At 54.6% G+C, this 57671-nt stretch carries 46 protein-coding genes; 23 read left to right on the top strand and 23 right to left on the bottom strand.

The window, feature by feature from the left end:
* The coding region (locus tag BM258_RS20460; protein ID WP_175528185.1) for an FG-GAP-like repeat-containing protein at positions 1–3175 on the top strand (3175 nt) is incomplete at its 5' end.
* Positions 3176–3308: 133 nt separating this feature from the next.
* On the top strand, positions 3309–4388 hold the full coding sequence (locus BM258_RS20465; RefSeq protein WP_175528186.1) for a DUF2336 domain-containing protein: 1080 nt from the start codon (positions 3309–3311) through the stop codon (positions 4386–4388).
* A 110-nt stretch (positions 4389–4498) separates the two neighbouring features.
* Here the strand turns inward: BM258_RS20465 and BM258_RS20470 are convergent, their stop codons facing one another.
* The 8 genes from BM258_RS20470 to BM258_RS20505 form a co-directional block, all read right to left on the bottom strand.
* Positions 4499–5788: a quaternary amine ABC transporter ATP-binding protein gene (locus BM258_RS20470; RefSeq protein ID WP_090075104.1), complete on the bottom strand. Its 1290-nt coding sequence runs from the start codon at positions 5786–5788 to the stop codon at positions 4499–4501.
* Positions 5785–6681 (bottom strand): ABC transporter permease, encoded by an 897-nt coding sequence (locus BM258_RS20475; RefSeq protein ID WP_090075105.1) that lies wholly within the window; start codon positions 6679–6681, stop codon positions 5785–5787. Before BM258_RS20475 ends, BM258_RS20470 begins: the two co-directional genes overlap by 4 nt.
* Positions 6682–6899: 218 nt before the next feature.
* Positions 6900–7901: an ABC transporter substrate-binding protein gene (locus BM258_RS20480; protein ID WP_090075106.1), complete on the bottom strand. Its 1002-nt coding sequence runs from the start codon at positions 7899–7901 to the stop codon at positions 6900–6902.
* Between the two features lie 681 nt (positions 7902–8582).
* On the bottom strand, positions 8583–8864 hold the full coding sequence (locus tag BM258_RS20485) for an HPr family phosphocarrier protein (RefSeq protein WP_090075107.1): 282 nt from the start codon (positions 8862–8864) through the stop codon (positions 8583–8585).
* A 72-nt stretch (positions 8865–8936) separates the two neighbouring features.
* A complete protein-coding gene (locus BM258_RS20490) occupies positions 8937–9338 on the bottom strand; it encodes a PTS sugar transporter subunit IIA (protein ID WP_090075108.1) in 402 nt (133 codons plus the stop codon).
* Between the two features lie 153 nt (positions 9339–9491).
* On the bottom strand, positions 9492–10100 hold the full coding sequence (locus BM258_RS20495) for an HPr kinase/phosphorylase (RefSeq protein ID WP_090075109.1): 609 nt from the start codon (positions 10098–10100) through the stop codon (positions 9492–9494).
* Positions 10101–10141: 41 nt separating this feature from the next.
* Positions 10142–11965, bottom strand: coding sequence for a sensor histidine kinase (locus BM258_RS20500; protein ID WP_090075110.1), 1824 nt, complete (start codon positions 11963–11965; stop codon positions 10142–10144).
* Between the two features lie 187 nt (positions 11966–12152).
* Positions 12153–12860 (bottom strand): response regulator transcription factor, encoded by a 708-nt coding sequence (locus BM258_RS20505; protein WP_090075111.1) that lies wholly within the window; start codon positions 12858–12860, stop codon positions 12153–12155.
* Between the two features lie 885 nt (positions 12861–13745).
* Between BM258_RS20505 and BM258_RS20510 the strand changes: the two genes are divergently transcribed.
* On the top strand, positions 13746–15344 hold the full coding sequence (locus tag BM258_RS20510; protein WP_090075112.1) for a phosphoenolpyruvate carboxykinase: 1599 nt from the start codon (positions 13746–13748) through the stop codon (positions 15342–15344).
* Positions 15345–15574: 230 nt separating this feature from the next.
* Positions 15575–16090: a GNAT family N-acetyltransferase gene (locus BM258_RS20515; protein ID WP_090075113.1), complete on the top strand. Its 516-nt coding sequence runs from the start codon at positions 15575–15577 to the stop codon at positions 16088–16090.
* Here BM258_RS20515 and map read toward each other — a convergent pair whose 3' ends face one another.
* On the bottom strand, positions 16091–16831 hold the full coding sequence (gene map, locus BM258_RS20520) for a type I methionyl aminopeptidase (RefSeq protein WP_090075114.1): 741 nt from the start codon (positions 16829–16831) through the stop codon (positions 16091–16093).
* A gap of 206 nt (positions 16832–17037) precedes the next feature.
* Positions 17038–18567, bottom strand: coding sequence for a choice-of-anchor I family protein (locus BM258_RS20525; RefSeq protein WP_139229340.1), 1530 nt, complete (start codon positions 18565–18567; stop codon positions 17038–17040).
* Positions 18568–18790: 223 nt separating this feature from the next.
* On the opposite strand from BM258_RS20525, the gene BM258_RS20530 reads away from it, so the two are divergent.
* Positions 18791–19567: a class II glutamine amidotransferase gene (locus BM258_RS20530; protein ID WP_090075115.1), complete on the top strand. Its 777-nt coding sequence runs from the start codon at positions 18791–18793 to the stop codon at positions 19565–19567.
* A 43-nt stretch (positions 19568–19610) separates the two neighbouring features.
* Here BM258_RS20530 and BM258_RS20535 read toward each other — a convergent pair whose 3' ends face one another.
* On the bottom strand, positions 19611–20024 hold the full coding sequence (locus BM258_RS20535) for a DUF930 domain-containing protein (RefSeq protein WP_090075116.1): 414 nt from the start codon (positions 20022–20024) through the stop codon (positions 19611–19613).
* 399 nt (positions 20025–20423) lie between these two features.
* On the opposite strand from BM258_RS20535, the gene BM258_RS20540 reads away from it, so the two are divergent.
* On the top strand, positions 20424–21338 hold the full coding sequence (locus tag BM258_RS20540) for a DMT family transporter (protein WP_090075117.1): 915 nt from the start codon (positions 20424–20426) through the stop codon (positions 21336–21338).
* A gap of 114 nt (positions 21339–21452) precedes the next feature.
* Here the strand turns inward: BM258_RS20540 and BM258_RS20545 are convergent, their stop codons facing one another.
* The 3 genes from BM258_RS20545 to BM258_RS20555 all read right to left on the bottom strand — a co-directional run bounded on the left by BM258_RS20545 (position 21453) and on the right by BM258_RS20555 (position 26855).
* On the bottom strand, positions 21453–22712 hold the full coding sequence (locus tag BM258_RS20545; protein WP_139229341.1) for a hypothetical protein: 1260 nt from the start codon (positions 22710–22712) through the stop codon (positions 21453–21455).
* A gap of 16 nt (positions 22713–22728) precedes the next feature.
* Complete coding sequence (gene polA, locus BM258_RS20550; protein ID WP_090075119.1) at positions 22729–25626, bottom strand: DNA polymerase I; 2898 nt, start codon at positions 25624–25626, stop codon at positions 22729–22731.
* Between the two features lie 179 nt (positions 25627–25805).
* Positions 25806–26855 carry an acyltransferase family protein gene (locus BM258_RS20555; RefSeq protein WP_175528187.1) on the bottom strand — a complete coding sequence of 350 codons (1050 nt, stop codon included), beginning with the start codon at positions 26853–26855 and terminating at the stop codon, positions 25806–25808.
* 505 nt (positions 26856–27360) lie between these two features.
* Here BM258_RS20555 and BM258_RS20560 point away from each other — a divergent pair.
* A complete protein-coding gene (locus BM258_RS20560; protein WP_090075121.1) occupies positions 27361–29619 on the top strand; it encodes a transglycosylase domain-containing protein in 2259 nt (752 codons plus the stop codon).
* A 73-nt stretch (positions 29620–29692) separates the two neighbouring features.
* Here BM258_RS20560 and BM258_RS20565 read toward each other — a convergent pair whose 3' ends face one another.
* The 3 genes from BM258_RS20565 to chvE all read right to left on the bottom strand — a co-directional run bounded on the left by BM258_RS20565 (position 29693) and on the right by chvE (position 33574).
* Positions 29693–30451 (bottom strand): M48 family metallopeptidase, encoded by a 759-nt coding sequence (locus BM258_RS20565; RefSeq protein WP_090075122.1) that lies wholly within the window; start codon positions 30449–30451, stop codon positions 29693–29695.
* A gap of 81 nt (positions 30452–30532) precedes the next feature.
* A complete protein-coding gene (locus BM258_RS20570) occupies positions 30533–32317 on the bottom strand; it encodes an ABC transporter ATP-binding protein (protein ID WP_090075123.1) in 1785 nt (594 codons plus the stop codon).
* A 213-nt stretch (positions 32318–32530) separates the two neighbouring features.
* Positions 32531–33574: a multiple monosaccharide ABC transporter substrate-binding protein gene (gene chvE / locus BM258_RS20575; protein ID WP_090075187.1), complete on the bottom strand. Its 1044-nt coding sequence runs from the start codon at positions 33572–33574 to the stop codon at positions 32531–32533.
* Positions 33575–34328: 754 nt separating this feature from the next.
* On the opposite strand from chvE, the gene urtA reads away from it, so the two are divergent.
* The 12 genes from urtA (at position 34329) to ureG (ending at position 45196) form a co-directional block, all read left to right on the top strand.
* On the top strand, positions 34329–35609 hold the full coding sequence (gene urtA / locus BM258_RS20580) for an urea ABC transporter substrate-binding protein (RefSeq protein ID WP_394705157.1): 1281 nt from the start codon (positions 34329–34331) through the stop codon (positions 35607–35609).
* An 88-nt stretch (positions 35610–35697) separates the two neighbouring features.
* Complete coding sequence (gene urtB / locus BM258_RS20585) at positions 35698–37311, top strand: urea ABC transporter permease subunit UrtB (RefSeq protein ID WP_090075125.1); 1614 nt, start codon at positions 35698–35700, stop codon at positions 37309–37311.
* A complete protein-coding gene (urtC, locus tag BM258_RS20590) occupies positions 37311–38474 on the top strand; it encodes an urea ABC transporter permease subunit UrtC (RefSeq protein WP_090075126.1) in 1164 nt (387 codons plus the stop codon). The genes urtB and urtC overlap by 1 nt, the downstream gene beginning before the upstream one ends.
* Positions 38471–39232, top strand: coding sequence for an urea ABC transporter ATP-binding protein UrtD (gene urtD / locus BM258_RS20595; protein ID WP_090075127.1), 762 nt, complete (start codon positions 38471–38473; stop codon positions 39230–39232). Before urtC ends, urtD begins: the two co-directional genes overlap by 4 nt.
* 14 nt (positions 39233–39246) lie before the next feature.
* Positions 39247–39984: an urea ABC transporter ATP-binding subunit UrtE gene (urtE, locus tag BM258_RS20600; protein WP_090075188.1), complete on the top strand. Its 738-nt coding sequence runs from the start codon at positions 39247–39249 to the stop codon at positions 39982–39984.
* A complete protein-coding gene (locus BM258_RS20605; protein WP_090075128.1) occupies positions 39959–40840 on the top strand; it encodes an urease accessory protein UreD in 882 nt (293 codons plus the stop codon). The genes urtE and BM258_RS20605 overlap by 26 nt, the downstream gene beginning before the upstream one ends.
* 17 nt (positions 40841–40857) lie before the next feature.
* The gene (locus tag BM258_RS20610) at positions 40858–41160 is read left to right on the top strand and encodes an urease subunit gamma (RefSeq protein ID WP_090075129.1); all 303 of its coding nucleotides are present in this window, start codon (positions 40858–40860) and stop codon (positions 41158–41160) included.
* Between the two features lie 10 nt (positions 41161–41170).
* On the top strand, positions 41171–41476 hold the full coding sequence (locus tag BM258_RS20615) for an urease subunit beta (RefSeq protein WP_090075130.1): 306 nt from the start codon (positions 41171–41173) through the stop codon (positions 41474–41476).
* Positions 41476–43188, top strand: a complete 1713-nt coding sequence (gene ureC / locus BM258_RS20620) for an urease subunit alpha (protein WP_090075131.1) — start codon at positions 41476–41478, stop codon at positions 43186–43188. The genes BM258_RS20615 and ureC overlap by 1 nt, the downstream gene beginning before the upstream one ends.
* Positions 43189–43273: 85 nt before the next feature.
* Positions 43274–43840, top strand: coding sequence for an urease accessory protein UreE (locus tag BM258_RS20625; protein WP_090075132.1), 567 nt, complete (start codon positions 43274–43276; stop codon positions 43838–43840).
* Entirely contained in the window at positions 43749–44561 is an 813-nt protein-coding gene (locus tag BM258_RS20630; protein WP_175528189.1) for an urease accessory protein UreF, read from the top strand. Before BM258_RS20625 ends, BM258_RS20630 begins: the two co-directional genes overlap by 92 nt.
* Entirely contained in the window at positions 44558–45196 is a 639-nt protein-coding gene (gene ureG, locus BM258_RS20635) for an urease accessory protein UreG (RefSeq protein WP_244544796.1), read from the top strand. The genes BM258_RS20630 and ureG overlap by 4 nt, the downstream gene beginning before the upstream one ends.
* 94 nt (positions 45197–45290) lie before the next feature.
* Here ureG and BM258_RS20640 read toward each other — a convergent pair whose 3' ends face one another.
* Positions 45291–46556 (bottom strand): urate hydroxylase PuuD, encoded by a 1266-nt coding sequence (locus BM258_RS20640; protein ID WP_090075135.1) that lies wholly within the window; start codon positions 46554–46556, stop codon positions 45291–45293.
* Between the two features lie 148 nt (positions 46557–46704).
* On the opposite strand from BM258_RS20640, the gene BM258_RS20645 reads away from it, so the two are divergent.
* On the top strand, positions 46705–47634 hold the full coding sequence (locus BM258_RS20645) for a LysR family transcriptional regulator (RefSeq protein WP_090075136.1): 930 nt from the start codon (positions 46705–46707) through the stop codon (positions 47632–47634).
* Positions 47635–47669: 35 nt separating this feature from the next.
* On the opposite strand, the gene uraH is transcribed toward BM258_RS20645, so the two are convergent.
* Positions 47670–48023 carry a hydroxyisourate hydrolase gene (uraH, locus tag BM258_RS20650; protein ID WP_090075137.1) on the bottom strand — a complete coding sequence of 118 codons (354 nt, stop codon included), beginning with the start codon at positions 48021–48023 and terminating at the stop codon, positions 47670–47672.
* A 213-nt stretch (positions 48024–48236) separates the two neighbouring features.
* On the opposite strand from uraH, the gene puuE reads away from it, so the two are divergent.
* From puuE to BM258_RS20665, 3 genes are read left to right on the top strand one after another with little or no spacing between them, the layout of a single operon-like run.
* Entirely contained in the window at positions 48237–49676 is a 1440-nt protein-coding gene (puuE, locus tag BM258_RS20655) for an allantoinase PuuE (protein WP_090075138.1), read from the top strand.
* Positions 49673–50209 carry an ureidoglycolate lyase gene (locus BM258_RS20660; RefSeq protein ID WP_090075139.1) on the top strand — a complete coding sequence of 179 codons (537 nt, stop codon included), beginning with the start codon at positions 49673–49675 and terminating at the stop codon, positions 50207–50209. Before puuE ends, BM258_RS20660 begins: the two co-directional genes overlap by 4 nt.
* A gap of 51 nt (positions 50210–50260) precedes the next feature.
* The gene (locus BM258_RS20665; protein ID WP_090075140.1) at positions 50261–51688 is read left to right on the top strand and encodes a uracil-xanthine permease family protein; all 1428 of its coding nucleotides are present in this window, start codon (positions 50261–50263) and stop codon (positions 51686–51688) included.
* An 83-nt stretch (positions 51689–51771) separates the two neighbouring features.
* On the opposite strand, the gene xdhC is transcribed toward BM258_RS20665, so the two are convergent.
* From xdhC to BM258_RS20685, 4 genes are all read right to left on the bottom strand, one after another.
* Positions 51772–52608: a xanthine dehydrogenase accessory protein XdhC gene (gene xdhC / locus BM258_RS20670; protein ID WP_090075141.1), complete on the bottom strand. Its 837-nt coding sequence runs from the start codon at positions 52606–52608 to the stop codon at positions 51772–51774.
* Positions 52601–54961 carry a xanthine dehydrogenase molybdopterin binding subunit gene (xdhB, locus tag BM258_RS20675; RefSeq protein ID WP_090075142.1) on the bottom strand — a complete coding sequence of 787 codons (2361 nt, stop codon included), beginning with the start codon at positions 54959–54961 and terminating at the stop codon, positions 52601–52603. The genes xdhC and xdhB overlap by 8 nt, the downstream gene beginning before the upstream one ends.
* A complete protein-coding gene (gene xdhA / locus BM258_RS20680) occupies positions 54958–56415 on the bottom strand; it encodes a xanthine dehydrogenase small subunit (RefSeq protein WP_090075143.1) in 1458 nt (485 codons plus the stop codon). Before xdhA ends, xdhB begins: the two co-directional genes overlap by 4 nt.
* 184 nt (positions 56416–56599) lie before the next feature.
* Positions 56600–57415, bottom strand: coding sequence for a bifunctional allantoicase/(S)-ureidoglycine aminohydrolase (locus tag BM258_RS20685; RefSeq protein ID WP_210186831.1), 816 nt, complete (start codon positions 57413–57415; stop codon positions 56600–56602).
* Positions 57416–57671: the final 256 nt, after the last annotated feature.

Here is a 57671-nt window from a genome sequence, read left to right on the forward strand (position 1 = left end):
CCGCTTCGAGGTTGTCGAGCAGGATGGCGCCTATGTCCTCAAGCTCAAGGAAGGCGTCTCCCTTGATCATGAGACCGAGCCGACCGTCACCCTCACAGTGACCACCGACGACAATAATGGCGGCAGCTTCAGTGAAGACTTCACCATTGATGTGGGCGATCTCAATGAGGCCGTCACTGCCAGTGATGCCTCAGAGACCACGGGCGAGAATAATGTTCTTTCCAGTTCTGTCACCGCGACCGATCTGGATGGGGATACGATCAGCTATAGCCTTGATGGCCAGCCCTCCGAGGGCATCGTTACGCTGAATGACGACGGCTCCTACAGCTTTGATCCGGGCACGGCCTTTGATGATCTGGCTGTGGGGGAGAGCCGTGAGGTCTCCTTTACCTATACCGCAGATGATGGCAATGGCTCCACCGATCAGGGCACCGTCACCATTGAAGTCACCGGCACCAATGATGCGCCGACCGCTGTGGATCTGTCATCCAGCTCCGTGGATGAGAATGCCTCCGGTGCGGTTATCGGCACCCTGTCCACCACCGATGTGGATGCGTCTGATACCCATAGCTACAGCGTCGATGATGCCCGCTTCGAGGTTGTCGAGCAGGATGGCGCCTATGTCCTCAAGCTCAAGGAAGGCGTCTCCCTTGATCATGAAGCGGAAACCAACGGCACTGTTTCCTTCACGGTCACCTCTGATGATGGCCATGGAGGCACTTTTGATCTGCCGGTTCAGGTAACGGTAGGTGATGTCAACGAAGCTCCGACCCTTACAGCGTCCGGCTCTTATAACTTCCTGTATAACGGAAGCTTCGAAGTGTTCAACGGCGGCGTTCATGGTGGCGGCGATGGAACCGGCTGGTTCGAAGATGCTTATATCGACGGCTGGACGCAGAGCAGCATCGATGTGCATGAGGCAGGACATATGGGACTGGGCGCCACCGATGGCGACTACCATGTCGACCTGGCGGCCCAATCCAACGGCACGCTGACGCGTGAGCTGGAAGGCCTCGAAGATGGCGAGACCTACAGCCTTTCCATGGATCTGAAATCCCGCGGGATCTATGGAGATGGCGTAACGGGTACCGCCGAACAAGCACTGGGCCAGAGTGTGGTTCAGGTGGTTTGGAACGGTGAGATTATCGCGACCATCGATCCGGCCAATGAAGGCCTCGGCTGGAACACATACACGCTAGACCTGACCGCAGGGTCGGGCGATGGGTCCAACACAATCACCTTCATTGAGATGGGGTCGGAAAACTCCTACGGCACACTGCTTGATAATTTCCGGATCAACGATTCCGATGGTTTCGGCGTGCTGGAAAATGAAGCTGGGGCTGAAATCGCGACACTCAGCGTGAGTGACGTCGATGATGGCGACAGCGTTTCCTACAGCGTTGATGACAATCGCTTCGAGGTGGTTACTCAGGATGGCGCGGTCATACTGAAACTCAAGGATGGCGTTTCGTTGGACTATGAAACCGAAAGCTCCGTCGATGTAACTGTCACGGCGACCGACAGCGGCGATCTTTCAACCAGCCAGACCCTCACAGTTGTTGTCGGTGATGTGGACGACCTGAGTAGCCTAAATCCGATTCACGGCAGCAGCTACAACGATACGCTCAACGGCACAAGTGGCGATGACATGATCACCGCCTATAGCGGCAATGACGTGATTGCCGGATACGGCGGCGAAGATGTTATCTATGGCGATGTTGGCCAGGATACTATCGATGGTGGCACCGGCAATGATGACATTTATGGCGGAGCCGATTCAGACACGATCTCCGGTGGAGACGGCAACGACTTCATCAATGGTGAAGACGGGTCGGACGTGCTTTACGGCAACGCCGGGGCTGATGCACTTCACGGCGAAGCGGGCAACGATGCGCTTTATGGCGGGGCAGGCAACGATACGGCTTATGGCGGCACAGGCGACGATATTCTCTTCGGTGGTGAAGGGTCGGTCTCGACAGTTACCACCTTCACAGATCAAACCGGCTCTACCAATCCCTTCAACGGAATTGATACCGGCTCCTATGCAAGACCAACGCTCGTCGATATCGACAATGATGGAGATCTTGACCTGTTTGTGGGCCAGAATGACGGGCACCTCGCCTATTATCAGAATACCGGCTCGGCGACCAACCCCGTCTACAATCTCGTAACATCCAACTATGCAGGCATTGACGTGGGCACTGATGCCGCCCCGACATTTGCGGATCTGGATGGCGATGGCGACATGGACATGATGGTTGGCAACGGAAGTGGAGATTTTCTGTATTATCAGAATAACGGCACTGCCTATAACGCCAACTGGTCCGGGGCCTATAACCTTGGTGACTACGGGTCGGATATGACACCCACCTTTGTCGACATCGACAATGATGGCGATCTGGATATGTTCAGTGGTTCACATGACGGTACCTTCATCTATTTCGAAAATACCGGCAACGCCTATAATCCGAACTACTCAGCTGTCGTCTCGGATCCTTATGGGCTAGGAGTTGATGATCTAGATACATCGGTCACCTTCTCCGATCTGGATGGTGATGGCGATATGGACGCGCTGTTGGGCACAGACGATGGCACCTTCTATATTCAGGAGAATGTGGGGGATGCCAACAATCCGTCCTTCGCTACGGCAGTCGATGCGTCCTCGACCGGCCTTGTCAATAGCGATTCCGAAACCGCTCCAGTCTTTGCCGATATCAATGGCGATGGCGTTCAGGATGTTGTCTCCGGTGATATTCATGGCACGATCCAGTATCTGGAAGGCAACAGCTATTCCACCTTTACGGATATTTCGGGCTCTGGAGATGATTCCCTGTATGGCGGAGCAGGCAATGACACCATCATCGGCGGAGATGGCAACGACTATCTCTCGGGTGGCGAAGGGGATGACACTTTCATCTATATGGTGGGAGATGGCAATGACATCATCGATGGGGGCTCGGTTGGAGACTGGACGGACTCTCTGGAGATCCTTGGCGCCGATGGCACCGACTCGACAACCTATGGCACCGACTGGACGATCTCGCTTAATACCGGCACCGTGACAATGGTTGATGGCAGCGACCAGATGCTATTGTCCGATGACGCGACCGGCACCATAGACTTCAGCGACGGCAGCCAGATCGAGCTAGAAAATATCGACAATGTGTCCTGGTAAATGACCTTCGGTTTAAATCAAATAACCCTGCAATTTTAAAGGGTTATTTGATCATTCGTGTCCACAATCGATTAACTCAATCTTAGAAACGAAGAGATATAGTCTTTTAAAAATGCAAAGCAAAGAGGCAACCATGTTGGATAATATTACAGACCTCGCCAGAGAGAAATCGAGCGACAAAAGACGTGAACTGCTCGGTCGAGTGGCGGATCTGTTCTTCGATGGTGCCGAAAACCACACCGAGCAGGGAACGCTGATCTTTAGAGATATCGTTCTGAAGATGCTCAATGACGTCAGCGTCGAAGGACGAGCCGAGTTTGCGGATCGGGTAGCCACGGAACAAAGGCTGCCCAATGAGGTCGCTCTCAAGATGGCTCAGGATGATGTGTCCGTCGCAGGACCGATGCTCCAGCATAGTCCCGTTCTTACCGACGATGACTTTGTGCAACTGAGCCAGACCCTGCCAGAAACCCATCTGGAAAGCATCGCCCAGCGCGAACATCTCAGTGGCACCGTGACTGATGCTCTCATCGAGAATGGAACGCGCGCTGTCTGGCACAAGGTCACACAGAACAAGAGTGCGGAGATCACACCCAAGGGCTTTAACACCCTGGTAAACAAGGCTGATGGCGACGCAGTATTGCAAGCCAACCTCTGCTCGCGACCGGACATTACGGAAGATGCGGCCAAGCGTCTGCTGCCATTGCTTCCGCCGGAAGGAAAGGCGCAACTCGCCCAATTGTTCCAGGACGATGAGAAGGCTGCGAACGCTCTGGTGGACCGGGCCAAAAAAGCGGCTGCAGATCAAAAGATCGTTGGCCGTCAGAAGCGGCTCGAAGCCAAGATCGTAATTGCGGATGTCAGGGATGGCAAACTGGATAAATCCGATGCTCTTTGCATGCTGGTTGAGACCAACCGCGGGCCGGATATCGTGATGTTCCTGGCGGCCATGGCTGATCTGGATGAGCCGATCGTATCCAACGCCCTCTATCAGACCAACGACGAGCCGATCAGTCTGTTGTGCAAATCCATTGGCATCACCAGTGGGGCATTTGGCAAACTAATGGGCCTGAAGGCAGACAAGCTCAACAAGAGCCTCGCAGAAACCGGACGGACAGTCGCCTTCTATAAAGATCTTGATGTCTCATCAGCTCAGCGCGCCATGCGGTTTGTTTCCATGCGCAAGAATATGGGCACAACGAAAGCGGGCTGATTATCGCCAATCGCTTTTGTATGCATCTTCTTTGACTGCATATAAAAAGGGTGGCCAGCGAATGGTCACCCTTTTTCATGTCATAAGCTTGGCAAGCGCGCTCTTTTGCCTCAGGCTGAGGTTGTCGGCTGCTTGACCTTGCTCTCGTCTTTTTCAGCAGGCGTCTCGCTGCCCTCTTCAGAAGGAGCGCTCTTGTCAGTATTTGCCTCTTCAGATGAGGCTTCGGGGCTGAGCACTTCGGCCAGAGCATCCCGAGACAGACTGCCCATGAATTCGCCTTCTTCATCCACGACCGGAACGGGATAGTCCGACGCCAGAGTTTCGGGCAGGATTTCTTCTAGCGCAGCATCCGGAGCAATTGGCTCAAGATCTTCATAATGCTCCTCGGTCAGCTTGGCCGTCTTGTCTTCCTGATAATATTCCTCGAGGCTTTCCTGCGACAGCATCCCCTGATAACCATCATCGGTGACGTGATAGGCGTAATCATCCTTGTGCGCACGCATCTGCTTGAGAGCCTCTTCGATGGTCGTTGCGGTGATGCGGAATTCCTGCGGCTGCATCACGGTTTCAACAGTCAGGGCGCGCGCCCGGTTTACGTCACGCACAAAGGCTTCCACATAGTCCGTCGCCGGATTGAGGAGAATTTCCTCAGGCTTGTCGTCCTGCACCAGTTCGCCATCTTTTAGAATGGCAATATTGTTGCCAAGACGCAGTGCTTCATCCAGATCGTGGGTGATGAAGATAATGGTTTTCTGCAATTTTTCCTGCAGTTCCACCAGCTGGTCCTGCATTTCGGAGCGGATCAGCGGGTCAAGCGCGGAAAAGGCTTCATCCATGAGCAGGATATCGGCATTTGTCGCTAGAGCACGGGCCAGCCCGACGCGCTGCTGCTGACCACCGGATAGCTGTGCCGGATACTGGTTCTCATAGCCTCCCAGCCCAACCGTTTCGAGCCACTCAATCGCACGCTCGTTGGCTTCCTTTTTCTTGATGCCCTGAATGGTCAGGCCGAAGGACACATTGTCGAGCACCGTGCGATGCGGCAACAGGCCGAAGCGCTGGAACACCATGGACATTCTGTGGCGGCGGAATTGCTCGAGATCTTTCTCCGCCAGGCTCATCACATCGGTTCCACCCACCAATATCTGCCCCTCGGTGGGTTCGATCAGCCGGTTGAAATGGCGAATGAGTGTGGACTTGCCCGAACCGGACAGGCCCATGATAACGGAGATATCGCCTTCCTTGATGGACAGGTTGATGTCCTTGAGGCCCAGTGTGTGGCCTGTTTGGGCCAGAATCTCGTCTTTGCCCAATCCCTGATGCACCAGCGGCATATGCGCCTTGGGGTTTGAACCGAACAGTTTATAGAGCCCTTTAACTTCAATAAGAGTGTTGCTCATGAATGGGCTCCTTTCATGTGCTTCTGGCTTCGCTTGGCGTATGCCTGAGACACGCGGTCAAAAATGATGGCCAATGCTACAATGGCCAGACCGTTAAACAGACCAAGCGTGAAATACTGGTTCTGAATGGATTTCAACACCGGCTGACCGAGGCCCTTCACGCCGATCATCGACGCCACGACAACCATGGCCAGTGCCATCATGATGGTCTGGTTGATACCCGCCATGATGTTGGGCATGGCAAGCGGGATCTGTACGTTGAACAGACGCTGTCGCCCATTGGCACCAAAGGCGGTGGCCGCTTCCAGCACTTCGGAATCCACCAGCCTGATGCCCAGATTGGTCAGACGGATCACCGGCGGAATGGCGTAGATGACAACCGAAATCAGCCCCGGAATCTTGCCGATGCCCAACAGCATGACCACCGGAATGAGATAGACAAAGGCCGGCATTGTCTGCATGACATCGAGGATCGGCATCATGACCTTCTGGAATCGGTCAGACCTAGCCATGCCGATGCCGATGGGAATACCCAGAACAATGGAAATCAGCGTGCAAACCGTGATCATCGAGAGGGTCGACATGGTGTCTTCCCACATGCCGAAAAAGCCGACCAGCAGAAGGGCAATCACGACACCTGTCAAAAGCTTCCAGGATCTGCTGGCGAAATAGACGATCGCCCCAATCACCAGGATGATGATGGGCCAAGGTGTATTGATCAGCAGTTTTTCAAACCATACGAGAAAAGCCAGAATGGGATGAAAGATGCTTTCAATCGCATCGCCATATTCTCGAGAGAATGCCTTGTAAGCGCCATCAAGCGTCTTACGGATAGTCAGCAGCTCCATTCGGCTCAGCTGGGGGAATGAGGTTAACCATGACGCATCCGCCATATAGACTCTCCAATTGTTACCATGAAGCGGCAGTTGGTCCTCGTCTTGTCTCGATTTTCAAATCGATGCCGCCTCAATCGATTCACCAATCTCCTTGTCTGCGGCCAGCTCTGGTTCACCATTGGCAACCAGCTGAGGGCAGAAAAGCAGACCTCCCACGAAGAAACCCGGACGACATACATCGCCCGGGGGAATCGCACCTTTTCAGGTGATGTCAGTTACATGCCTGCGACGGCTTCTTTCACCTTGGCAGCCACGTCTTCTGGCAGCCACTTGCTCCACATGTCTTCATAATTTTGCAGGAAGTAGATAGCGGCGAACTCACCATCAGCCTGATTGTCTTCCATCCAGGCGAGCAGTTCGTTCATTTCGCTGTTCTTGAAAGAGAGCTTGCCGAGGAAATCCATGATGTCAGGATGAGCCTTGGCAAATTCGCCCGTGGTAACAGCACGCACAGGAGACGGCGGATACATGGTCACTTTCGGCTCAAGGCAATCTGCCTGAGAGGTACAGGCCTTGTAATGCTCTTCATCAACGCCGGAACCGAAGTCAACCTTGGTCATCTTGTATTTGCCGAGAATGGCGGTTGGTGCCCAATAATAGCCGAACCATGGTTCGCCGCGCTCATAAGCCTTGGCAATGGAGCTGGCAAGGCCTGCGCCTGAACCCGGATCCACGATTTCAAAACCGGCATCTTCCAGTTTCAGGGCACGGAAGAGGTTGCCGGATGTGATCTGGCAGTTCCAGCCAGCCGGACAGCCATAAAAGGCGCTCTTCTCGGGATCTTCAGGATGCTCGAACAGCTCCGCATTTGCCTTGATGCCTTCAATGGTTGCAAGGCTTGAGTCTTTCTCGACCATATAGTCAGGAACCCAGAAGCCTTCTTCACCACCATCGGACAGGGACTTGCCGGCAATGGCCAGACGTCCCTCTTCGACACCCTTGTCAACGGCCTCTCGCATGGAGTTGGCCCAGAATTCCGGGGCGATGTCAGGTTCGCCCTTTTCGGTCATGGATGCGCCGGTTGGCATGGTATCGCCAGGAACCATCTCGGCATCGCAGCCAAAGCCATATTCCAGAACGAAGCGATCAATGTTGCCAATCAGCGTGGCCGAGTTCCAGTTCATGTCAGCGATGGTGACTTTGCCGCAGTCATCAGCTGCCTGAGCGGATAGGGCCGAGCCAGATATCATCAGGGCAGCGATCAATAGGCGTTTCATATTCTACCTCCGGGAGTAGTCGATCAATGTGTCTGGTAGGGAGAAAGAACGCGCAAAGCGGACCATCTCCAAACAACAAATTTTGGTGGCGGATCCTTCGCTTTGGCCAACCACCATCCAAACATCGCATGCGGTCAAACACGCGATGCAAAAAAGAAAAAAAATTATCTCGCACACCCACCCAACAGTCTAAACAACCCGACAGATGGTCGAGATTTTTTAACACACTGAAATCTAACAAGTCTCACAGGATGGCGTCAATGAATAGCTCCTAGGAAAATGGTAGTTTGAACCTTCGACAATCCGAGGAATGACAATTTTCTTTTTTAATATTTTTACCCCATCCCCTCACATCTCCGTGTTAACTTTTTTTATTATATCTATTCTTTCAATGTGATCAAGAATATTGGAATTTTTATAAAATCCTCGCGTAAGGATCTTGTGTAATTAACAATTTTCGGAAGATTGGCGGCGCCATTTTCAAGACTTCAAACAGACTTTACTAACCCGTCCAACAGTCCCCGGACAGGGCCCTGCCTTTGGAATGGATTGGTAATTTCTTGGTTCGGAATGGGGATAGGGTGCGCAATGCGGCAGGAAGGTGACGCGCCAAAACACATTTCCGCCACATTTGGGCGGCCATGCCTTCACATATTTTGAAAAACGGGATATTGAAAGACGCTATTCGCCTTCGCCGAAGCGATCTGAAATCAATTTGTTCAGCGCGTCCATCACGGCCTCAGCTTCATTGCCTTCGGCAACGACGTCTATTGCGCAGCCCGGAGCGGCAGCCAGCATCATCAACCCCATGATGGAATTGCCGCAGACGGTCTGCCCATCCTTGGAGACCCTGACCAGAGCATCAAATCGTTCCACCAATTGCACGAATTTTGCCGAAGCACGTGCATGCAAACCACGTTTATTCTGGATGATCAGTCGGTCTGAAACTGAAATATTGGTCACGGAAAGTGCGTTCTTTCTATCTGCTTCTGCTCATGCATTCACCCGAGTGCATGGCTCAGTCTGCTTGCGGCATCATTCGCCGGAAAGCAGCTTGCTTGCAATGTTGATATATTTGCGCCCGGCTTCACAGGCTTCGCTCACGGCGTCTGACAGGCTTCTGTCTGCCCTGACACTCGCCAGCTTGATCAGCATGGGCAGATTGACTCCGGCCAGCACTTCGATCTTGTTTTCATCCATGACCGAAATCGCCATATTGGAAGGCGTTCCCCCGAACATGTCGGTCAGAAGAACCACACCCTTATCCTTATCCACGGCCTCAACCGCATCCAGAATATCCTGACGGCGCTGTTCCATGTCGTCATCGGGGCCAATGCAAATGGTTTCGATCTGCTGTTGAGGCCCGACCACATGCTCAAGCGCGGCACGGAACTCTTCGGCCAGATGACCATGTGTTACAAGGACAAGACCAATCATGATGTCTCTGCTCTCCTACTTTTTGGAGCCCTCTGGCTCCTCTTACTCTCAGCTCCGGCTTATCGAGACGGTCACTTCCATCCGGAGCCTGAAGTATCGTCTATCATGACCACTCGATTGCCGAACGCAAGCCCAAAAGTCGAGCACCGACCGCTAAAGCGGCTCCTTCCATGTGGATAGAAGGGCAAATATCAGGTCGCACGCTTCCACGACAGAGCGCTCCGGCACTGACAAATGAGCAACAGGATAGCCCAGACAGGTACGGACCGTTTCTTCACTTGAAGGCATCCGGTGTATGTCATCCGCAGGGCATAAATCAACCAGCAAATGCATCGGCGCATCAAAAGCGAAATTGTTCTCCCCGACTGAGATAATCCCAAGACCGCGGACTTCCTGCAATCCGCGGGTGGCGACCGGGCCATAGGCCCTCAGTTCGGGTTGTTCTGATGTTCCGGACTGCGGCACTGCCTGGGGCTGGGGCTGGGGCTGGGGCTGGGGCTCTGGCAGGCGCACAAGCTTGACATAGTCATCACTGACAAGGGCTGAGGGCATGGAAAGCGCAGCAGCTTCGCGGCGTATCGTGCGTTGCAGAAGGGATTTTCCAGACCCGCTCCCTCCCCTTAGCAACACCCCATAAGGGCCAATGACAATGGCAGCGGCATGCATGATCTCGCTGGGGCAGCTTGATGCAATGGCGTCTGGCACGTCGAAAATCGGTCCATCATTTGCCTGATCGTGGTCTGGATCAAAATACAGGGACATATGTCTCCAATCCTCTCGCTCGACTGCAGTCGCCGACCAGTCTAGCCAGTCGGATCCGCTTTTGGCTCGGGCTTTTTCGTCGCACTATGGGCGATGGCGGGGAAACGCACGGAGAAACGGGCGCCCAATATTGTCGGAGCATCCTCATCAGAGGCCGGATCAAGCCGGTTGGAAGCTGCGATTTCCCCATTATAGGCTTCAACGATCTGTTTGGAGATCGACAGGCCAAGTCCGGAATTCTGACCGAACGCTTCCCCTTGCGGCCGGTCTGTGTAAAAGCGTTCAAACACACGGGATACATCTTCAGCCTGAATGCCCGGACCGTCGTCATCCACCGTAATCTCAACCCAAGGCCCATCATGCTTGAGGCAGACACGCACCTCGCCTCCCTCCGGCGTGAAGGAGCGCGCATTGTCCACCAGATTGACGAACACCTGACCAAGACGGCTGTCGTTGCCCCGGACACAGAAGGCCTTGTCCTTGTCAGCGGCGTTCTCGTCTTCTTCCATAATGACGCGAATGTTGGATTTGGAGCCGATTTCATCCTGAATGGACACGATGGTTTCCAACAGCGCCCGCAGATTGATCTCGTCAGATTCCTGACGCGCCAATTCTGCATCAAGCCGTGACGCATCGGAAATATCCGAGATCAGCCGATCCAGTCGGCGCACATCATGCAAGATGATGCTGACAAGCCTCTCGCGTGCTTCAGGCTTTCTGGCCAAAGGCAGCGTTTCCACCGCCGAGCGCAGGGAGGTGAGCGGATTCTTCAGCTCGTGCGCCACATCTGCCGCAAAGGCCTCAATGGCATCCATGCGCTTGTAGAGCGTGTTGGTCATGTCCCTCAGGGACTGACTGAGCTGGCCGATTTCATCTTTTCGCTCGGAAAAATCGGGAATTTCCTCACGCGCCTTGACCCCACGCCGAACCCGTTCGGCCGCTTCGGACAATTTGCGCACCGGTCCAGCAATGGTTCCGGCCAGAAGAATGGACATGGAACCGGTCACCAGCGCCGCGATCAGGAAGACGCGCAGGATACCCCAGCGTTCCGCCTCCACAATCTTGTCGATATCACCATCGCGGGTGGACAAAAGTAGCGCGCCGGTGATGATTCGCGAACGCTGGATTGGCACCGCCACGGAGACAATCAACCGTCCCTTCGTATTCACGCGCACAATGGAGGCCTCAGACCCGTCCAGCGCCTTGGCAACCTCTGGATAGTTGCGGCCGTCGGTGTTGGCCATTTCCTTATAGAGGGGCAGATCAGCCTGACGAAGCCAGCTGACAAAGCGATCCCAGCGATCGGCCCAGCTGTCGGACGTCTCCATTTCCGGCTCCGGCAGATTAAACCGGAGCACACCATCCGAATGCAGCTGGTTGGAATCGACAACCATATTGCCCGCCAGATCATAGATGCGGGCGCGCGTGTCTGTTGGCGAAATGGCCGCCCGCAGAATCGGGGCGGCTTTTTCCGGATCGATGGGAAACTCGAAATAGCTGAAGGTGTCATCTGCAGGAGAAAAGCTCTCCCCAGCCTGTAGTTCCAGAAGCCGCTCAGGATTGATGGTAATGGCGTCGGTGTCGGAAGCTGCCGACGCGGCCACTGCGCCGGCAATGATTTTGCCCTGTGTCAGCATCGAAGAGACGCGCGCGTCAATCAGCCCTTCGCGGAACTGGTTGAGATAGAGAATGCCCAGCACCAGAACCGCCAGTGCGGCAACGTTGAGAAAGACAATGCGGCGTGTCAGAGACGAAAAGGCGACCGTATTGGAAAGACGCCCCAGAAAAACACGCAAGCGTCTCAGAGAGACTGACTTGCGCCGCCCCTTCTGACCATCCTGCTTTGTGCGCTTTTCTTTTTGCATTCGCTGCAACACTATATGTCTTTCAACAAATCGGAGCGGCCACGATCTCGCGATAGCCACTCCGTCCGGTCTACCCGAAACGCTGCCCCTTTCGGCCGCGCTCTTTATATATCACGATTTATCACACTCTATAGAGCACGCATTCAATAGCAATTCTTGCCAGCCATCCGTGAAGGACCAACACGCCCTATTCTTCGCGAAAACGATATCCGACACCATAAAGGGTCTCAATCATATCAAAGCTGTCGTCCACTGCCTTGAATTTCTTGCGCAGGCGCTTGATGTGGCTGTCGATGGTGCGATCATCCACATAGACCTGATCTTCATAGGCGGCATCCATCAACGCATTGCGGCTTTTAACTACTCCGGGACGCTGGGCCAGAGAATAGAGAATGAGGAACTCGGTTACCGTCAGGGTCACCGGCTTTCCATCCCAGTTGCAGGTGTGGCGTTCGCGATCCATGGAAAGAAGCCCACGCTCAAGCAGATCGCTCTTGGCAACAGTGCCACCCGTTTTGACTGCCGTTTCGCGTGCCTGCGCCCGGCGCAGCACGGCCTTGACGCGTTCGACCAGCAAACGCTGGGAAAATGGTTTGTGAATGAAATCATCCGCCCCCATTTTCAGGCCGAACAATTCATCAATCTCATCGTCCTTGGACGTCAGAAAGATCACCGGCAGATCGGTCTTCTGGCGCAGGCGTCGCAGCAGCTCCATGCCATCCATGCGTGGCATCTTGATATCGAGGATAGCAAGATCAGGCAAGGCGTGGAGCAAACCATCAAGCCCGGATGCTCCATCCGTGTAGGTATCCACTTTATAGCCTTCAGCTTCCAATGCGATTGAAACCGAGGTCAGAATATTGCGATCGTCATCGACAAGGGCAATCGTTGCCATGTCTTTCCCTTCCTTCTCTCCATCCCCGCGAGCTCTCTTCTCAGGCTGGCGAAAACACTCTTTTATATTTCAGAGCTTTTGCTCCGCAGCTACGACGCCATCCAAGATGGTATCTGAAAAGACAACGAAGGGAGTGTACACGCTTCGGCGAACCAGAACCACAGCCCCTCCTTATCAGCGGCATCCGCTGCACTATTCTCTTATTTAGGAATGCTTGTTGCGTTCGCCAAGGCCGGGTTTTCTGCGAAATCCCATTCACATTTTGGCAAAACTCACAGGATATTCGCCCTGAATTGTCCAAAAAGAGTCCGATTCCTGCCTTGCAATTTCGCCCTATCTGGCATGCAAAAAACGCATTCCTACTATTTAATGCAGACCTAGTTTCTGAAAGCTGCGAAATTGTGGCAGCGCAATTTTGTTCACAGATTGAGGAGCAAATTTAACATTTCTGAATAAAGCGCCGTTTTCTGCCGTTTCCGACTTTAGTGGTAGAAAGCAGGCAAGAATTTTCGATGCGCAAAAAGGGGCGCAACCCCACAAAAGACCAGCTATCAAATGAGTGGGTGGTGCTTTATGAGAAAATTGTCACGGGACTGGGTTCCGCTCGGACTTTGCGAAATATCAACGACACTCTTTTGTAGGATCGTTATGAAATGCGCGAGTTCGACGAAAGGACTGTTGCAGGGCTGCTGCCGGGAGTAGAGGACAAGGCAAAGCAGCTCCTCAGGAGGTTAGGTCAAACAGAAGAGCGGAGTAATCCGACAGGTTATATCGACTTCCGCAGGACTTGAAACGAACCCCCGGTCAAAGCCATTCAGGCGTTGGCCGGACTGACAGATCCTGTCAGTTTCCCACAACCTAAGTGTGTCTCAAGGGGCTTGAAAAGTGAAACAATTCGGCACGTGGAACGAATCCAATGGCGTTGACAAACTCGGTCTTCGCAACCTCGATAGCGTACATTACAACTATCGTTTTCCTAAGCTGGTAGAAGAATCGCTGGCTCGCAAGGAAGGTCGTCTGATCGAAGGCGGTGCTTTTGCAGTGGATACCGGCAAACATACCGGCCGTTCCCCAAAGGATAAACATACCGTTCGCGACGCTACCACCGAAAACACCATCTGGTGGGACAACAACAAGGCCATGACGCCAGAAGCTTTCGATCTTCTTTATGAAGACATGATGGCTTATGCAGAAGGCAAAGAACTGTTTGTACAGGACCTGTACGGCGGCGCTGACATTGACCACCGCCTGCCAACCCGCGTTGTTACCGAGCTTTGCTGGCAGTCTCACTTCATCCGCAACATGCTGATCCGTCCGGAACATGCCGAACTGGCAGATTTCGTTCAGGAACTGACTGTGATCGACTTCCCAGGCTTCCTCTGCGACCCAGAAAAATATGGCGTTCGCTCTGAAACCTGCATCGCTCTTAACCTGACCAAAAAGATCATTCTGGTTGCTGGTTCTTCCTACGCTGGTGAAATCAAGAAATCTGTCTTCACCACGCTTAACTACCTGCTGCCTGAAAAGAACATCATGCCGATGCACTGCTCTGCAAACGTTGGCGATGATGACGACACGGCTATCTTCTTCGGCCTGTCCGGCACCGGTAAAACCACCCTGTCTGCTGATCCAAGCCGTACCCTTATCGGCGATGACGAGCATGGCTGGGGCGAAAACGGTGTCTTCAACTTCGAAGGCGGCTGCTACGCTAAAACCATCAACCTGTCCGCTGAAGCTGAGCCGGAAATTTATGCGACCACGCACACCTTTGGTGCAATCGTCGAAAACATGGTTATCGATCCAATCACCGATAAACCAGACTTCGCTGATGGGTCCAAAACGGAAAACACCCGTGTTTCCTATCCGACCTACTTCATCCCGAACGCATCGGCTACCGGTCGCGCTCCTCAGCCTAAAAACATCATCATGCTGACGGCTGACGCATTCGGTGTTCTGCCTCCAATCGCTAAGCTGACCCCGGAACAGGCAATGTATCACTTCCTGTCTGGTTACACCGCTAAAGTGGCTGGTACGGAAAAAGGCGTTACCGAGCCAGAAGCAACCTTCTCTACCTGCTTCGGTGCTCCTTTCATGCCTCGCCATCCTTCCGAATATGGCAACCTGCTGCGTGAAATGATGGAAAAACATCAGGTTAAATGCTGGCTGGTTAACACCGGTTGGACCGGTGGTGTTTATGGCGTCGGTTCCCGTATGCCAATTAAAGCAACCCGCGCTCTGCTGACCGCAGCTCTCAACGGTTCTCTGGCATCTGCAGAATTCCGCACCGACGAAGTCTTCGGTGTTGAAGTTCCTGTAGCAGTTCCTGGCGTTGACACCACCCTGCTGACGCCACGCGACACCTGGGCAGACAAAGCTGCATTCGACGCAATGGCAGCTAAACTGGCTGGCATGTTCGTCAAAAACTTCGAATACTATCTGCCACACGTCGACGACGCTGTGAAAGCTGCAGGCCCAAAAGCCTAAGCTGATAGATCAGTATTGAATAATTAAGAAAGGCCCGCCTCTTGGCGGGCCTTTTGCGTTTCAAACGCCCAGCATAATTGCATCATTGACATCTCAGGGGTCAGAATTGCATACGCCCTGTGTCGTATTTTCCCGGACCCCATATGGTAGTATTGTCCCGCCACACCCTTCTAAAGACCCCATCATGAGGGCGCACATATTCGTCGCGTGCCTGCGGGGGAGGATTTACCATGTATATTCGCGAGGAAACGTCCGCTGACGCGGATGCCATTCATATTTTGACACAAAAAGCCTTTGCGCCCATGCCTTACAGTTCTGGCAACGAGGGCCCGATCATCGATCAATTGCGCCGCGATGGCGATCTTGTGCTGTCACTGGTGATGGATGACGACGGCTCGATTGCCGGCCATGTGGCATTTTCAAAAATCAAGATCGATGGCAAATGGGACAAATGGTATTGTCTCGGCCCGATATCGGTCACGCCGGACAAGCAAAGCCAGGGCATTGGCAAAGCGTTGGTTGGTGAAGGCATGAGGCGCCTGCGGGCTCTCGGTGCCAATGGCTGCATCCTTATCGGAAACCCGGCCTATTATGACCGGCTCGGTTTCAAGTGTAATGGCCAATTGCGCTACGGCGGACTGGATGCTTCCCTGATTCAGTACATGACTTTTCAGGGCCCAGCCCCGAAGGGCGCATTGACGCATGCCGATGCCTTCGAACAGGCATTTAAAGAAATGTCAGCGTAATCAGAGTGTTACGATGATCGGACTTTTTTTCCCGATCACAATCGTATGCTCGAACTGGGCGGTGAGACATCCGGGAGTGAACAGCTCCCACTCTCGCGCTCCGTCGCTGGCATAGGTCGCGCCGGTCGAGAGAAATGGCTCAACGGCGATCACCATGCCTTCCTGCAGTTTGCGACGATCCCGGCGGTCCGGCACAGCGAGAATTTCCGGCCTGTCGTGCAAGGTTGTACCAACCCCATGACATCCGAGCAGATTCTGGATGATGGTGTAACCACCGGCCTTGGCTTCCTTGTCGAAGGCTTTCGGGATGACCTGCATTGGTTGCCCTGCACGGGCCTGAGCAATCGCATTGTCTCGGGCACGTTTTGCGGCCTCCACCAATATCCGCTTTTCCGGCGTCACGGGCGGCACAATAAAGGTCGCTCCGGAATCCGTGAAAAAGCCATCCTTGCTGGCTGATACGTCGATATTGACCATATCGCCCGGCTTCACCGTCTGGCTGTCGGCCCACCCATGGGCAATCACGGGTTCGATGGAAATACAAGTAGCTCCGGGAAAGTCATAGACCGATTCAGGGGCTGATTCTGCACCCTCTTCTTCCAGAATGCGCCGTCCAAGATCATCCAGCTCCTGTGAGGTCATGCCCGGCTCCAACGCAGCACCCATTTCACGAATGGCACGCGCCACGGCTTTGCCACAGGCCTTGAGGCCCTGAAGCTGTTCTTCGGTTTTTACGATCATGGATGGATGCCTATCTGAAGTGCGGATTGGAACTGCCGCCATCAGTAGCGCATTTGCTTTAGTGACTGCAAGCCTTCTGTTTAGCCCCAAAGGCCCATAGGCAAACCACCGGTTCGGACCAGAAACCAATGCGTCAACCCGCCAACAAAAAAGCCCGCCTCTGCATGAAAGGCGAGCTTTTCTTGTTCAGAAAGCGAACCGCGTGGCTATTTGACGGCCCATAGGGTCACCGTGCCGGAAACCTCATTGGCAACCGCAATCATCGGCTCGCCGTTCGGGCTATCCTTGCCAGCGATGAACTTGATCCCTTCCGGTGCAATGTCGCCAGCGGTCAATTTTTCAGACTCGCCATCAAGCTTGGTGTTGCTTGCATACGTCACAAAGGTCGCCTTGGCCGGGTCCGTGATGTCATAGACCACAATACCGCTCATGCGTTCCAATCCGATAAAGGCATAGAGTTTGCTGCCAATCTCGGCCAGTTCGAGTGCTTCGGGCTCTGCGCCTTTGTCGTCGGAGCGATTGTCAAAGCTTTCATTCGCGCCCTGACTGTTAAAGGCGCTAGGCACCAGCTCGGCCAGCTTGGCTTCAATTTCATCAGCGGAATCGAACACCATTTCGCCGGTTTCATTGAAGATGGAGAAAGAACGGCCACCATAGCCATAGATCACGTCGAAATCGCCGTCGCCATCGGTATCCCCCTGTGCGGTGGTGATCTTCAAGCGGCCGAGATTTTCCTTCTTCTGCAGCTCTTTAGCATTCGGGAAAGCGATCGGGTCGAGCTTGACCTTACCCAGACGTTCTTCTTCGGAATAGCCATCATAGTCGCGGCTGTCACCTTCATTGGCCATGACCACATAATTGACGCCATCCTTGGCGAAGGCCTTCACGGTATCCGGCATGCGGAAGGAAAGCACCGGCCAGTTCTGACGGTTGATCTTGCCATCCTTGTCGGAAAGGTCGGCCTTGACCTTGGAGTAATCCTGAAAGCCCAGCGCGAAGGTGGTTTTCAGCTTGGCTGTTTCCGTATCGATAACGGCGATAGCGTTGCTTTCCTGAAGGGAGACAAAAGCCGTTTTGCTATCCGGGGTGATGGCAATATATTCCGGTTCAATCTGCTGCTCGAAGGAGATGCCTTCTGGCGCTGCGGTGTGGAAGTCATCGCCAAAATCTTCCGCCTTGAGATCGCCAAAGCCGACAGTTTTGACCTCAAGGGAGGGAATGGAGACGATGGATACCGTGCCCACAGGATCGGTCTTGAAATCGTCGGACGGCTCGCCCTCGTTGGCGACCATCACGAATTTGCCATTGGGCGCAAAGACCACGCAATCGGGCAGCGCGCCAAGTTCCACATCCCCCACCAGCGTGCCGTCGGTCTTGTAAAGAACCAGCTTGCCATTGGCCTGCTTGTCCTTGTTCTCAACGGCGATGGCCACATAGTCGCCATGCACGTCCACGGAGTTGGCACCTTTGCCAAAATCTGTGACATTCAGCGTGCCCGCTTCCTTGATGGTGGACGGGTTTGAAATATCGAAAATATCGATGGCCTTGTCATGGCCGTCGACGACAAAGAGTTTCTTGCCAGCCTTATCATAAGAGACGATCTCGGCAGCCCCTTCATCAAACACATTGGCGGAGTGCTTAGCAATCGGCTCAAGTGTGAGTGCATAGGCCTGAGACCCGAATGGTGCGGCAAGACAGCTCGCCAGAAGCAAAGCCTTGGAAATGGATTTAAACATGAGACCCTCTTGGATAGCGCATAAAATCTTCTGCTGCTTTAGCGAAGGCAGATGACAGGCGCGTGACTGCCTTCCCAAACGCATTTTTGGGTGCCGGAGGCCTCTCTTTGCTCACCGCGTTCATCTTATTGTTCGCCAAACAAGAATTAGGGAAAAGGTCGCTTTTACTCGGCGTCATCCGGATATAAAAAGGAGTCGATCAAATTCATCTTTGGAGACTGAAATGTGCCGCTGGGTCGCTTACAAGGGACAGCCTGTTTTCCTTGAACATTATGTAACAACAGCCGACCACTCTCTGATTCATCAGAGCCTGCATGCGGAGAAGGGTAAAACCGTCACCAACGGGGATGGCTTCGGCATCGGCTGGTATGGGGCTAGAGACAATCCGGGCCTTTACAGGGAGATCCTGCCCGCCTGGAATGACACCAACCTCAAAAGTCTGGCGTCCCAGATCCAGTCTTCCCTCTTCTTTGCCCATGTAAGGGCCTCCACCGGCACGGCAACCAATCGCTGCAACTGTCACCCCTTTGCCTATGACAAATGGCTGTTCATGCATAATGGCCAAATCGGAGACTATCACCGGGTGCGGCGCGGACTGGAATTGCAATTGAGCGATGATTATTATGAGCACCGGTTCGGCAGCACCGATTCAGAGCTGCTGTTCTTGCTTGCGGTTCAGGAGAATCTGCAGAAGTGCCCGGTCACAGCCATGCGCAATGTGCTGCACAGGGTGCGTGAAGCCATGATTGACAAGGGCATCCGCACGCCTTTGCGCTTCACTTCCTGCCTGTCGGATGGCAAGCGCCTGTGCGGTTTCCGCTGCTCGAGCGACCATCATGCCCCTTCGCTCTATTATCGTCGCTATGAGAATGGCGATGTGGTGCTGGTGTCCGAGCCGATCGACCGGCAATCGGAGTGCTGGATCGAAGTGCCGCAGGATCATGCCGTTTGCTTCAAGGAAAATGGCGATATGGTGCAAACGGAAATGCCGCTACATTGACGATCAGGCAGCTAACAGCCTGACATTCATTTTTGCAGCGCAATCAATTGAAGAGATTGAACTGGGTCCATTTATCCTTGGGGATTTCATCGCCCTTTTTGTAAGTGAGCTTGAGCACCTGCATCTGGTCTTTGCTGGTGTCGCATGAATAGCTCACCTTGTACCAATGCCCATTGCGGCGATAAGCAGCACCGCCGGCCTTGACCGTCTGGTCGCCGATCTGCGGGCTAGAGAAGGTGTAATCAACCAACCGGTCCGCATCGAGCTTGCCCATGGCTTCCATGTTGCAAACCTGAAGCATGCGCTCTTGGGGGACCATATCCTTGAGCCAGGCGCGCATCTTGTTGCTCATTGCTAAGGCTGCTTGCGGGTAGGCACTTGCCATTGCCAGAAGCAACACAAGCGAAAGTTTACCGGTGTGGGATATCATGCCCTTGACCTTTTTGGTTCTTATCATCTTGACGGGAGCGCCCCGGCTTATATCGACTGATAGTTGAATGGGTTAGCTGGCTTTTGCCAACCATTCGAAACACCAAGGCTACGCCTGCTGGTGTGCCTCTTAAATGAGGTCAAAGTTTGTCAGTTCCGGTCGATACCGCTAGAGCATCAAGGCTAGTGGTTAAAATTTTGTTTACCTTTACAATTCATTGTTTTTTTAGATTTGTGAACTCGCACTTTTCCTTATTTTTACAACCTGAGAATAACGCGTCCATCACTCGCAAGTCTTGATAAGCGCTTCCTTTTTACAGCTGAGGACGCCTACCGAACAGGTTGCCTCTTTTCTTTTCGTCAGACCCTGTTGGCTCACGCAGGCTTTTTAGTTGGTCCGCCCTCCCCTTCATGCTAAAGGCTCTGCATGCCAACCTGGATTCTGATCACCATCTCTGCAGCCTTTCTGCAAAATATCCGCTCTGTCCTGCAAAAGCACCTCAAGGGTGCGCTGAGCACGACCGGGGCGACCTTCGTGCGTTTTGCCTTCGGAGTGCCTTTCGCCCTTCTCTATCTGTTCGGCTATGTGTGGCTATCGGGCAAAGATTTGCCGGTGTTCAACGGGCCGTTCCTCTTCTGGGTCATGATGGCAGCGGTGGGACAAATCGGGGCGCAGTTTCTGCTGGTGCATCTGTTTTCCTTCCGCAATTTCACGGTAGGCACGGCCTATAGCCGCACCGAACCGGCGCAGGCGGCGCTGTTCGCCTTTCTGTTCTTTTCCGAAACGCTGAAGATATCCGCATTGGTTGCCATCGGGGTCGCCGTGCTCGGGGTCATGCTGATTTCGGTTGCGCGCACGACCTTGTCCATTCGCACCCTGATCACCTCCACCTTTTCGCGCACGGCCCTCATTGGCCTTGCTTCGGGTTTTCTCTTCGGTGTAACAGCGGCGAGCTATCGCAAGGCCTCTCTGTCGCTTGAGCCGACGATGGTCGCGCCGGACTATATCCTGCAAGCCAGCTTCACGCTGGCAACCGCCATTCTCATCCAGACCGTCTTGATGGGAATCTGGATCACCTTTCGTGAGCGGGAACAATGGGGATGTGTGGCGCGGGCGTGGAAACCATCCCTTGCCACCGGCTTTGTCGGCGCATCGGCCAGCTTTGGCTGGTTCATGGCTATGACCCTGCAAAAGGCCGCCCTCGTCAAGGCTCTGGCGCAGGTGGAAATGCTCTTCACCTTCGCCTCTTCGGTTTTCATCTTCAAGGAAAAGATCAACCGGCTGGAGCTGATGGGTTGTGGGCTGATCATCTGCGGTGTGCTGATTCTGGTGCTGGGGTGAAAAAGGTCTAAAGCCGAACTCTCAAGATGGCACCAAGCGTCCGACCGAGTGGGCGCAATACGCGCCCGCTGTGGGGCGGGCGGACGCGTACCCGCAGCAAGCTGCGGGAAGGCTTTAGTCAAAAATTGTTCTGTAAGGATCTACCTCAGGCACAATTCCTTGAGATCGCATTTCATCAAATATCGTTGAAAACTGGTCTTCTCTTTCAATTTCGTACCCATCAAAAATATCCTTACGAAGACATTTTTCCGCAATAAGCTCAACATCCAAAAGAGCATCAACTTTATATCGCTTGCAGTAATCATAGTATTTTGTTGCTGAAAAAACATCTGGGGCTCCACCGTGCAAAAATTGGCTCCTAAGATCCCAAATATCTTTTAATCTTTGCTCCGGAATTTCTTTTGGTGCAACACTTTGCACTCCGCTCACAAATGCTTCTTTGTTAGAACTAACACCTTGACCATATAGCGCATCAAGGGCCATAAACAAAAAGGAGCAACGAGTTACGTCATCCATACTCCAAGAACGACAATAGTATTCTAAAGATTTTCTTTTTCTTTTATCAATTTTTGAATTGCTTACTAACAAGCGATTTAGTTCTTCTAACCAACTTTGGTCACTATCCTTCAATAAAATATCAGATACCTGAGGAGTATGACATTCTCCTGTATATAACGTTGGCTCAACAACGATTTCAATATGCCCAGAAATCACTTTTCTTAAGTTTGTTTGAGTTCGTTGTAAGCGCGGCATACTCAAGGCAATGGCACCTAATATGATCCTTTTTATTTTATTCGCTTCAGAATAATTGTAAGATTTAACAAGAATCCAAGAAGAGATTTTATCTTTAGGAAAATACTTTGACACAAATTCCGTCTCTAATAACTCAAAAATCTTCTGCCCTTCCATTATTTCAAATTTAGAAAATTTCATTTCTCGACAGACTTGTAAAATCGTCAAAGGAAAATAGAATTCGTTCACTAATGGGCTAAATAGTTCAGAATTTAAAAGAAATTTTCCAAATTTCTTTATTACGTCATCACTAACGACATCTATCAAACAATTCTTTTTGCATAACCTTATTTCTTTACAGATGTTAAAATAGTAATTTTCAAAAACAGAAAAGAGTAAATTTTGGACTTTCGAAATAGGAAGCGAAATCCAAGCTTTTGGACCAAACTTACGAAACTTTAAGGCAGCTTGAAAGAGATCTACATCGCTTAAAAATAAAGTATCCTGGTATAAAAGTTCAACACTTTGGGGCACATCTTCATTTTTGATTTTAACAATTCGTCTCTCTGGGCCTCCCTCAAAATAAAACGACGATAGAATTTCTATTGCCACACAATAAGAAAGTTCAGCAAATTCGCTCAATTCCTCCTCCCTCCCCTCAATGCGCTTCGTCCCAGTTGTCGGCGGCTTCGGCGTCGACCTTCAAGGGCACGCTGAGTTGCAGAGCGGGCATCGGGGCGTTTTCCATGATGGTGCGCACGACCTTGATGGTGTCGTCGACCTCGCCTTCCGGCACCTCAAAGATCAATTCGTCATGGACTTGCAGCAGCATACGGGCCGAGAGCGAAGCATCACTCAGAGCATCTTCCATACGGACCATGGCACGGCGCAGGATGTCGGCGGCCGAGCCCTGAATGGGGGCGTTGATGGCGGCGCGTTCCTGAAAATTGCGCATGTTGGGATTCTTGGAATTGATCTCCGGATAATGGATCTTGCGGCCGAAGATGGTCTCCACATAGCCCTGCTCGCGAGCGGCCTTCTTGGTGGCTTCCATATAGTCGCGGATGCCGGGGAAGCGCTCGAAATAGGTGTCGATATAGGTCTTGGCCTCGCCGCGGGAAATGCCAAGCTGGTTGGCCAGCCCGAAGGCGGAAATGCCATAGATGATGCCGAAATTGATGGCCTTGGCGCGGCGACGGGTGGCGGCGTCCATCTCATCGAGCGGCACATGGAACATTTCAGACGCCGTCATGGCGTGAATGTCCAGGCCATCCTCGAAGGCTTTCTTCAGCTGCGGAATGTCGGCCATATGTGCGAGCACGCGCAGCTCGATCTGGCTATAGTCGGCAGAGATCAACTTGTTGCCATTTTCAGCCACGAAAGCAGTACGGATCTTGCGGCCCGCTTCGGTGCGCACCGGAATATTCTGAAGGTTTGGATCAGACGAGGCCAAACGGCCCGTGCTGGTCGCGGCGAGTGAATAAGAGGTATGGACGCGCTTGGTTTCGGGATTGATGAAATGGGGCAGCGCGTCGGTATAGGTGCTCTTGAGCTTGGAGAGCTGGCGCCATTCCACCACCTTTTTAGGCAATTCATGGCCTTCGGCTGCAAGATCCTCAAGCACACTGGCCGAGGTGGACCAGGCACCGGTCTTGGTCTTCTTGCCACCGGGCAGGCCCATTTCGCCAAACAGAATATCGCCCAGCTGCTTGGGGCTGCCGATATTGAAGGGCGAACCAGCCAAGCCGTGGATTTCCTCTTCCAATCCGGCCATGCCTTGGGCGAAAGTGCCCGATAGCTGAGACAGGATCTGACGATCAACGGAGACGCCGCGCTTTTCCATGCGGCGCAACACTGGCAGCAGCGGGCGCTCCAGCCTCTCATAGACCGAAGTCATGCCATCGGCCGCAAGGCGAGGCTTGAGGATCATCCAGAGGCGCAGGGTCACGTCGGCGTCTTCAGCGGCATAAGGGGTGGCCTTTTCCAGCTCCACCTTGTCGAAGGTGATCTGGCTTTTGCCACTGCCAGCCACTTCCTTGAAAGGAATAGGCTTATGGCCGAGCCACAGCTCGGAAAGTTCGTCCATGCCATGGCCATGCTTGCCAGCATCAAGCACATAGGAGAGCAGCAGCGTGTCATCAAACGGCGCGATCTCGATGTCATAGCGCGAGAGTAGCAGCGTGTCATATTTGAGATTCTGGCCGATCTTGAGGATGGAAGGGTCTTCCAGCATGCCCTTGAGAGCGGTGACGGCTTCGGTAAGTGGGATCTGACCTTCCACCAGTCCACCGCCAAACATGTCTCCATCGCCCGAAACATGAGCGAGTGGGATATAGCAGGCCTTGCCCGGTTCGGTTGCCAGCGACACGCCGACCAGATTGGCCTGCATGGCATCAAGGCTGTCGGTTTCGGTGTCTACCGCGACATAGCCGATGCGTTTGGCTTCATCGAGCCAGACTTGCAATTCTTCCATGGAGCGCACGGTCTGGTAGCTCTGATTGTCAATCGGCAGCGCGCCGATATCGGCGGCCATCTTGGCTGCAAGATCCAGCGGCCCGGGGGTCTTGTCGCCATCAACAGCGTCTGCACTTTCGCTAGCCGCAGCCGGATCTGCGGCCTCCCATCCTGCCACCTCAAGGCTCGTCGCTTCCACTTCAGCAGCTTCGGTTTCTGTCGCTTCGGCAACGCGTCGTGTGAGCGTGGTGAATTCGAGCGCCTTGAGGAAGGAGACCAGCTTGGGCCCTTCCAGATCGCAGCAGGCCAGCGCATCAAGGCCGAGCGGCAACGGCACATCGCGCTTGAGATAGACCAGCTCTTTGGAAATACGGGCCTGCTCGGCAAATTCGATGAGATTCTCGCGGCGTTTCTTCTGCTTGATGCCGTCCGCCTTCTCCAGCAGAGTTTCCAGATCGCCATATTCGTTGATGAGTTGGGCGGCTGTCTTTATACCGATACCGGGTACGCCGGGCACGTTGTCGACAGAATCGCCCGCCAGCGCCTGCACCTCGACCACCTTGTCGGGAGAAACGCCAAACTTCTCGGCGACCTCTTCTTCGCCGATACGCTTGTTCTTCATGGTGTCGACCATCATGACACCGGGGCGGACAAGCTGCATCAGATCCTTGTCAGAGCCGATGATGGTTACATCGGCCCCTTCGGCCAGCGCCTGTTCGGAATAAGTGGCGATGATGTCATCCGCTTCATAGCCTTCCAACTCGATGCAGGCGATGTTGAAAGCCCGCACGGCGTCGCGAATAAGACCAAACTGGGGGACGAGATCTTCCGGCGCCGGAGGACGCTGGGCCTTGTATTGATCATAGATCGCGTTGCGGAAGGTATCGCCCTTGGCATCGAAAATCACGGCGACATGGGTGGGCATCACGCCAACAATGCCCTTGTCTCCATCGGCAATCAGCTTCCAAAGCATGTTACAGAAGCCGGAAACCGCGCCCACGGGCAGCCCATCGCTCTTGCGCGTTAATGGCGGCAGGGCGTGATAGGCTCGAAAAATATAGGAAGATCCGTCAATCAAAAAGAGATGTGGTTTTTCGGACATTGGAATTTCCCTTTATTGCCTCTGCTGGATGCCACGCGCTGTGCGAACAAACCATGATCATAATGTCATGAGACCTTAGCGCATGCATGAGGGCAATGAAAAGGGCAAAAGAAAAAGCTCCCGAACAGATCATCTGTCCGGGAGCTTTTGTTAAGAAGATTTGCTGCGCGGTTCTTTGCCTATTCAGCGGGAACGGTGATCTGTTTCTTCTCTTTTGTCAGCTTTGCCCATTGAGGACGCACATAGAGGAAGGTGCCGATTTTCACGCGCATGACCACTTCATACATCAGGATCGCGCCGATCACGGCGGCCATGGAGACGATCAGCGCGGACAATCCAGGATCGCCATTGCCGAATTTCATCACGAGTATGCGCGTCACACCCATAGGCAGGAAGAAGCCCAGATAGATGGGCAGCGAGTGGCTACCCAGATAGCGGAAGACCTTTGCCAACGCACGACCGGGGGCAAATTCGGTGATGATGCCCATGAAGTCGACAACCGCCATGAAGCCAAGCACGCCCATGATGATGGCGACCGGAACGATCTCGCCATAGCCGAACCAGACAACAAGCCCATTTGCCACGGCCCAGACGACGAGCCCGAGCACGGAAGCAAGCTTCTGTTCACGCGCCGAATGCGCAAGCGCGAACCAGATGTCTCGCCCGAAATGGCCCGCAAGGAAGAAGACATAATATTTCGAGAAGAAGTCAATGAGTTCGATGCCGGTCGCCGTCAGCATGAATTTGCAGGCAATCGCAATGGCAAACTGCAGCAGCATCGGCAGTGGACGCATCAGCCGCAGGGCAAGGAAATAGAAAGGCAGCAGATAGATGAACCACAGCGGACCAAACGGCTGCACGAAAGACAGTAGATAATAGAGGCCCGTTTCATGCGCGCCAAACTCCTGCACGAAGAAAGGTGCCTTGAAAATAAACTCGATGCTCATCCAGAGGAAATAGAAATAGCCGAAATGGAAGAATTTCTTATCCAGAAAGACAGGCCATTCCTTGACGATGGCGCGAGCCGCAAAAAGCCCGGCAACGGCAAAAAAGACCGGCATCCGAAATGGAGTGGCATAGGTCAATATCGGATGCATCCAGCCTTCGCTGCCCAGATATTTCTCAACGCCATTGATGGAATGCATGACGACAACAAGGAGGATCGTCAACCCTTTGGTCAAATCAACCCAGTCTACATGTTGCTTTGTGTTTAGATCCCGGTTTGTCAAAACTAGCCTCATGCGCCACTTAATGAAATGGCTCTAATGTTCAATTCTTTGAAAATTATTTTAAATAAATGACGGGTTTTTACTTAAAAATCTCCCTAATTATTACCTTAACCTTAACAAATTTAATAAACGACTGAAACATATAGATAATTTTCGGTTCACAACTATTTGATCCAATTTCATTAATATTTCATTAACCATAATTTTTACAATTTTTGAGACAGGGCCCTTGTCTGGTCGCCTACTCTTGCTTGTCTAAAGTGCTTGTGAATGACGCCAAGACAGAATTATTGTTAACAAGACCTTTGGGATCGCCGCGCTAGGATGGTACACGCGAGGCACAAAATCTATGCCAGTGGGCCGCCCCATTCATGAATTTGCCTCAATATGTGACCATAGTCCCATGCTGACTTTCATAGGCTCTTCTGAGCTGATCGATCCAACAAGAAACGTCTGTCGCAAGCCATTCTTGCGAGGACTATGAATAGAGACTTTGCCGAACATCATGACGTCGCAACGCAGTTCTTCCCATCCGGGCTCCCTGAGTGACATTCGCCTGAGCGATGAAGACAAAAGCCACCCCGGCTCTTCTTCAAAACGAGCAGCGAGACGAAAAAAGCGCACCGACGGAAAGCCCGGACCGCGCAAAGCCAAGGCGCAAGGAGCACGAGGAGCTGCGGGCAGAGGCGGCGGATCAGGTGGAGGAAACTCTGGAGGCGGTTCCGGCGGTGGGGCTGGCGGAGGACGTCGCCCATCAGGAGGTGGCCGCAAGCCTTCAGGCAAAAAATCCTCCGGTAGTCGGTCGGCGCGACGCTCGTCGCTGCTGGGCAAACTGTTTCGCTTTGGTCGACGCGTCGCCTATTGGCTGGTGATTGCCGGCATCTGGGGCTCGATCGTTGCCGGTGGCATCATTCTCTATTATGGCGCCAAGCTACCGCAATCGACCGACTGGAAGATTCCGGATCGTCCGCCCAATGTGCAGATTGTCTCGCTGGATGGCGGCCTGATTGCCAACCGGGGCAAGACCGGAGGGCAAAAGGTGAGCATTTCAACGATGCCGCCCTATCTGGTTGATGCCGTGGTGGCGATTGAGGATCACCGCTTTTTCCATCATTTCGGCTTTGACCCCATTGGCTTTACGCGCGCGATGGTGACAAACATCATTCGCGGTCGCGTGTCGCAAGGGGGCTCGACGCTGACCCAGCAGCTGGCCAAGAACCTGTTCCTCGAGCATAAGCGCACCATCGAGCGAAAAGTGCAGGAGCTTATTCTGGCCATCTGGCTGGAAACCAAATATTCCAAGCAGGAGATACTGGAAATGTATCTCAACCGGGTCTATCTGGGCTCGGGAGCCATTGGCGTGGATGCGGCTGCACGGACCTATTACAACAAACCGGCTTCCATGCTGACTCTGTCTGAAGCAGCCACCATTGCGGGCCTGCTCAAGGCGCCGTCTCGCCTTGCACCCAACAAACACCCGAAGGCCGCCCGGGCGCGCGCCAAGCTTGTTTTGGCGGCCATGGAGCGGGAAGGTTTCATCACGCCGGAAGAGCGCAAACTGGCTCTCACCCAAAGCATTGATACGGTTGCACGCCACCGCTCCAGCTCGCTCAATTATATTGGCGACTGGGTGATGGAGCAGCTGCCCGATCTGATCGGAGAGGTCAACGAGGATGTGATTGTCGAGACGACCATCGACTTGCGCATGCAAACGCTGGCCGAGAATGCCATTGTCGATGCCCTTGATGAAAAGGGCAAGAAATATGGCGTAGAACAGGGCGCCCTTGTCAGTGCCACGCCGCAAGGGGCCGTTCGGGCGCTGGTTGGCGGCAAGTCCTATCGCGAGAGCCAGTTTAACCGTGCGGTCAATGCCAAACGTCAACCGGGCAGTGCTTTTAAGCCCTTTGTCTATCTGACATCTCTGGAACTGGGCAACCGGCCAGACAGCATGCGCGTGGATGGTCCGGTTTCCTATGATGGCTGGACGCCGCAAAACTATTCCAAGAAATATATGGGCCAGATTTCCCTGCGCAAAGCGCTGGCGCTTTCGATCAACACCATTTCCGCACAGCTGACCTTTGAGGTCGGACCTGCGCAAGTGGTGGAAACGGCCCACAAGATGGGCATTCAGTCGAAACTGGCGAACAACCTTTCGATTGCGCTGGGCACAAGCGAAGTGACGCCTTTGGAACTGGTCGGGGCTTATATTCCCTTCGCCAATGGCGGCTCACGCGCCACTCCTTATGTCATCCAGCGGGTTGTCACCAAAGAAGGCAAGGTGCTCTATATCAACCCCAATATTCCGGGACCGCAGGTTATCAAGCCTGAAATCCTTTCCATGATGAACCAGATGATGCAGGAGACCCTGATTACCGGCACGGGTAAAAAGGCCATGCTTTCGGGCCGTCCGGCAGGCGGCAAGACCGGCACCAGCCAGAATTATCGCGACGCCTGGTTTGTGGGCTATACCGCCAATCTTGTAACCGGGCTGTGGTTTGGCAATGACGATGGCTCCCCGACCAAACGCGCATCAGGTGGGAACCTGCCTGCAGAAACCTGGAAGAAATATATGGTTGGCGCGCATAATGGCATGACGGTTGCTGGTTTGCCGGGGGTCAGCATGGAGCAGATCGCAGAAACCCGTCGCAGAGCTGGTGGCGAGAAAAATCCATGGATCAACCCAGATCTTCTGCCTGAAGGACAGAATTCCATGCCTCTGCCCAAAGAGCGCAAGGGCCTTCTGGAACGCCTGTTCGGCAACTAGCGGGATCGGTTATCTGATTAAGTGAAAGATGAGAAGGCTGGCCTCTCCTTCGCACAATGCGGAGCATGAGAGGTCAGTCGTCAGCCTCGACCCCATAGGAATGCAACCTGCGCCCCTGATCGCGCAACCATGCCTGCCCGTCTTCATAATTGGGGCAAATGGTCTCGACGTGGCGCCAGAAACGATCGGAATGGTTCATCTCGCGCAGATGGGCCACCTCATGGGCTGCCAGATAGTTCAAAACGAAGGATGGCGCCATAATCACCCGCCAGGAAAAAGACAGGGTACGGTTGGCGCTGCACGAGCCCCAACGGCTGGTGGTATCCTTGATACGGATCGATGCGGGTTTGACATCCAGTGCGGCCGCATGACGGGCAACCGCTTCTTCCAGATCCTTGCGTGCCTGCTTCTTCAGCCAGTCCGTCACGCGGCGGGCCATGTGAGATTCATTGCCCGAGACCAGCAGGATGCGGCCCTCTTCCAGCTCGAGAAGACGCACGGTGCCGCGGGCGACATCATTATGCTCAAGGGTGTGGGACAAACCGCGCACAGGGATGACCGCCCCATGCTCGAAGGGCACATTGGGTGCTCGGGCCTGTTGTCTGTCGACCAACCAATTAACGTTCTTCTGCAGAAAATGGAGGATCTTGCTTTCGCCAAGGCCCGGCGGACAGGTCGCCACCGGCTCGCCCGTCTTGCTATCAAGACGCAGGATCAAGCGCTTGGCGCGCGCGTTGGGCTTCAGGCGCACCTCTATCTTGCGGCCTTCATGATGCAGATAGACCGTTTCGGGCAAGCGCGCACGGCGTCCGGTCGAAAGCAGTTTTCTCAAAAGAGCATCATCTCCCTATAGCGCTGGTAGCAGCCGGAACCCGGCTGCCCAGCAATGCGCGTCCTTTGCGCCGCGAAACGCCTATTTCTTATATTGCAGATTGACGAGGCTGGCGTAGAAGCCGTCTTTGCCCAAAAGCTCGTCATGGCTGCCTTCTTCGATCAGTTGACCATCTTCGATAACGCAGATCTTGTCCGCATTGCGGATGGTCGACAGGCGATGGGCAATCACCAAGGAGGTGCGGTTTTCGCTCAGGCGCTCAAACGCGGCCTGCACCTTGGCTTCCGATTGACTATCCAGCGCCGATGTCGCCTCGTCCAGCAACACGATGGGGGCATTCTTGAGCATGGCGCGCGCAATGGCCACACGCTGCTTCTGCCCTCCGGACAGGGAGGTGCCGTTTTCGCCGATCTGAGTGTCATAACCCTGAGGTTGCGCCATGATGAAGTCATGCGCAAAGGCGTTCTTGGCCGCCGCTTCCACCTCATCATCCGTCGCATCCATACGCCCGAAGCGGATATTCTCACGGATCGAGCCGGAGAAAAGAACCGTATCCTGCGTGACCAGCGCGATATGCTGGTTCAGAGAAGCGATGGTGCAATCGCGGATATCGACACCGTCGATCACGATGCGCCCTTCGCTCACGTCATTAAAGCGCTGCACGAGCCCCATGATCGTGGATTTGCCGCCACCTGAAGGCCCCACAAGCGCGGTTGTCTTGCCGCCTGGAATGACAAGGGAGAGGTCCTTTAGGACCGGTTCATCGTCCCCATAGGAGAAGGAAACGGCTTCAAATGCAATATCGCCGTTGGTGACATTGAGTTCTCCGGCACCGGCACGCTCGATAAGGCGAGTTGGCCTGTCCAAGATTTCAAACATCAGGCGCACGCCAACAAGCCCACTTTCCATATTCACCTTGAGGCGACTGAGGCGACGCGCCGGGTCTGCTGCCAGAAGCAGAGCGGTGAGGAAAGAGATGAATTCCCCGGGGCTCTGACCACCAATGATGGTGCGCCAGCCGCTATAGAGGATCACCAGTGCGATGGCAAAGCCACCCAGCGTCTCGGTCATCGGGTTGGTGCGGGCAGTCAGCGTCGCAATCTTGTTGGCCCGCTTTTCAACCCCTTCGATGGCATCATCCATTTTGGCAGTCATGATGCCTTCCATCCCGAAGGTACGGATAATGCGGAAGCCCAGCGCACTTTCCTGCATGGTCTGGGTGGTCTGGGTCAGCGAGATGAACTGCTCCTTGGCAATGCGCTTCACACGGCGCACCAGCATGGAAATCATGATGACGGCAGGCGGTGCCACAACAAGGGCGATGAGCGAAAGCAGTGGATCCTGAAACACCATCACGCAGACAAGGCCAATCAACGAAAGAGCGTCGCGCCCGATGCTGGTGATGAGAACATCCATCACCGCACGCGCTGCGGTCGCGTTGTGGGAGATGCGGGTGATCAGTTCGCTTGAAGGGAAATCATGGAAGAAATCAGCCCCTTGCGAAAGGAAATGGCGATACATCTTGCGCTGCTGATCCGCCACGATCGCGTTGCCGATATGGGCCAGAATGGTCGTCTGCCAATAGGTTGCCAGCCCCTTGGCGACGAAGATCACGATGACCGCGCCAGAGATCAGCCAGACCTGATTGAAATCCTTGGAGACAAAGATGCCGTTGACAATGTCCTTCATGATCCATGCGCTCAATGCCGTCGTTCCGGCAACCACCGCCATCAGAATAAAGGCGAGGATATAGCGCTTGTAATAGATATGAAAATTTTCAGACAGGAGCCGGTAAATGAGATACCGGGAATTGCTTTGATCTGAGAAGAGGCGATCCCTAAGGGTCCGGATGGTTTCGGCTATCATGCCATTCCTTCATTCTTCCAGTGGTATTTCACCAAACAGCACAGGAAGCCAATGTCATCGAACATGTTTGTAACTAGGCCCTACTTATCGTGTTTCCTTGCGTTGTGAAAGGGAAATTGGTCATTTTGCGTGAATATGCGCCATCCATCCAGATACAGAAAGGGCGGCAGATGAAACACCGCCGCCCCGAAGCTGGATAATATCTACCAGGTTTTACTCCTGAAACTGATCTTCGGAATAATATCCGCTGTCGATCAGGATTTCTTTCCAGTTGTCTTTGGTCACTGCGACTGGCTTGAGAAGATAGGATGGGACGATCTTTTCGCCGTTGTCGTAGGTTTTGGTGTCGTTGATTTCTGGCTCTCCACCATTCAGGATCGCATCAACCATGCCTACGGTTACACCGGCCAAAGCACGCGTATCCTTGAAGACGGTTGAGTATTGTTCGCCCTTGAGCATTGCCTTGATGTTGGCAACTTCGGCGTCCTGACCGGTAATGATCGGCATTGGCATGTCTTTGGTGCCATAGCCAACGCCCTTCAGCGAGGAGATCACGCCGATTGCAAGGCTATCGTTCGGAGAAAGAACACCGTCGATTTTCTTATCGGTGTAGAAGGCTGACAGCAGGTTGTCCATGCGGGCCTGAGCGGTTGCTCCATCCCAGAAGAGCGTGCCAACCTTGTCCATACCCATCTGGCCGGAAACCACTACGAGTTTGCCGCTATCCAGATATGGCTGCAGAACAGACATGGCGCCATTATAGAAGAAATAGGCATTGTTATCGTCTGGGGAACCACCGAAGACTTCAATATTCAGAGGGCCTTCTGCGTTTTCGATGTCGAGACCCTTGAGCAGGGATTCAGCCTGAATGACACCAACCTGATAGTTGTCGAAGGTGGCATAATAGTCAACATTGGGGGACTCACGGATCAAACGGTCGTAAGAAATGACCTTGATACCGGATTCCGCAGCCAGATCCAGAGCACTTGAAAGTGCTGTGCCATCGATCGATGCGATAACCAGCACATCCACACCCTTGAGGATCATGGTTTCGATCTGACGCAGCTGCGTGGCGACATCATCGCTTGCATATTGCAGTTCGGCGTCATAGCCAGCAGCTTCGAACTGTTTGACCATGTTGTCGCCATCATCAACCCAGCGCGCCAGCGACTTGGTCGGCATGGCGATTCCGACGGATCCCTTGCTTGCTGCTTGTGTCAATGAAGAAGAAAATGAAAGACCGAGCGCCAAGGCCATGGCGCCAACAGTCGCTGATTTGATCAGCTTACTAAGTCCCAGCATAGATACCTCCCTTGCCAGAAAAACTTGTATATGACTTTACAGACGACATTTTTTTCCAGAATTCCCCAACCCCAGAAAGCTGCCTGTCCATATTGCCCACTCAAGTCCTCCTGCGAGTGAGCGCCTCTTATTATTTTTATATCTTAAATTAATTCAAGGGAATTCGTATGGTATCCACCGGCATAATTGAGAATATGCCTTCCATACGTAATATTATTTCTTTTTCTTGCAATTATTGTAAATTCAAATACTTTGTCGCCCGCTAATATTTTTTTCTCAAAATTTAATTCGATCACCGTTCATCCAATTGGGTGGCCTCGTCAAACTGTCTAACCTGCTGCGATCCATGCGCGCAATGGAAGGAAGGAAGGAAGGAAGCCAGCAAAAGCCGAAAAGATGACGGCCTCTACCACTTGCGGAATAAGTTGGTTCTTGATGCAATCGCCAAATCCAAGAAATGCCCAATTTTTGTGCATATGCTTGCGGCCATAGCCGCCATATCGGGCTTTTACTAGTTGGTTTTACTTATACTCAGACACTTACCCAACGGACTGGCAGCGACAGCTTCCATGTTTCGATTTTAAACGACATTTTTTCAAAGTCTTACCAAATTACTAAAACAAAATGGAACGATAGGTACATTTTGGCACAACCATTGCAAAACACCTTCCATCACCACCAGATGGAGTTATAAAAAGTGTCTTCCAGAATTTCACATTTTGCTGCTGCCCTTGCTCTGACCACATCCTTGATCTCTGCTTCTGCAGCCTTTGCAGAAGAGACCATCAAGGTCGGTGTCCTGCATTCTCTTTCCGGCACCATGGCCATTTCCGAAACCACCCTTAAAGACGCCATGCTGATGCTCATTGAAGAGCAGAATGAAAAAGGCGGCCTTTTGGGCAAGAAGCTAGAGCCGGTTGTTGTCGATCCCGCATCCGACTGGCCGCTCTTTGCTGAAAAGGCCCGCGAGCTGATCGACGTCAACGACGTCTCCGCCGTGTTTGGCTGCTGGACCTCGGTTTCCCGCAAGTCTGTCCTGCCCGTTTTCGAAGAATTGAACTCAATCCTGTTTTACCCGGTGCAATATGAGGGCGAGGAATCCCAGCGCAATGTGTTCTACACCGGTGCCGCCCCGAACCAGCAGGCCATTCCTGCGGTTGACTATCTGATGGAACAGGAAGGGGTGGAACGCTGGGTTCTGGCTGGCACCGACTATGTCTATCCGCGCACAACCAACAAGATCCTTGAAGCTTATCTCAAGGCAAAGGGTGTCGCCGCCGAAGACATCATGATCAACTATACCCCATTCGGGCATTCCGATTGGCAGACCATCGTTTCCGACATCAAGGCCTTTGGCGAAGCTGGGAAGAAGACCGCCGTTGTCTCTACCGTCAATGGCGATGCCAATGTGCCATTCTATAAAGAGCTGGCCAACCAGGGCATCAAGGCGGAAGACATTCCCGTGGTCGCCTTCTCTGTGGGTGAGGAAGAACTCGCTGGTCTGGACACCGAGCCGCTCGTAGGCCATCTGGCCGCATGGAACTATTTCCAGTCAGTCGATTCCGATGCCAACTATGAATTTATCGACGCCTGGCACGCCTTCACTAAAGACGAAAACCGCGTCACCAATGACCCGATGGAAGCCCACTATATCGGCTTTAACATGTGGGTCAAAGCGGTTGAAAAAGCAGGAAGCACAGATCCGGATGCCGTCATCGATGCGCTGCCGGGTATTTCCGTGCCCAACCTTTCTGGCGGCTACAGCGCCATGATGCCGAACCATCACATCACCAAGCCGGTGCTTATCGGCGAAATTCAAGATGATGGCCAGTTTGACATCGTATACGAAACTCCGGGTCTGGTGCCGGGTGATGCATGGTCGGACTATTTGCCCGATTCTGCCAAGCTGATCTCCGATTGGCGCGCGCCTCTCTCTTGCGGCAACTTCAACACCGAGACCAATGAATGCGGCGGCAAGGGCGCTGAATAACGCTTCCGATGCACTCTAACACCCGACATGTCCCCGGTGGCGGTTTGTCCGTCTGCCGGGGAAGACATGTTTAGCAAGAGAGATTTTTATGACAGTCCTGCGTGCCCTGCTTGTTTGTCTTGTCACTCTCCTGGCTTCCTATTCCACCATACCTGCTGCCATGGCCGATGATCTCAAAGATGCGATCAATGCGCTGGCCGAAGGAAGCCTCAAGGATAGAGAAGCCAAGGTAGACGCCCTGTTGGAGACCGGAGACGACACCGTCGTACCAGTGCTCACCTATCTGGCGGAGGGAGACCTCTATTTCCGCAAATCCGATAAACAGGTGTTTCTGGCCGATAAAACCGGTCGGACCTTTAGCCTGACGGATCCGATCAGCGGCGATGTGATCCCTGATATTTCCAAAAGAGATATCAAGAAGGTGCGCGTCAACAACAATTTACGGCGCCAGATCCGGGACGGCCTGAGCCTCTTTGCGCTCAACAGCCGCGACTCGGCCAAACGCCTTGCCGCGGCAGAGACCATCTACAAGGCGCAAGACGCCAGCGCCCTGCCCGCCATTGAAGCGCGCCTTGCCAAGGAACAGGACGCACAGGTCATCGCCTTTCTGCAGGAAGCCCGCGCCGGATTGACGCTGACCTCGGATGCGCCAGAAGAGGCCAAGCTTTCGGCCATCGAAATCCTCAGAGACAAAGGCGGACGACAAGCGCTTTCCATTCTCAATGAAGCGGCAGAGACAAGCGAAGGGGCCGTCAAGGATGCCGCATCCCGCGCCATTGTTGCCATTGAGCGGATGTTGGCTATCTGGAACGGGGTGCAGAATATCTGGTATGGACTCTCTCTGGGCTCCGTTCTGCTGCTGGCATCCATCGGCCTTGCCATCACCTTTGGCGTGATGGGCGTGATCAACATGGCCCACGGGGAAATGGTGATGCTCGGTGCTTACACGACGTTTGCCGTACAGCAGGCGGTCCAGACGGCGGCGCCAGGCCTGATCGACTATTCGCTCCTTTTTGCCATCCCCGCCGCATTTCTGGTGGCCGGAGCCATCGGCTTTGTGCTTGAACGCGGTATCATTCGCTTTCTCTATGGCCGACCGTTGGAAACCCTGCTGGCGACATGGGGTGTTTCGCTCATTCTGCAGCAAGCCGTGCGCACCATCTTTGGTCCAACCAATCAGGAGGTCAGCAATCCGGGCTGGATGTCCGGCGCCGTCGAACTGGCTGGCCTGTCTTTGACATGGAACCGCATCTGGATCTTCTTCTTTGCCCTTGCCATGTTCGGGCTGCTGTTTGCACTGCTCAAACGCACACCGATGGGCTTGCAGATGCGTGCGGTCACACAAAACCGCAACATGGCTTCTTCGCTCGGGGTCAAAACCCCGTGGGTGGATGCCTTTACCTTTGCGCTTGGTTCCGGCATTGCAGGCATCGCCGGGGTGGCACTCAGCCAGATCGGCAACGTATCGCCCAATCTCGGTCAGAGTTACATCATCGATAGTTTTATGGTCGTGGTGTTTGGCGGGGTGGGCAACCTTTGGGGCACGCTGATCGGCGCCCTGACGCTAGGGGTCGCCAACAAGTTTCTTGAACCCTTTGCCGGAGCGGTTCTGGGCAAGATCCTTGTGCTGGTCTTCATCATTCTCTTCATCCAGAAAAGGCCACGCGGTCTGTTCGCTCTTAAAGGAAGGGCCGTGGAATAATGATTTCAGCGTTTCTGTTTCGTGGCCTTGCTGGGCGCATTGCGTGGGTCGCAGCCTTCATCGCACTGCTTGGCATTCTCGTGCCCCTCAGCAATTTGATGCTGCCATCCGATCATGCTCTTTATGTACCCGATTATATCGTGTCGCTGTTCGGCAAATATCTCACCTATGCCCTGCTGGCAATGGCGCTGGATCTGGTGTGGGGCTATTGCGGTATTCTTTCTCTGGGCCATGGCGCCTTCTTTGCCCTTGGTGGCTATGCCATGGGCATGTATCTGATGCGTCAGATCGGTTCCCGTGGCGTCTATGGCGACCCGATCCTGCCGGACTTCATGGTCTTCCTCAACTGGAAGGAACTGCCATGGTACTGGTATGGCTTTGATCAATTCTGGTTTGCGGCCATCATGGTGCTCGCCATCCCGGGCCTTTTGGCCTTTGTTTTTGGCTGGTTTGCCTTCCGTTCGCGGGTTACCGGCGTTTATCTCTCCATTATCACCCAAGCCATGACCTATGCGCTGTTGCTGGCCTTCTTCCGCAACGATATGGGCTTTGGTGGCAACAATGGCCTCACCGACTTCAAAGATATTCTGGGCTACACACTTCAGAATCCGGCGACACGTGCCGGCCTGTTCGCGGCGGCAGCCTTTGCGCTCTCCCTTGCTTTGGTCATCAGTTCGGCCATCGTGCGCTCGAAATTCGGCAAGGTGCTTCTCGCAACCCGTGATGCAGAAAGCCGCGCCCGCTTTCTTGGCTATCGCGTCGAGCATGTGAAGCTGTTTGTCTTTACCCTATCGGCCATGATGGCCGGCATCGCCGGAGCCCTCTATGTGCCGCTCGTCGGTATTATCAATCCGGGTGAATTTGCTCCGGCCAACTCCATCGAAGTGGTCATCTGGGCTGCTGTCGGCGGACGCGGTACCCTGATCGGGCCGATCATTGGCGCCATAACGGTCAATCTCGGCAAAAGCTGGTTCACGGCCCAGTTCCCGGAATATTGGTTGTTTGTGCTGGGGGGGCTGTTTGTTGCGGTAACGGTCTTCATGCCCAAGGGCATGCTTGGCACCCTGTCGAGCTTTTCAGACAAGGTGAAGTCTCTCAAGCCCGCCCCCAAACCTTCTCAGACTGAAGCAGGCGAAATGCGCAAGGAAGGGGAAGCATCATGATAGACTCCAACACTCAGGTCACCTCCACTCTCCTCTATCTGGATGATGTGTCAGTTTCCTTTGATGGCTTCAAGGCCATAAACGGCTTGTCCCTTGCTATCGAACCGGGCGAAATGCGGGCCATTATCGGTCCTAACGGCGCAGGCAAAACCACCATGATGGACATCATCACCGGTAAAACCCGCCCTGATACCGGAGATGTGCTGTTTGAAGGCCAGATGGACCTCACGCAGCATGACGAGACCGAGATCGCTCAGGCTGGTATTGGCCGGAAATTCCAAAAGCCGACCGTATTCGAAAGCCAGACCGTGCGTGAGAATCTCGAGCTGGCGCTTAGTGGCAACCGTGGCGTCTGGGCTTCGCTCTTCTATCGGGAAAGTGAAGCGGATGCCGCCCGCATCGAGGAGATCCTGCAAACGGTGCGCCTTCAACAACGCGCCAATGAGTTGGCCTCGGATCTTTCGCACGGACAGAAGCAATGGCTCGAAATCGGCATGCTGCTGGCGCAGGACCCCAAGCTCCTTCTGGTCGATGAGCCGGTCGCTGGCATGACGGATGCCGAAACAGTGGAAACCGCCAAGCTGTTGCGCGAAATTTCCAAAACCCATTCGGTCATCGTCGTCGAGCATGACATGGGCTTTATCCGTGATCTTGATGTCAAGGTCACGGTTCTGGCCGAAGGATCGGTTTTGGCGGAAGGGTCGCTTGACCATGTCAGCGCCCATCCGGACGTTATTGAAAGCTATCTGGGGCGATAATCATGAGTGAAGCAATGGAACAGACATCCCCGGATACGGCTACGGGCAATCCCGTCGCCCTTTCCATCGACGGGATCGACTTGCATTATGGCGCGGCACAGGCTCTCAGAAACATTTCTCTGGAGGTGGAAACTGCGAGAATTACCTGCGTTCTGGGACGCAACGGGGTTGGTAAAACCTCCATGTTGCGCGCCATTGTCGGGCAACATCCGGTGAGCAAGGGCAAGATCATTCTGGGTGGGCATGATGTCACCAAGGCCCCGCCCTATGCCCGCGCTGGTCGCGGCATCGCCTATGTGCCTCAGGGGCGCGAAATCTTTCCCCAGCTGACGGTGCGGGAAAATCTCGAAGTGGGCTATGCCCGTCTGCCGCGCAAGCAAAGGTTTGTTGAAGAAGAAATCTTTGACCTTTTCCCGATTCTCAAAGACATGCTCTCGCGTCGGGGCGGCGATCTTTCGGGCGGACAACAGCAGCAATTGGCCATTGGCAGGGCATTGGTCACCCGCCCTAACATTCTGGTATTGGATGAACCGACCGAGGGCATCCAGCCCTCCATCATCAAGGATATCGGCCGCGCCATCACCTACCTCAAAGAGGAAAAGGGAATCGCAATTCTATTGGTCGAACAATATCTTGATTTCTGTCGTGAGCTGGCGGATGTTGTCCATATCATGGACCGGGGCGAGATCGTGCATTCAGGTCCTGCCGAAGATTTGGACAAGGAACATGTACGCAACCATCTCACCGTCTAATGCTCCTTCTGAGGCTAGTTCTGGCGCAGTGTCTGCGCAAAGGACGAGCGGCACCGGTCGTGTCAGTTTCAAAGCCAATGACGAGGGGCAGACCAAACTGGATCGCCTCTACCAGCAGGGGTGCGCCAAGATTCGTTTGCCCAAGGTTTATGGTGGCAAGGCAGCCGAGGCCGTTCTGATCAACAGCGCTGGGGGGCTTACCGGCGGCGATGTGGTCAACTGGCATGCCACCGCTGCAAGCGATACCTATGCGGTGCTGACCACACAGGCCTGCGAGAAAATCTACAAGGCCGACAGCGATGTCGCTCGCGTTGGCAACCATCTGAGCGTGGCCGATGGCGCCCGCCTCGACTGGCTGCCACAGGAAACCATTCTTTATGACCGCGCAGGCCTTGCGCGCTCCCTTGATGTGCATCTGGAAGGCAGCGCCCGGTTTCTGGCCGTGGAAAGCCTGCTGCTGGGGCGCATCGCCATGGGAGAAGCCCTTCACAGCCTTGCCTTCAGCGACAATTGGCGCATTCACAGGGACGGTAAACTGATCCACGCTGAAGCCCAGCGCCTTGAAGGCGACGTGGCGCATATCGGTGCAGCGGATGCTGTCTTGTCTGGTCATCTGGCGCTCGCCACCCTTTGTTATATCGGGCCCGAGGAGAGCGATGCGATGACCGCGCTGATGGAAAGTGGCCGCACCCTTATGGCGCCCTTTGAGGGCTGTTCCGTTGGGCTTTCGAGCTTTAACGGCAAAATTCTTGCACGCCTTACGGCAATAAACGGCATGGCGCTGCGCGCAGCGCTCATCCCATTGATTTCACATTTCCGGACCGGGGAACCTCTCCCGCGTGTCTGGACGACCTGAACAGGAGAGGAAGCGTCATGAATTTGACCCCGAGAGAGAAGGACAAACTTCTCATCGCCATGGCTGCAATGGTGGCCCGCCGACGCCTTGAAAGGGGCGTTAAGCTCAACCATCCCGAAGCGGTAGCGCTCATCACCGACTTTATCGTGGAAGGCGCGCGCGACGGGCGCACCGTTGCCGACCTGATGGAAGCGGGAGCCCACATAATCAGCCGGGCTGAGGTGATGGAAGGCATTGCCGAAATGATCCATGACATTCAGGTGGAAGCCACTTTCCCCGACGGGGTGAAGCTGGTTACCGTCCACGAACCGATCCGCTAAGGAGGACACCATGATTCCGGGTGAAATCATCACAGCTGCAGGCGACATTGAACTCAATGCCGGTCTGGAGGTCACCGAACTGGACGTCTCCAACACGGGCGACCGTCCGGTGCAGGTTGGCTCCCACTATCATTTCTATGAAACCAACCCATCCCTGTCCTTTGATCGCGACGCCGCGCGTGGCAAGCGCCTCGACATCGCTTCGGGCACAGCGGTTCGCTTTGAGCCGGGCCAGACCCGCAAGGTCAAGCTGATCCCGCTTGAGGGCAACCGCGAGGTCCATGGCTTCCGTGCAGAAATCGGAGGGGCACTCTAATGGCATATACAATTTCCCGCGCTGCCTATGCAGACATGTTCGGCCCCACCACCGGCGACAAGGTGCGTCTGGCCGACACCGAGCTTTTCATTGAAGTCGAGAAGGACTTCACGACCTACGGCTCTGAAGTGAAATTCGGCGGCGGTAAGGTCATCCGTGATGGGATGGGCCAGTCTCAGGTCGCCCGTGCTGACGGCGCCGTGGATACAGTCATCACCAACGCCCTGATCGTTGATTATACCGGCATCTATAAAGCTGATATCGGCCTGAAAGACGGCACGATCTGTGGTATCGGCAAGGCAGGCAACCCGGACACCCAGTCCGGCGTGGACATCATCATCGGCCCGGGCACCGAAGCCATTGCAGGCGAAGGCAAGATCATCACCGCAGGCGGCATGGATGCCCATATCCACTTCATTTGCCCTCAGCAGATCGAAGAAGCGCTGATGTCCGGCATCACCACCATGCTTGGCGGCGGCACCGGTCCGGCCCATGGCACGCTGGCAACCACCTGCACGCCGGGGCCATGGCACATTGCCCGCATGATCGAAGCCTCCGACGCCTTCCCTATGAACCTTGCCTATGCGGGCAAGGGTAATGCCTCCAAGACCAAGGCGCTGGAAGAAATGCTGCTGGGTGGCGCAGCGGCCCTGAAGCTGCATGAAGACTGGGGGACCACGCCTTCGGCCATCGACACCTGCCTGTCGGCAGCCGATGCATTCGACGTGCAGGTAATGATCCACACCGACACGCTCAATGAATCCGGTTTTGTGGAAAGCACTGTTGATGCCTTCAAGGGCCGTACCATCCATGCCTTCCATACCGAAGGTGCAGGCGGCGGCCATGCTCCGGACATCATCAAGATATGCGGCATGGACAATGTGCTGCCATCGTCCACCAACCCGACCCGTCCCTACACTGCCAACACCATCGCCGAGCATCTCGACATGCTGATGGTCTGCCACCATCTGGATGCCAACATCCCGGAAGACGTGGCCTTCGCTGAAAGCCGTATCCGCAAGGAAACCATCGCGGCGGAAGACATCCTGCATGACATGGGCGCCTTTTCGATCATCTCATCGGACAGTCAGGCCATGGGCCGTGTTGGCGAGGTGATCATCCGCACCTGGCAGACAGCGGACAAGATGAAGAAGCAGCGCGGCAAGCTGAATGTCGAGACCGGTGACAATGACAATGAGCGCGTCAAGCGCTACATCGCCAAATACACCATCAACCCGGCCATCGCGCAGGGCATGAGCAAGCATATCGGCTCCATCGAAGTGGGCAAACGCGCCGACCTCGTGATGTGGGATCCGGCCTTCTTCGGCGCCAAGCCAAATATGGTGCTGATCGGCGGTTCGATTGCTGCCGCGCCGATGGGTGATCCGAATGCCTCCATCCCGACACCACAGCCGGTGCATTACCGCCCGATGTTCGGTGCCTTCGGCAAGGCCCTGACCAACAGCTCGGTGACCTTCGTATCACAGGCTGCGCTGGATAATGGGCTTCCGGACAAGCTGGGCACAGCCAAGCAGATGGTTGCGGTCGAGAATACCCGCAGCGGCATTTCCAAGGCGTCCATGAAGCTCAATGATGCCACGCCGGAAATCTCTGTCGATCCGGAAACTTATGAAGTACGCGCCGATGGTGAGATTCTCACCTGCGAGCCAGCCAGCGAATTGCCTATGGCCCAGCGCTACTTCCTGTTCTGATCCGGCTCTTGCCCGACAGACACATACGCCATCATATCCCTGCCCGGGCCAGCCCATGCAGGGATATGTCTTGAAAGGATAGGACATGCCGATATTAAAAGCGGGCAGCATTCTGCCAAAGTGTAGCTACTCTCAGGACGCCTTTGACACCATCACGCTGGATGAAGAAGACCGCTACCGTCGCCGCATTCAGCTGACCAGCGACAATGGCCTTGATTTCATGCTATCGCTGGCCAAAGCCACGCGCATGGACCATGGTGATGGCCTGCTGCTGGAAGACGGGCGTGTCATCAAGGTGTTGGCAAGACCTGAAGAGCTATATGAGGTGCGCGCGGAAAGCCCGCTGGCGCTGTTGCAACTGGCATGGCATCTAGGCAACCGTCATCAGCCGGTGGAGATTTATGAAGACCACTTGCGTATTCGCAAGGATGCCGTAATCGCTGACATGCTGGAAGGTCTGGGTGGCAATCTGGGTGCCGTGACGGCTCCCTTCTCGCCCATGAGCGGTGCCTATGTCAGCAAATCAGCGGGAGCTCACAGTCATCATCATGGACATGGGCATGGACATGACCATGGGCACAGCCACGACACTGCGCATTCCTATGGCCATTCTCATGATCACTCCCATGATCAGGAGCCCCATGAGCATTGATCCCGAGACCATCGCTGAGCCTTGCGTGCTTGCCAACTCTGCCCATCAGCAGGGAACGGTCCTGTTGCGCCTGTTGACTTGGCTCTCCCCTGCCTTTCCCCTTGGCACCTTCAGCTACAGCCATGGGCTGGAAACCGCGATCAGTGAGGGGATTTGCCATGACATGGGCAGCGTTGGCGACTGGATTGAACATCTCGTCACCATGGGCAGCGCAAAGAGCGACGCCATATTACTGGCTCATGCCTGGCGCATTGGGTCGAGCGACATGAATGCCCTGATTGAGCTGAATGATCTGGCTTTGGCCTTATCGGCCAGCAAGGAACGCCATGTGGAGATCAGCCAGCAGGGCATGGCCTTCTTCAAGGCAAGTGCGGCATGGCCGACCAGATTGCAAGAACAGATCAGACAGGCCGAGCCGGACGCCATCGCTCTCCCCATCATCATGGGCGCCACAGCCAAAGAACATGGCATCGATCTTGGCACCATTCTGCCTGCGAGCCTGCATGCCTTCGCCTCGAATCTTATTTCCGTTGCCATGCGGCTGGTTCCACTCGGCCAGTCCGACGGGCTGAAATTGCAGGCGCGTCTGGAAGCGGCAATCCTTGCCAGCGCCGACGACGCTGCTGCAGCTGACCTTGAGGATCTGGGGTCGAGCTGCTTTCATTCCGATATTGCCGCCATGCGGCACGAGACGCTTTATACAAGGATTTTCCGGTCATGACTTCACACAGCACCCCAGACAGCTACGCAGGACCGATGCGCATTGGCATCGGCGGACCGGTCGGCTCGGGCAAGACGACGCTTACCGAAAAGCTCTGCCTTGCCATGCGTGACCGCTTTTCCATTGGTGTTGTCACCAATGACATCTACACCAAGGAAGATGCCGAAGCGCTGGTGCGCAAACAGGCCCTGTCAGAGGATCGCATCATAGGTATCGAGACCGGCGGCTGCCCCCATACGGCCATTCGCGAAGATGCCTCGATCAATCTGGCGGCCGTCGATGAACTCTGCGCCCGGCATAAGGATCTCGATTTCATCTTCATCGAATCGGGTGGCGACAATCTGGCGGCGACCTTCTCACCCGACCTTGCCGACCTGACGGTGTATCTCATTTCGGTCGCGCAGGGCGACGACATCCCGCGCAAGGGCGGACCAGCCATTTCACGCTCGGACCTGCTTCTGATCAACAAGTCCGATCTGGCCCCCTATGTCGGAGCGGATCTTGACCGCATGAAGGAAGACGCAAAGACCGTAAGAGGGGGCAAGGCTCATCTCTTTACCGATCTCTCGCGCGGGGTCGGCGTGGACGATGTGGTTGCGTTCCTTTGCAAGAAATCCGGACTAGAGCTGGAATAGGCCGATCAGCGCAGCAGGCATGAAAAAAGGCTCGCACAGGATGCGGGCCTTTTCCATTTGGAGCGATGCTTGATCATATCATCTGATCTTGGGCTTAGCCTTTTTGCGCAGCCTTGTACCAGTTGATGATCGTCCGGCGCTCTTCCGGCTCCATGAAGGTCACATTAGCCGGCGGCATGGCGTTGGTTGCGCCCGCATTGATATAGATTTCCCGCGCAGCTCGAATAATGCGTGTCTCATTGTCGAGGTGAATGCCGCGGGGCGCAGTGCCGATGCCTTCCCACGCCACTTCGTCTGCATGGCACATGGAGCAGCGGCTAATGACGATATCGGTCACCTCTTCAAAGCCTGCCGCATTGGCATATTTCATTTCATAATCAGAGAGCGTTTGGCTGAGTTCTTGCTCCTCATCCATATAGTCCTCATCGCTTTCATAGATGGTCGGAATGAGCGAAATCCAGACAATCGCAAGGAACAGAACAATGGTTGCCGGTATGGTCCAGTAAGGGTTGCCCTTGCGGGCATGGCGGGTGTTGAACCAATGCCGGATGGTGACACCCATCAGGAACACCAGCGCCGCGATCACCCAGTTATAGGGCGAGGCAAAGGCCAGCGGATAGTGATTGGATAGCATCAGGAAGATCACCGGCAGGGTGAGATAGTTGTTATGGGTCGAGCGCAGCTTGGCGATCTTGCCATATTTGGGGTCCGGCGTGCGGCCTGCCTTGAGGTCGGCCACCACGATCTTCTGATTGGGAATGATGATGAAGAACACATTCGCCGTCATGATGGTCGCGGTGAAGGCCCCCAGATGCAGCAGCACGGCGCGTCCGGTGAAGACATGATTATAGCCCCAGCCCATGGCCACCAGCAGCACAAACAGCAAAACCATCAAAAGCGTCGGCTTTGCATCAAGGCTTGATTTGCAGAGGAAATCATAAACCAGCCAGCCGATGGTCAGGGAACCGGCGGAAATGAGAACGGCCTGCCAGACCTCCAGCTCCATTTTGGACTGGTCGATCAGAAACAGATTGGCTCCGGCCCAATAGGTCACCATGAGCAGCGCCGCACCGGACAGCCAGGTGGAATAGCTCTCCCATTTGAACCAAGTCAGATGCTCGGGCATATGCTCGGGCGCAACGAGGAACTTGCGGATATGGTAGAAGCCGCCGCCATGCACCTGCCATTCTTCGCCATGGGCGCCGACCGGCAGATTGGGGGCCTTGCGCAAGCCCAGATCCAGCGCGATAAAATAAAAGCTCGATCCAATCCAGGCGATCGCGGTGATCACATGGGTCCAGCGGACGGCAAATTCCAGCCAGGACCAGATGAGCGGTTGCAACAAGTCAAAATCAAGCATCCCAAAACTCCAAATTCAATCTTTTGCTCCCCCTCTGGCGACCTCTATAAGGCCTTTTTGTCACTCTATTGCAGCGTCGTATTTTCTGGTATGAAGAAAAAGACTGATCAGATTCAAAAAAAACAAGAAAAAGCGATGGCCATACGCCATGTCCTATTTTGATAATATTAAAACCTTCGTTCGTGTTTTTGAACTTGGCTCCATGTCGGCTGCCGCCCGCGACCAGCGGATTTCGCCCGCCGTGGCTTCGGCCCGCATTTCACAGCTGGAAGACCATCTCAATGTGCGTCTGTTCCAGCGCACAACCCGCATGTTGACCCCGACCGAGCAGGGCAAACTGTTCTATCCTGGCGCCTGCCGCATCCTTGAAACCATCGAGGAAGCCGAAGCGCTCGTTTCCAGTGTTACACTCAAACCGCGCGGCTCCATTCATGTGTCTGCCCCCCTTGGCATCGGGCGACGGCTGGTGGCCCCTGCCGTGCCGGACTTCAAGAAACAATTCCCGCTCATCGATGTGCGCATGCGCCTTTCAGATCGCAAGCTGGATGTGGCTGCCGAGGGACTGGACGTGGCCTTCTTCCTTGGTGTGCCTGAGGATTCCAACCTGCGGATTCGCAAGATCGCCGATTGCCGCCGTGTGCTCTGTGCCTCTCCCTCCTATATCGAAACCCATGGTGAACCAGAGAATGGTGAAGCGCTGGCCGGACCGGATCATGCCTGCCTCAATCTGCGCTATCCCGGTGCGCCGGAGTTTCAATGGCCCTTGCAGACCGAAGATGGCGTAAAGCGCTTTGCCGTATCCGGCCCGTTCGAATCAGACGACGGCGACGTGCTGACGGACTGGGCGCTGCATGGTCATGGCATCATTCTGAAGCCGGAATTTGAAGTTTTGCACTATTTACGCACCGGTCAGCTGGTACCGATCCTGACCCAGACGCCGCCAATCCCGATCCAGATGGCCTGCCTTTATTCTCATCGTCGGCGGCAGGACCCCAAGATTCGCCTGTTTATCGACTTCATCGCAGGCCATATTCGCACAGTGCTGGCCGAGCAGGAAAAAGAACAACAGACCGACTAGCGTGAGACGCCTTCTGCCTGCGCATTCCGTACTGGCTAACTGCCCCGATAGGTGGAATAGCCATAGGGGGAAAGCAGCAGCGGCACATGATAGTGGCTTTCTTCGCTCATACCGAAGCGGATGGGAATAGTGTCCAGAAAGCGCGGCTCCTTCTGCATCCCCTCTGCCTCATCAAGATAGGCTCCTGCATAGAAAACAAGCTCATAGATGCCGGGTGAGAACTCTTCTCTCGGCAGGATGGCCCCATCTGTACGACCATCTTCATTGGTGATTTTGGTTGCCAGCAACGTGCGAGTCTCTCCCTCAAGCCGATAAAGCTCAATGGCCATGCCCACTGCAGGGCACCCGCGCGCCGTATCCAATATGTGGGTTGTTAGATATCCCGCCATTTATCACCATCCTTGCTTCATCTTTTCGTTTACACGAGCGCCGGTTTGCGCCCCTCACGCATTGCGCGCAAGCATATGGAATTGCATCATAATAGCATCCATTTTGAATACACTCCTTCATTATGCATAAATACCTATCGGAATTTCAAGAAAATGTGATCATATTTTAATGCTATAGAAGGAAATGGAATTAAGGAGCCGCAAGGAACCAAAATGAATAAGACGTCGACACGATATTTGCGCAATATGTCCGGCTACGGACCAACCCCACCCGCAGCCCGCTGGCCCAGCGGCGCAAAGATTGCCGTGCAATTTGTGATCAACTATGAAGAAGGCGGTGAAAACTGCATTCTTCATGGCGATGCAGCTTCCGAAGCATTCCTATCTGAAATCGTGGGTGCAGCCCAATGGCCCGGCCAGCGTCATTGGAACATGGAATCCATCTATGAATATGGCGCGCGCGCTGGCTTCTGGCGCCTTCATCGCCTGTTCACCTCCATGGGCATTCCAGCCACAGTTTATGGTGTGGCTTCAGCTTTGGCACGCAGCCCCGAGCAAGTCGCAGCCATGCAGGAAGCCGACTGGGAAATTGCCAGCCACGGCCTGAAGTGGATCGAGTATAAAGACGCCGACCCGGAAAACGAAAAAGCCGACATGCTGGAGGCCATTCGTCTGCATGAGGAGGTCACGGGCGCCAAACCTCTCGGTTGGTATACGGGCCGTTGCTCGGACAACACCGTGACGCTCGCCAGCGAGATTGGCATCTTCGATTATATCTCCGATATCTATGACGATGATCTGCCTTACTGGATTGAGGCGGGAGAGCGGGACCAGCTTTTGATCCCCTATACGCTCGACTGCAACGACATGCGCTTTGCAACGGCGCAAGGCTTCAACTCCGGCGACCAGTATTTTGCCTATCTCAAGGACACGTTCGATTGCCTTTATGAGGAAGGCGAGGCCGGAACACCCAAGATGATGAATATCGGCCTGCATTGTCGCCTCGTGGGGCGGCCAGGACGGGTCATGGCGCTCAAGCGTTTCATGGAGTATGCGCAGTCGAAAGGCGATGTCTGGTTTGCCCGCCGCATCGATATTGCCCGCCATTGGCAAGAGGCCCATCCACCCGTTCGCTTCGAACGCCCCAGCCAGATGGACGAAACCCGCTTTGTCTCTCTTTACGGCGGCATCTTTGAGCATAGCCCATGGATCGCCGAGCGCGCCTTTGCCCTTGAGCTTGGCCCTAGTCATGATACGGCCGTCGGCCTGCACAGCGCGCTCTGCCGCGCCTTCCGCGCGTCTTCGAAAGAAGAAAAGCTGTCGGTTCTCAAGGCTCATCCGGATCTGGCAGGCAAACTGGCCGCAGCCAAGCAATTGACAGCAGACTCCACCTCTGAACAGGCCAGCGCCGGGCTTGATGTGCTTTCCGACGAAGAGCGTGCCCAGTTCATGGCCATGAACAAGACCTATATGGACAAACATGGCTTTCCTTTCATCATCGCCGTGCGCGACCATGACAAGGCCAGCATCCTTGAGGCCTTTACCCAGCGCATCGAGAATGACAGCGACACCGAATTTGCCACCGCTTGCAAACAGGTCGAGCGCATCGCCTTCTATCGCGTGAGCGATAGCCTTACAGGAGGCGCGCGATGAGCGATGAGGCCATCATGATTGCTCCGCTGAGCGCGGAAGCCTTCGCACCCTTTGGTGATATTCTGGAGGCGAACGGCGCCCCCACGAAGATCATCAATCAGGGTTTTTGCGGGCGCTATCATGATCTGGCCGAGCTGGATTTTGTTGCCAGCGGAGATGAGGACGGTCGCGCTGGTATTTCGCTGTTTGATGCCCAGCCGCGGTCCCTTCCCTATTGCCTCGAGATGGTCGAGCGCCATCCGCTCGGCTCACAAGCCTTCCTGCCCATGAGCATGAATGCCTTTCTGGTGATCGTGGCGCCTGATGAAGGGGGCAAGCCCGGCAGGCCACTGGCCTTTGAAACAAACCCCGGACAGGGCATTAATTTTTACCGCAATGTCTGGCATGGCGTGCTGACGCCGCTCAAGGCACCGGGGCTCTTTGCCGTGGTCGACCGGATCGGTAACGCGGACAATCTTGAAGAATACTGGTTCGAGGAACCCTATTGGGTGGCCACGAGCCCAAAGACAAAAAAACAGAAGCAATCAAAATAATAAGACAAGAAGTCACCGGAGGAAAGACAACATCCGTTGAGGGGTAACATGATGAAGAACAGTTCAATCGGCACTCCGGAGCAGCTCCGGGATCCAAATTACACACCACCATTGCTCAAGGCCATTCCTTTGGGCATCCAGCATGTTCTGGCGATGTTCATCGCCAACGTGACGCCCGCGATCATCGTCGCAGGGGCTGCCGGCTTTGGCTTTGGCTCAAACAGCCCGGACTTTCCAGAGCTGCTTTACATGATCCAGATGTCCATGCTGATTGCTGGCGTGGCAACCCTGCTGCAAACCATCACGCTTGGGCCTGTGGGCGCGGCGCTGCCTGTAGTTCAGGGCACCAGCTTTGCCTTCCTGCCCGTGATGATTCCACTGGTTGCTGGCAAGGGCATTGATGGCATGGCGGCGCTCTATACGGGCATTTTCGTCGGCGGCCTGTTTCATGCCTTCCTTGGCCTGTTCATCGGCAAGATCCGCTTTGCCCTGCCGCCATTGGTCACGGGCCTTGTGGTCATGATGATCGGTCTGGCACTGATCAAGGTCGGCATTCAATATTCTGCAGGTGGCGCCCATATGGTTGGCAAGCCTGAATTCGGCACGCTCACCAGCTGGGCCTGTGCTGCGGTTGTGATCCTCGTCACGCTCGGCCTTAAATTCTATGCGCGTGGCATGTGGGCCATTTCGGCCGTTCTTCTCGGCCTCATTGCCGGTTATGTCTTTGCCATCGGCATTGGCAAACTGTCTCCAGCCGCCATTGCCGGCTCCTGGAACAATGCTTCCGCCTTCGCTCTGCCGATGCCGTTCAAATATGGCTTTGAAATGTCCTTTGCTGCCATCATCGGTTTCTGTCTGATGGCTGTTGTTTCCGCCATTGAAACCGTGGGCGATGTCTCCGGCATTACCAAGGGTGGTGCTGGCCGTGAAGCAACCGACAAGGAAATCGCCGGTGCAACTTATGCCGACGGTCTGGGCACAGCTGTGGCCGGTATCTTCGGTGGACTGCCAAACACCTCCTTCTCACAGAATGTGGGTCTGGTTGCCATCACCGGCGTCATGAGCCGCCATGTGGTCACCTTCGGTGCGATCTTCCTGATCATCTGCGGCCTCGTCCCGAAAGTGGGCAGCCTCATCCGCACCATTCCGATTGAAGTGCTCGGCGGCGGCGTTGTCGTGATGTTCGGCATGGTCGTGGCGTCCGGTATCTCCATGCTGGCTGACGTCAACTGGAACCGCCGCAACATGGTGATCTTCGCCATTGCCTTGTCTGTTGGTCTGGGTCTGCAGTTGGAGCCAAGCGCCTTGCAATATGTTCCAGGCACCCTGAAGGTGCTGCTGACCTCTGGTCTGTTGCCTGCGGCTCTGATTGCTGTCGTGCTCAATCTGATCCTGCCAGAAGAGCTGGCTGCGGAATCCACCGAAGAGGTCTCCGGTGGCATGGCCGGTCACAATCCGGAAGTTCAGCCCGGCGAGTGATCGCAACATTTGAATATTGAAAATCAAAAGCCCGCCGAGATCTCGGTGGGCTTTTTTATTGCCTTGATGATGCCGTGGGAATTTCAGGGCTGCTCGGACTGAGACTCTTCACTCAGCTTTGCGGGCAACAGAACGGTGAGCAGTTCGGCGGCGACCATGGCCGCAATCACCTCTGGCCTCTTGTCGCGGACCATCTCATGCGCCCCGATGGGGCAGATCAGTGCGGCAAGCCGGTTTGCAGCAAGAGTTGGCTCTTCGCGCTTCAGCCAATGGCTGAAGGTGGCCCGCTTGCTCTTGGACCCGATCATGCCGACATAGGCCGCGTCCTTGCGCCCAAGCGCTTCACGAGCCAGCAGGAAATCAAGGGCATGATCATGGGTCAGGATCAGATAGGCGCTCGCCGGCGGAGCCGTGCGAATCTCTGCTTCGGGCAGGGCCGCGAGGCGTTGCTCTACGGGCACATCCACCAACGCCAATTCCTCTGCGCGGCTATCGATGAGGATTGGCTTTACGGGGATAAGGTGCAGCGCCCTTGCAAGCGCGCGCCCCACATGCCCGGCACCAAAGATATAGACATGGGGCTGGGCTTCCCGTTGCCGTTGTTCGGAAGCGATTTCGTCCGCTTTCAGCGCCTCATCCATCTGCGTGAAATGGAGCGACACCGCCCCTCCGCAGCATTGACCGATTTCGGGGCCAAGCGGCACATCCATCTGTTTGTTCGCTTCACCACGGGTCAGCATACGCCGGGCTTCATCAATGGCGATATATTCCAGCTGACCGCCACCGATGGTGCCATGCAAACCACCCGCAGACACATAAAGCGATGCACCGGCTTCGCGCGGCGTGGAGCCCTTGATCGCGCCAAGGGAAACTTTCACCACTCTCGCAGCCTCAAGGAAATGCGCCAGCCCCTTAGCCATCGCAGCGCCCCTTTTCCATCAGCTTGTCGATGGCCAACAAAACACGCTCCGGCGTTGCGGGCGTATCCAGCCTTGGACAGATTTTATAATCGGCCACGCTGGCCACAGCCATGGAAAGAGCTTCCAGCACGGAAATCGCTAACATGAAGGGCGGTTCGCCTACCGCCTTGGAGCGTTTGATTGTGCGTTCGGCATTCTGGGACCACTCGGCCAGTTCAACATTGAAAATACGAGGAATATCGCTGGCCAACGGGATCTTGTAGGTGCTGGGCGCATGGGTTCTGAGCCGCCCGTCCTTGTCCCACCAAAGCTCCTCGGTGGTCAGCCAGCCCATGCCTTGCACGAAGGCGCCTTCCACCTGTCCCTGATCCAGTATCGGGTTAAGCGACTTGCCCACATCATGGATGATATCGGTGCGATCAATGACATATTCCCCCGTCAGGCGATTGACGGTCACTTCCGAAACCGCTGCACCATAGGCGAAATAGAAGAAAGGCCGTCCCTGCCCCTTGTCCCGATCCCAATGGATCTTGGGAGTCTTGTAAAAACCGGCGGCGGAAAGATGCACGCGCGCCAGATAGGCCTGCTTGATGACTTCATCAAACGAGAGAAGCTTTTCACCGATCTTCACCCGGTTGGGCAGAAAGGCAATCTCATCCTCTGCCACATCCCATTTCTCGCAGAGAAAGGCCACCAGCCGCCCCTTGATCTGATTGACCGCATCAAGCGCGGCCATACCATTGAGATCTGAGCCGGACGAGGCCGCCGTGGCGGATGTGTTGGGCACCTTTTCGGTGGTCGTGCTGGTGATCTTGATCCGCTCGATGTCAACCTGAAAGGCATCGGCCACCACCTGTGCCACCTTGGTGTTGAGCCCCTGCCCCATCTCCGTGCCGCCATGGTTGAGCTGGATCGAGCCGTCGGAATAGACGTGAATGAGGCTGCCGGCCTGATTGAAGTGGGTGGCGGTAAAAGAAATGCCGAATTTGACCGGTGTCAGCGCCAGCCCCTTGCGACAAAGCCCGTGGCTGGCGTTGGCCTTGGCGTTATAGGTCAGAATATCGACGCGGCGGGCCTGATAGTCGGACTTGGCCTCCATCTCCTCGATGAGGCGCGGCAGGATATTGTCTTCCACCTGCTGATGGTAGGGCGTCAGATCCCGACCGGCATCGCCATAGAAATTGGCCTTGCGCACTTCCAGCGGATCCTTGCCCAGTGCGAAGGCGATTTCCTCGATCATCCGCTCGGCAACGACCACCCCTTGCGGCCCCCCAAAGCCACGAAAGGCGGTGTTGGACACGGTGTTGGTTTTCATCGGATGAGAGCGCAGCAGCACATTGGGGTAGAAATAGGCGTTGTCGGCGTGGAACAGCGCACGATCCGTCACCGGACCGGACAGGTCGGCGGCATATCCACAGCGCGCCATAAAATCGCCCTCCACGGCAGCAATCACTCCGTCCTCATCAAAGGCAACATCATAGTCGACGACAAAATCATGGCGCTTGCCGGTGGCCGTCATGTCATCATCCCGATCCGGGCGGATCTTGACCGGTTGGCCAAATTTGCGTGCGGCAAGGGCAGCGACAACACAGAAGATATTCATCTGCGATTCTTTGCCGCCAAAGCCACCGCCAAGGCGTCGCACCTCAACCGTCACGGAATGGGACGGGATACCGAGCACCTGCGCAACCATATGCTGGGCTTCGCTTGGATGCTGGGTAGAGGTGCGGATGAGCATATCCTCATCTTCCCCGGGAAGGGCAAAGGCAATCTGGCCTTCCAGATACATATGATCCTGCCCACCGATCCGCATCTGGCCCTTGATCCGGTTGGTAGCTCCGGCAAACCCCTTGATCACATCGCCCCGCTCCAGCTTGAGCGGCTTGGCAACATAGGGATATCCGGCTTCTTTGGCCTCAAGCGCGTCTATCTGTGCAGGTAGGGGCTCACAGGTTATCTTGGCTTCCCTCGCAGCCCTGCGTGCTTCAGCTCGTGAGCGGGCGACCACGGCAAACAGGGGCTGACCGAGAAACTCGATCTCATCGGTGGGGAACACCGGTTCATCATCCAGATGGTTGGCGCTGATGTCATTATAGCCCGGAGCAATGATATCCTTGGCGGTGATTACTCCAACCACACCTTCCATGGCTAGACAGGCGTTCAAATCGATATCGACAAGCTTGGCGTGCGCTACATCGCTCAAGCCCAGATAGGCATGCAATGTGCCAATGGGTTCACGGGTGTCATCGGTATAGTCGGCCTGTCCGCTGACATGCTTTTGCGCCGATTCATGGGGGAGATTCTTATGCACTTGTCCGCGGATTGCGTCTTCGGTCTTGATATCCTGTTTCATTCAGCGGCCTCCAGAGGCATCGTCCCCTGTTTGTCATGCCAGAATTGTTCGAACAGATTCTTGGCAACGCGCATGCGATAGTCCGCGCTCGCCCTCATATCGCTGATGGGCTGGAAATCCAGAGGCAGGCAGTCAGCGGCTGCCAACATGGTTTCGCGCGTGAAGGGCTTGCCCTTGAGGGTGCGTTCCGCTTCGGCTGCCCGTTTGGGTGTTGCAGCCATGCCGCCAAAGGCGATACGGGCCTTGGTGATCAGGCCATCCGTAATGCCAAGATAAAAGGCCGCACACAACGAGGAAATGTCCTCATCGCGCCGCTTGGAAACCTTGTAGACCCCGTGCAGGCTATCTGGTGCGGGGATGGGAATACGAATGGCTTCAACAAAATCCCCCTCCCAGCGATCCTGTTTACCATAATCGATAAAGAAGTCCTCGAGCCGGATGATGCGTTGCTCCCAGCTTTTGCGCAGAACAAGATCTGCCCCGAGCGCAATCAGCACAGGCGGCATGTCTCCTATGGGCGAGCCATTGGCGATGTTGCCACCGATCGTGCCCATATTGCGGATCTGCGGACCGGCGATCCGGGTCCAGAAGGCATCCAGATGCGGGAAATATCCGCTCATGGCCTGCTTTGCCTCGCTATAAGTCACTCCCGCTCCGATGGTGATGTGCGATTGCGAGCAGATGACCGCCTTCATATCTTCCAGATGGGCAATGAAGATCAGCGTATGCAGATCCCGTATCTCTTTGGTCACCCATAGGCCAACATCCGTGCTGCCTGCCACGATTGTGGCATGAGGTTCTTCAAGACGCACATGGGAGAAATCATCCAGATTGGCGGGCAGGATGGCGCGTTTTCCTTCTGCCTCCAACACCACGCGGGCGCCGTCATGCAAATCGATGAGCCGTTTGAAATTGGTCTTTCTTTCCCGCTCCAGCCAATCGGAGAGCGGAGAGCCGTAATCGCTGATAGCAACGGCAGCCCTGATAATGGGGGCGTAGCCGGTGCAGCGGCAGAGATTGCCCTGCAGCGCCTCTTCGATCTGGCATCGCCCCGGTTCGGGGTTGGTCATCCAGAGTGCATAAAGGGACATCACGATGCCCGGCGTGCAGAAGCCACACTGGCTGCCGTGATGATCCACCATGGCCTGCTGCACGGGATGCAGTCCACCGTCTTCATCCTTCAGTGCTTCAACGGTTACCACATGGCATCCATCAAGGCTGGGCAGAAAGCGAATGCAGGCATTGACGGCCTCATACATGAGAGTGCCTTGAAAAAGCCGCCCCACAAGAATGGTGCATGCGCCGCAATCGCCTTCTGCGCATCCTTCCTTGGCTCCGATCAGACGTCTTTCAAGCCGCAAATAATCGAGCAATGTCTCCGTTGGCGAGCACTGATCAAGGGTGATCAGCTCATCATTGAGCCAGAAGCGGATGTCTTTGCGAATTGACGGCATAACCTGAACCTCCAGACAAGATGGAATGCCCAGAATCTACGCAAAACAATCTAATGATCAGCAATTGGGCAATAACAACTCTAGTCTACCGACATTCTTTCGTGAATGCCGAAAAAGCTACGACAGTTTCAGGATTTTACAAAAAATATGGAACAAACACCATGCAACTGATGCCTTATTGGCATCATTTAAAAGGCATGTGCCGGTTTACATCCTTATAAAGCAGATAGCGGAACTTGCCCGGCCCCCCCGCATAGCAGGCCTGCGGGCAGAAAGCTCTCAGCCACATATAGTCCCCGGCCTCGACTTCCACCCAATCCTGATTGAGTTTGTAGACCGCCTTGCCCTCCAGCACATAAAGGCCATGTTCCATGACATGGGTCTCCATGAAAGGAATGACCGCGCCGGGCTCGAAGGTCACGATGGTGATATGCATGTCATGGCTCATATCCTCAGGATCCATGAAACGGGTTGTCGCCCATTTGCCCTCGGTCTTGGGCATGGGGATAGGGGCAATGTCTTTCTCGTTGGCGAAAATGGGGTCTGGCGCTGATAGCCCGTCTACCGCCACATAGGCCTTGCGGAACCAGTGAAAGACGGCGGGTGCCTTGCCCGCATTCCTGATCGTCCAGTCTGTGCCTGCGGGGATAAAACCAAAGCCGCCCTCTTCTAGCGTCTGCTCTTCTCCTGCAACATTCAGAACAATGGCGCCACCAACCACAAACAGTGCCGCTTCGGCGCTGGCATCGGTTTCGGGTCGGTCTGAACCGCCCCCTTCTTCCAGCTCGACAATATAATGGGAAAAGCTCTCGGCAAAACCGGACATGGGGCGGGCCAACACCCACATGCGCATACCGCGCCAGAAGGGCAGTTGGCTGCAGACGATATCCCGCATGGTCCCATGCGGAATAACCGCATAGCTTGGGGTAAAGACAGCCTTGTCGGTTAAAAGCTGTGACTGAGGTGGCAATCCACCCTTTGGAATGTGGTATTTTTGCAAGGACATGCGGTCCCTTCCTTCACATCTATGCCCGAATAGGCCATCATAGATCGCGGTTCAAAGCTGCCTTCATCAAACAGTCTCAACCTCTTTTTGCCAACCACGATGATCGCTGCTTTGGAAAGAAGCATCTTCTTGAAATTTGATAAAATAAATGAAATTTTCGCCTTTTCAGAAGAGAACAGTTCCGTTCATAATCGCGCACCGCAGAACCGGGCGGTTCGCGTCACGCCAACTCATACTCTCGATTGCAGCA

The organism is Cohaesibacter marisflavi (genome assembly GCF_900115225.1).
Lineage (GTDB): Bacteria > Pseudomonadota > Alphaproteobacteria > Rhizobiales > Cohaesibacteraceae > Cohaesibacter > Cohaesibacter marisflavi.

Excerpts from the sequence above, each read along its gene's own strand:
- uraH (WP_090075137.1), bottom strand. The coding sequence starts at position 48,023 with ATGGCGGGATATCTAACAACCCACATATTGGATACGGCGCGCGGGTGC.
- urtE (WP_090075188.1), top strand. The coding sequence starts at position 39,247 with ATGGAACAGACATCCCCGGATACGGCTACGGGCAATCCCGTCGCCCTT.
- BM258_RS20640 (WP_090075135.1), bottom strand. The coding sequence starts at position 46,556 with ATGCTTGATTTTGACTTGTTGCAACCGCTCATCTGGTCCTGGCTGGAA.
- ureG (WP_244544796.1), top strand. The coding sequence starts at position 44,558 with ATGACTTCACACAGCACCCCAGACAGCTACGCAGGACCGATGCGCATT.
- xdhC (WP_090075141.1), bottom strand. The coding sequence starts at position 52,608 with ATGGCTAAGGGGCTGGCGCATTTCCTTGAGGCTGCGAGAGTGGTGAAA.
- xdhA (WP_090075143.1), bottom strand. The coding sequence starts at position 56,415 with ATGCCGTCAATTCGCAAAGACATCCGCTTCTGGCTCAATGATGAGCTG.
- BM258_RS20515 (WP_090075113.1), top strand. The coding sequence starts at position 15,575 with ATGTATATTCGCGAGGAAACGTCCGCTGACGCGGATGCCATTCATATT.
- BM258_RS20500 (WP_090075110.1), bottom strand. The coding sequence starts at position 11,965 with ATGCAAAAAGAAAAGCGCACAAAGCAGGATGGTCAGAAGGGGCGGCGC.
- urtC (WP_090075126.1), top strand. The coding sequence starts at position 37,311 with ATGATTTCAGCGTTTCTGTTTCGTGGCCTTGCTGGGCGCATTGCGTGG.
- BM258_RS20660 (WP_090075139.1), top strand. The coding sequence starts at position 49,673 with ATGAGCGATGAGGCCATCATGATTGCTCCGCTGAGCGCGGAAGCCTTC.
- BM258_RS20630 (WP_175528189.1), top strand. The coding sequence starts at position 43,749 with ATGGACATGACCATGGGCACAGCCACGACACTGCGCATTCCTATGGCC.
- BM258_RS20495 (WP_090075109.1), bottom strand. The coding sequence starts at position 10,100 with ATGTCCCTGTATTTTGATCCAGACCACGATCAGGCAAATGATGGACCG.
- map (WP_090075114.1), bottom strand. The coding sequence starts at position 16,831 with ATGATCGTAAAAACCGAAGAACAGCTTCAGGGCCTCAAGGCCTGTGGC.
- BM258_RS20570 (WP_090075123.1), bottom strand. The coding sequence starts at position 32,317 with ATGATAGCCGAAACCATCCGGACCCTTAGGGATCGCCTCTTCTCAGAT.
- BM258_RS20605 (WP_090075128.1), top strand. The coding sequence starts at position 39,959 with ATGTACGCAACCATCTCACCGTCTAATGCTCCTTCTGAGGCTAGTTCT.
- BM258_RS20480 (WP_090075106.1), bottom strand. The coding sequence starts at position 7,901 with ATGAAACGCCTATTGATCGCTGCCCTGATGATATCTGGCTCGGCCCTA.
- urtD (WP_090075127.1), top strand. The coding sequence starts at position 38,471 with ATGATAGACTCCAACACTCAGGTCACCTCCACTCTCCTCTATCTGGAT.
- polA (WP_090075119.1), bottom strand. The coding sequence starts at position 25,626 with ATGTCCGAAAAACCACATCTCTTTTTGATTGACGGATCTTCCTATATT.
- puuE (WP_090075138.1), top strand. The coding sequence starts at position 48,237 with ATGAATAAGACGTCGACACGATATTTGCGCAATATGTCCGGCTACGGA.
- BM258_RS20625 (WP_090075132.1), top strand. The coding sequence starts at position 43,274 with ATGCCGATATTAAAAGCGGGCAGCATTCTGCCAAAGTGTAGCTACTCT.
- BM258_RS20560 (WP_090075121.1), top strand. The coding sequence starts at position 27,361 with ATGACGTCGCAACGCAGTTCTTCCCATCCGGGCTCCCTGAGTGACATT.
- BM258_RS20615 (WP_090075130.1), top strand. The coding sequence starts at position 41,171 with ATGATTCCGGGTGAAATCATCACAGCTGCAGGCGACATTGAACTCAAT.
- BM258_RS20465 (WP_175528186.1), top strand. The coding sequence starts at position 3,309 with ATGTTGGATAATATTACAGACCTCGCCAGAGAGAAATCGAGCGACAAA.
- BM258_RS20645 (WP_090075136.1), top strand. The coding sequence starts at position 46,705 with ATGTCCTATTTTGATAATATTAAAACCTTCGTTCGTGTTTTTGAACTT.
- ureC (WP_090075131.1), top strand. The coding sequence starts at position 41,476 with ATGGCATATACAATTTCCCGCGCTGCCTATGCAGACATGTTCGGCCCC.
- BM258_RS20535 (WP_090075116.1), bottom strand. The coding sequence starts at position 20,024 with ATGATAAGAACCAAAAAGGTCAAGGGCATGATATCCCACACCGGTAAA.
- BM258_RS20470 (WP_090075104.1), bottom strand. The coding sequence starts at position 5,788 with ATGAGCAACACTCTTATTGAAGTTAAAGGGCTCTATAAACTGTTCGGT.
- BM258_RS20475 (WP_090075105.1), bottom strand. The coding sequence starts at position 6,681 with ATGGCGGATGCGTCATGGTTAACCTCATTCCCCCAGCTGAGCCGAATG.
- BM258_RS20505 (WP_090075111.1), bottom strand. The coding sequence starts at position 12,860 with ATGGCAACGATTGCCCTTGTCGATGACGATCGCAATATTCTGACCTCG.
- BM258_RS20665 (WP_090075140.1), top strand. The coding sequence starts at position 50,261 with ATGAAGAACAGTTCAATCGGCACTCCGGAGCAGCTCCGGGATCCAAAT.
- xdhB (WP_090075142.1), bottom strand. The coding sequence starts at position 54,961 with ATGAAACAGGATATCAAGACCGAAGACGCAATCCGCGGACAAGTGCAT.
- BM258_RS20530 (WP_090075115.1), top strand. The coding sequence starts at position 18,791 with ATGTGCCGCTGGGTCGCTTACAAGGGACAGCCTGTTTTCCTTGAACAT.
- urtB (WP_090075125.1), top strand. The coding sequence starts at position 35,698 with ATGACAGTCCTGCGTGCCCTGCTTGTTTGTCTTGTCACTCTCCTGGCT.
- BM258_RS20610 (WP_090075129.1), top strand. The coding sequence starts at position 40,858 with ATGAATTTGACCCCGAGAGAGAAGGACAAACTTCTCATCGCCATGGCT.
- chvE (WP_090075187.1), bottom strand. The coding sequence starts at position 33,574 with ATGGCCTTGGCGCTCGGTCTTTCATTTTCTTCTTCATTGACACAAGCA.
- BM258_RS20540 (WP_090075117.1), top strand. The coding sequence starts at position 20,424 with ATGCCAACCTGGATTCTGATCACCATCTCTGCAGCCTTTCTGCAAAAT.
- BM258_RS20490 (WP_090075108.1), bottom strand. The coding sequence starts at position 9,338 with ATGATTGGTCTTGTCCTTGTAACACATGGTCATCTGGCCGAAGAGTTC.
- BM258_RS20525 (WP_139229340.1), bottom strand. The coding sequence starts at position 18,567 with ATGTTTAAATCCATTTCCAAGGCTTTGCTTCTGGCGAGCTGTCTTGCC.